General features: G+C 64.1%; 50 protein-coding genes and 1 pseudogene (2 of these 51 only partly in view). 25 read left to right on the top strand and 26 right to left on the bottom strand.

Features of this window, described 5'->3' with window-relative positions:
• Positions 1-140 carry the end of an addiction module antidote protein gene (locus ACIQUS_RS13660; RefSeq protein WP_403047739.1) on the top strand. The gene continues 148 nt to the left of window position 1, outside the view, so 140 of the gene's 288 nt are visible here — the last part of the coding sequence; its start codon lies off the left edge, out of view; it ends in the stop codon at positions 138-140.
• 21 nt (positions 141-161) lie between these two features.
• Here the strand turns inward: ACIQUS_RS13660 and ACIQUS_RS13655 are convergent, their stop codons facing one another.
• Complete coding sequence (locus tag ACIQUS_RS13655) at positions 162-803, bottom strand: LysE family translocator (protein ID WP_403047737.1); 642 nt, start codon at positions 801-803, stop codon at positions 162-164.
• Between the two features lie 69 nt (positions 804-872).
• Positions 873-1,946: a glycerophosphodiester phosphodiesterase gene (locus tag ACIQUS_RS13650; RefSeq protein ID WP_403047735.1), complete on the bottom strand. Its 1,074-nt coding sequence runs from the start codon at positions 1,944-1,946 to the stop codon at positions 873-875.
• Between the two features lie 108 nt (positions 1,947-2,054).
• On the opposite strand from ACIQUS_RS13650, the gene ACIQUS_RS13645 reads away from it, so the two are divergent.
• Together ACIQUS_RS13645 and ACIQUS_RS13640 are read left to right on the top strand one after the other, a co-directional pair.
• A complete protein-coding gene (locus ACIQUS_RS13645) occupies positions 2,055-3,077 on the top strand; it encodes a DUF4917 family protein (protein ID WP_403047733.1) in 1,023 nt (340 codons plus the stop codon).
• A 90-nt stretch (positions 3,078-3,167) separates the two neighbouring features.
• Positions 3,168-4,055 carry a DMT family transporter gene (locus tag ACIQUS_RS13640; protein WP_403047731.1) on the top strand — a complete coding sequence of 296 codons (888 nt, stop codon included), beginning with the start codon at positions 3,168-3,170 and terminating at the stop codon, positions 4,053-4,055.
• An 85-nt stretch (positions 4,056-4,140) separates the two neighbouring features.
• Here ACIQUS_RS13640 and ACIQUS_RS13635 read toward each other — a convergent pair whose 3' ends face one another.
• The 4 genes from ACIQUS_RS13635 to ACIQUS_RS13620 all read right to left on the bottom strand — a co-directional run bounded on the left by ACIQUS_RS13635 (position 4,141) and on the right by ACIQUS_RS13620 (position 7,460).
• On the bottom strand, positions 4,141-5,358 hold the full coding sequence (locus ACIQUS_RS13635) for a class I SAM-dependent methyltransferase (protein WP_403047729.1): 1,218 nt from the start codon (positions 5,356-5,358) through the stop codon (positions 4,141-4,143).
• A 105-nt stretch (positions 5,359-5,463) separates the two neighbouring features.
• Entirely contained in the window at positions 5,464-6,081 is a 618-nt protein-coding gene (locus tag ACIQUS_RS13630) for a TPM domain-containing protein (protein WP_403047728.1), read from the bottom strand.
• Positions 6,082-6,108: 27 nt separating this feature from the next.
• A complete protein-coding gene (locus ACIQUS_RS13625) occupies positions 6,109-6,858 on the bottom strand; it encodes a TPM domain-containing protein (protein WP_403047727.1) in 750 nt (249 codons plus the stop codon).
• Positions 6,858-7,460, bottom strand: a complete 603-nt coding sequence (locus tag ACIQUS_RS13620) for a LemA family protein (RefSeq protein WP_403047725.1) — start codon at positions 7,458-7,460, stop codon at positions 6,858-6,860. Before ACIQUS_RS13620 ends, ACIQUS_RS13625 begins: the two co-directional genes overlap by 1 nt.
• A 184-nt stretch (positions 7,461-7,644) precedes the next feature.
• On the opposite strand from ACIQUS_RS13620, the gene bglX reads away from it, so the two are divergent.
• From bglX to ACIQUS_RS13590, 6 genes are all read left to right on the top strand, one after another.
• Positions 7,645-9,936, top strand: a complete 2,292-nt coding sequence (bglX, locus tag ACIQUS_RS13615) for a beta-glucosidase BglX (protein ID WP_403047723.1) — start codon at positions 7,645-7,647, stop codon at positions 9,934-9,936.
• A 54-nt stretch (positions 9,937-9,990) separates the two neighbouring features.
• Positions 9,991-11,742 carry an ATP-binding protein gene (locus ACIQUS_RS13610; protein WP_403047721.1) on the top strand — a complete coding sequence of 584 codons (1,752 nt, stop codon included), beginning with the start codon at positions 9,991-9,993 and terminating at the stop codon, positions 11,740-11,742.
• On the top strand, positions 11,742-13,076 hold the full coding sequence (locus tag ACIQUS_RS13605) for a sigma-54-dependent transcriptional regulator (protein ID WP_403047719.1): 1,335 nt from the start codon (positions 11,742-11,744) through the stop codon (positions 13,074-13,076). The genes ACIQUS_RS13610 and ACIQUS_RS13605 overlap by 1 nt, the downstream gene beginning before the upstream one ends.
• Positions 13,077-13,248: 172 nt before the next feature.
• On the top strand, positions 13,249-14,568 hold the full coding sequence (locus ACIQUS_RS13600; RefSeq protein ID WP_403047717.1) for an MFS transporter: 1,320 nt from the start codon (positions 13,249-13,251) through the stop codon (positions 14,566-14,568).
• A 278-nt stretch (positions 14,569-14,846) separates the two neighbouring features.
• Positions 14,847-15,134, top strand: coding sequence for a hypothetical protein (locus ACIQUS_RS13595; RefSeq protein ID WP_403047715.1), 288 nt, complete (start codon positions 14,847-14,849; stop codon positions 15,132-15,134).
• A gap of 107 nt (positions 15,135-15,241) precedes the next feature.
• Positions 15,242-15,847 carry a flavin reductase family protein gene (locus ACIQUS_RS13590; protein WP_403047713.1) on the top strand — a complete coding sequence of 202 codons (606 nt, stop codon included), beginning with the start codon at positions 15,242-15,244 and terminating at the stop codon, positions 15,845-15,847.
• 1 nt (position 15,848) lies between these two features.
• On the opposite strand, the gene ACIQUS_RS13585 is transcribed toward ACIQUS_RS13590, so the two are convergent.
• Entirely contained in the window at positions 15,849-16,079 is a 231-nt protein-coding gene (locus ACIQUS_RS13585) for a hypothetical protein (RefSeq protein ID WP_403047711.1), read from the bottom strand.
• A gap of 38 nt (positions 16,080-16,117) precedes the next feature.
• The gene (locus tag ACIQUS_RS13580; protein ID WP_403047709.1) at positions 16,118-16,426 is read right to left on the bottom strand and encodes an antibiotic biosynthesis monooxygenase family protein; all 309 of its coding nucleotides are present in this window, start codon (positions 16,424-16,426) and stop codon (positions 16,118-16,120) included.
• Positions 16,427-16,629: 203 nt separating this feature from the next.
• Here ACIQUS_RS13580 and ACIQUS_RS13575 point away from each other — a divergent pair, with 203 nt between their 5' ends.
• Complete coding sequence (locus ACIQUS_RS13575; protein ID WP_403047707.1) at positions 16,630-17,559, top strand: AraC family transcriptional regulator N-terminal domain-containing protein; 930 nt, start codon at positions 16,630-16,632, stop codon at positions 17,557-17,559.
• Positions 17,560-17,722: 163 nt separating this feature from the next.
• Here ACIQUS_RS13575 and ACIQUS_RS13570 read toward each other — a convergent pair whose 3' ends face one another.
• Positions 17,723-19,162 (bottom strand): aldehyde dehydrogenase family protein, encoded by a 1,440-nt coding sequence (locus tag ACIQUS_RS13570; RefSeq protein WP_403047705.1) that lies wholly within the window; start codon positions 19,160-19,162, stop codon positions 17,723-17,725.
• Entirely contained in the window at positions 19,159-20,796 is a 1,638-nt protein-coding gene (locus ACIQUS_RS13565; protein WP_403047703.1) for a 5-guanidino-2-oxopentanoate decarboxylase, read from the bottom strand. Before ACIQUS_RS13565 ends, ACIQUS_RS13570 begins: the two co-directional genes overlap by 4 nt.
• Before the next feature lie 114 nt (positions 20,797-20,910).
• Between ACIQUS_RS13565 and ACIQUS_RS13560 the strand changes: the two genes are divergently transcribed.
• Complete coding sequence (locus ACIQUS_RS13560; protein ID WP_403047701.1) at positions 20,911-21,798, top strand: LysR substrate-binding domain-containing protein; 888 nt, start codon at positions 20,911-20,913, stop codon at positions 21,796-21,798.
• Here the strand turns inward: ACIQUS_RS13560 and ACIQUS_RS13555 are convergent.
• Positions 21,792-22,406 carry an NAD(P)-dependent oxidoreductase gene (locus tag ACIQUS_RS13555; protein WP_403047699.1) on the bottom strand — a complete coding sequence of 205 codons (615 nt, stop codon included), beginning with the start codon at positions 22,404-22,406 and terminating at the stop codon, positions 21,792-21,794. The genes ACIQUS_RS13560 and ACIQUS_RS13555 overlap by 7 nt on opposite strands.
• A 28-nt stretch (positions 22,407-22,434) precedes the next feature.
• Entirely contained in the window at positions 22,435-23,319 is an 885-nt protein-coding gene (locus tag ACIQUS_RS13550) for an MBL fold metallo-hydrolase (protein ID WP_403047697.1), read from the bottom strand.
• Between the two features lie 104 nt (positions 23,320-23,423).
• Between ACIQUS_RS13550 and ACIQUS_RS13545 the strand changes: the two genes are divergently transcribed.
• The 3 genes from ACIQUS_RS13545 to ACIQUS_RS13535 all read left to right on the top strand — a co-directional run bounded on the left by ACIQUS_RS13545 (position 23,424) and on the right by ACIQUS_RS13535 (position 26,165).
• A complete protein-coding gene (locus tag ACIQUS_RS13545) occupies positions 23,424-24,332 on the top strand; it encodes a LysR family transcriptional regulator (protein WP_403047695.1) in 909 nt (302 codons plus the stop codon).
• A 72-nt stretch (positions 24,333-24,404) separates the two neighbouring features.
• Positions 24,405-24,578, top strand: a complete 174-nt coding sequence (locus tag ACIQUS_RS13540; RefSeq protein WP_403047694.1) for a hypothetical protein — start codon at positions 24,405-24,407, stop codon at positions 24,576-24,578.
• A gap of 183 nt (positions 24,579-24,761) precedes the next feature.
• Positions 24,762-26,165, top strand: a complete 1,404-nt coding sequence (locus ACIQUS_RS13535; RefSeq protein WP_403047775.1) for an MDR family MFS transporter — start codon at positions 24,762-24,764, stop codon at positions 26,163-26,165.
• Positions 26,166-26,215: 50 nt separating this feature from the next.
• Here ACIQUS_RS13535 and ACIQUS_RS13530 read toward each other — a convergent pair.
• A pseudogene (locus ACIQUS_RS13530) lies at positions 26,216-26,855 on the bottom strand (TetR family transcriptional regulator).
• A 258-nt stretch (positions 26,856-27,113) separates the two neighbouring features.
• Here ACIQUS_RS13530 and ACIQUS_RS13525 point away from each other — a divergent pair.
• The 4 genes from ACIQUS_RS13525 to ACIQUS_RS13510 all read left to right on the top strand — a co-directional run bounded on the left by ACIQUS_RS13525 (position 27,114) and on the right by ACIQUS_RS13510 (position 34,471).
• Entirely contained in the window at positions 27,114-28,265 is a 1,152-nt protein-coding gene (locus ACIQUS_RS13525; RefSeq protein WP_403047692.1) for an efflux RND transporter periplasmic adaptor subunit, read from the top strand.
• 3 nt (positions 28,266-28,268) lie between these two features.
• Positions 28,269-31,421: an efflux RND transporter permease subunit gene (locus ACIQUS_RS13520; protein WP_403047690.1), complete on the top strand. Its 3,153-nt coding sequence runs from the start codon at positions 28,269-28,271 to the stop codon at positions 31,419-31,421.
• Entirely contained in the window at positions 31,418-32,872 is a 1,455-nt protein-coding gene (locus tag ACIQUS_RS13515) for an AdeC/AdeK/OprM family multidrug efflux complex outer membrane factor (protein ID WP_403047688.1), read from the top strand. The genes ACIQUS_RS13520 and ACIQUS_RS13515 overlap by 4 nt, the downstream gene beginning before the upstream one ends.
• A gap of 345 nt (positions 32,873-33,217) precedes the next feature.
• Complete coding sequence (locus tag ACIQUS_RS13510) at positions 33,218-34,471, top strand: OprD family porin (protein ID WP_403047686.1); 1,254 nt, start codon at positions 33,218-33,220, stop codon at positions 34,469-34,471.
• A 62-nt stretch (positions 34,472-34,533) separates the two neighbouring features.
• On the opposite strand, the gene ACIQUS_RS13505 is transcribed toward ACIQUS_RS13510, so the two are convergent.
• On the bottom strand, positions 34,534-35,439 hold the full coding sequence (locus ACIQUS_RS13505) for a TauD/TfdA dioxygenase family protein (RefSeq protein ID WP_403047684.1): 906 nt from the start codon (positions 35,437-35,439) through the stop codon (positions 34,534-34,536).
• Between the two features lie 182 nt (positions 35,440-35,621).
• Here ACIQUS_RS13505 and ACIQUS_RS13500 point away from each other — a divergent pair, with 182 nt between their 5' ends.
• Positions 35,622-36,548: a LysR family transcriptional regulator gene (locus ACIQUS_RS13500; RefSeq protein ID WP_403047682.1), complete on the top strand. Its 927-nt coding sequence runs from the start codon at positions 35,622-35,624 to the stop codon at positions 36,546-36,548.
• Here the strand turns inward: ACIQUS_RS13500 and ACIQUS_RS13495 are convergent.
• Positions 36,505-37,551: an ABC transporter substrate-binding protein gene (locus ACIQUS_RS13495; RefSeq protein WP_403047681.1), complete on the bottom strand. Its 1,047-nt coding sequence runs from the start codon at positions 37,549-37,551 to the stop codon at positions 36,505-36,507. The two genes, ACIQUS_RS13500 and ACIQUS_RS13495, sit on opposite strands and share 44 nt — an antisense overlap.
• Positions 37,552-37,829: 278 nt before the next feature.
• Between ACIQUS_RS13495 and ACIQUS_RS13490 the strand changes: the two genes are divergently transcribed.
• The 3 genes from ACIQUS_RS13490 to ACIQUS_RS13480 are packed head-to-tail and all read left to right on the top strand — an operon-like array spanning position 37,830 to position 41,848.
• Positions 37,830-39,416 carry an ABC transporter permease gene (locus tag ACIQUS_RS13490; RefSeq protein ID WP_403047679.1) on the top strand — a complete coding sequence of 529 codons (1,587 nt, stop codon included), beginning with the start codon at positions 37,830-37,832 and terminating at the stop codon, positions 39,414-39,416.
• Positions 39,413-40,237: an ABC transporter ATP-binding protein gene (locus tag ACIQUS_RS13485; protein WP_403047678.1), complete on the top strand. Its 825-nt coding sequence runs from the start codon at positions 39,413-39,415 to the stop codon at positions 40,235-40,237. The genes ACIQUS_RS13490 and ACIQUS_RS13485 overlap by 4 nt, the downstream gene beginning before the upstream one ends.
• Positions 40,238-40,246: 9 nt before the next feature.
• Positions 40,247-41,848: an arylsulfatase gene (locus tag ACIQUS_RS13480; RefSeq protein WP_403047677.1), complete on the top strand. Its 1,602-nt coding sequence runs from the start codon at positions 40,247-40,249 to the stop codon at positions 41,846-41,848.
• On the opposite strand, the gene ACIQUS_RS13475 is transcribed toward ACIQUS_RS13480, so the two are convergent.
• Positions 41,820-42,527, bottom strand: a complete 708-nt coding sequence (locus ACIQUS_RS13475) for a Crp/Fnr family transcriptional regulator (RefSeq protein WP_403047675.1) — start codon at positions 42,525-42,527, stop codon at positions 41,820-41,822. The two genes, ACIQUS_RS13480 and ACIQUS_RS13475, sit on opposite strands and share 29 nt — an antisense overlap.
• A gap of 90 nt (positions 42,528-42,617) precedes the next feature.
• Here ACIQUS_RS13475 and ACIQUS_RS13470 point away from each other — a divergent pair, with 90 nt between their 5' ends.
• The gene (locus ACIQUS_RS13470; protein WP_403047674.1) at positions 42,618-43,124 is read left to right on the top strand and encodes a DUF962 domain-containing protein; all 507 of its coding nucleotides are present in this window, start codon (positions 42,618-42,620) and stop codon (positions 43,122-43,124) included.
• A 105-nt stretch (positions 43,125-43,229) separates the two neighbouring features.
• On the opposite strand, the gene pcaC is transcribed toward ACIQUS_RS13470, so the two are convergent.
• The 9 genes from pcaC to pcaR form a co-directional block, all read right to left on the bottom strand.
• Positions 43,230-43,622 carry a 4-carboxymuconolactone decarboxylase gene (gene pcaC, locus ACIQUS_RS13465; RefSeq protein ID WP_403047672.1) on the bottom strand — a complete coding sequence of 131 codons (393 nt, stop codon included), beginning with the start codon at positions 43,620-43,622 and terminating at the stop codon, positions 43,230-43,232.
• Positions 43,623-43,634: 12 nt separating this feature from the next.
• Positions 43,635-44,426, bottom strand: a complete 792-nt coding sequence (gene pcaD / locus ACIQUS_RS13460) for a 3-oxoadipate enol-lactonase (RefSeq protein WP_403047670.1) — start codon at positions 44,424-44,426, stop codon at positions 43,635-43,637.
• Between the two features lie 10 nt (positions 44,427-44,436).
• A complete protein-coding gene (locus tag ACIQUS_RS13455; protein WP_403047668.1) occupies positions 44,437-45,801 on the bottom strand; it encodes a 3-carboxy-cis,cis-muconate cycloisomerase in 1,365 nt (454 codons plus the stop codon).
• A 19-nt stretch (positions 45,802-45,820) separates the two neighbouring features.
• The gene (locus ACIQUS_RS13450) at positions 45,821-47,110 is read right to left on the bottom strand and encodes an MFS family transporter (RefSeq protein ID WP_403047666.1); all 1,290 of its coding nucleotides are present in this window, start codon (positions 47,108-47,110) and stop codon (positions 45,821-45,823) included.
• A gap of 121 nt (positions 47,111-47,231) precedes the next feature.
• Complete coding sequence (pcaF, locus tag ACIQUS_RS13445) at positions 47,232-48,437, bottom strand: 3-oxoadipyl-CoA thiolase (RefSeq protein ID WP_403047773.1); 1,206 nt, start codon at positions 48,435-48,437, stop codon at positions 47,232-47,234.
• The gene (locus tag ACIQUS_RS13440) at positions 48,434-49,213 is read right to left on the bottom strand and encodes a CoA-transferase subunit beta (protein WP_403047665.1); all 780 of its coding nucleotides are present in this window, start codon (positions 49,211-49,213) and stop codon (positions 48,434-48,436) included. The genes pcaF and ACIQUS_RS13440 overlap by 4 nt, the downstream gene beginning before the upstream one ends.
• Positions 49,210-50,070, bottom strand: coding sequence for a CoA transferase subunit A (locus tag ACIQUS_RS13435; protein ID WP_403047664.1), 861 nt, complete (start codon positions 50,068-50,070; stop codon positions 49,210-49,212). The genes ACIQUS_RS13440 and ACIQUS_RS13435 overlap by 4 nt, the downstream gene beginning before the upstream one ends.
• Positions 50,071-50,374: 304 nt before the next feature.
• Positions 50,375-51,721, bottom strand: a complete 1,347-nt coding sequence (locus ACIQUS_RS13430; RefSeq protein ID WP_403047663.1) for an MFS transporter — start codon at positions 51,719-51,721, stop codon at positions 50,375-50,377.
• Positions 51,722-52,005: 284 nt separating this feature from the next.
• Positions 52,006-52,881, bottom strand: a complete 876-nt coding sequence (gene pcaR, locus ACIQUS_RS13425) for a pca regulon transcriptional regulator PcaR (protein ID WP_403047661.1) — start codon at positions 52,879-52,881, stop codon at positions 52,006-52,008.
• A gap of 451 nt (positions 52,882-53,332) precedes the next feature.
• Here pcaR and ACIQUS_RS13420 point away from each other — a divergent pair, with 451 nt between their 5' ends.
• Both ACIQUS_RS13420 and ACIQUS_RS13415 read left to right on the top strand, forming a co-directional pair.
• Positions 53,333-53,533: a hypothetical protein gene (locus ACIQUS_RS13420; RefSeq protein WP_285862704.1), complete on the top strand. Its 201-nt coding sequence runs from the start codon at positions 53,333-53,335 to the stop codon at positions 53,531-53,533.
• Positions 53,534-53,874: 341 nt separating this feature from the next.
• Complete coding sequence (locus tag ACIQUS_RS13415) at positions 53,875-55,347, top strand: inorganic phosphate transporter (RefSeq protein ID WP_403047659.1); 1,473 nt, start codon at positions 53,875-53,877, stop codon at positions 55,345-55,347.
• A 49-nt stretch (positions 55,348-55,396) separates the two neighbouring features.
• Here ACIQUS_RS13415 and ACIQUS_RS13410 read toward each other — a convergent pair whose 3' ends face one another.
• Positions 55,397-55,897, bottom strand: partial view of a helicase HerA-like domain-containing protein gene (locus tag ACIQUS_RS13410; RefSeq protein WP_403047657.1) — the end only. Its footprint extends 978 nt past the window's final position; the window shows 501 of its 1,479 coding nt (coding positions 979-1,479); its start codon lies off the right edge, out of view; the stop codon is at positions 55,397-55,399.

The following is a 55,897-nucleotide window of genomic DNA, read 5'->3' as shown; positions in this document are numbered from 1 at the left end:
GCATGACCCAGGTTGCCCGCGATACCGGCTTATCCCGGGAGAGCCTTTACCGGGCGCTGTCAGGTGAAGGCAACCCGGAGTTCGGAACCATACTCAAAGTCATCAGGGCGTTGGGCCTGAAGTTGCACGCCAGCGTTTGATGCGAAGACCTTCAGGCCGCATCAGCCCTCGGAACGCGGCATCAACCCCGGCAAGGCGTGCATCAGCGCGTTGATGGCAAAACCGATGAACATCACCCCGCAGGCCCGGGTGATCCACAGTTCATAGCGGGTGTACAGGGTACGCACCTGGCGGGCGCCGACCACGGCGACCAGGATCGCGTAGGCCAGCAGGCCACCGACGAAGCTCAGGGCGATCAGCATCGGCAGCATCGACCAGTCCAGCGACTCGGCGCGGCTGGAGAGCAAGGCGGTGAAGGTGGCCACGGCCACCGGGTAGGCCTTGGGGTTGGTCAGGCCGAAGACGATGCCGTGCCAGAACGGCTTGCGCACCGGTCCCTGCTCGCCATCACCGTTACCCGGCTTGCTGCGCAGGGCGCGCAGGCCCAGCCAGAACAGGTACAGGCCGCTGAGCAGGCCGAGGATGTCGAACACCGAGTTGCCGATCTGCCGTGCGCCGACAATCGCCACCAGCGCCGTACTGCACCAAATCACATCGCCCAGCAGATGGCCACAGAGGAACCCGGCACCGGCACGCCGTCCACGGGCCGCACCGATACCCAGCACCGCCAGTACGCCCGGTCCCGGGGTGATGCCATAGATAAAACCGGAAGCCATCACGGCCAGCAGCAGCGAAAAAGTCATGGAAAGCAGGTCCTGGGCGATTGCGCAAAGGCCGGAGTCTACGGCAGCCACCCGCTCCAGGCCAATGCCTCAATAGTCGTGCGCCTTGAGGATCTGCGCCTCGCCAAGCGCCGGGGGGCGAGCGAAATAGCGCAGCAACGGCCCGCTGCGATTGGTGAAGATGCCATCGACCCCGGCCGCCATGACCTTGTCGAAATCCACCTTTTCATCGACGGTGTACACGTGCACCAGCAAGCCCTTGTCATGGCTCATGCGGTTCATCCAGGGCTGCACCAGGTCGGCATAGCTCTGTGCCCCGCCCGCCGTCAGCGCCGCCGACGGCCCGGTGCCGATGGCGCCTGCGGCCCTGGCGTAGTCGAGCCAGCGTGCGAACTCGGCGCGGCTCTTCGGTTGCTGGCGGGCGTAGAACGCCGCCTTGTCACGCTCGCCCGACTCGGCGAAAGTCTGCGCCGAAGCGGGCTCGATGCTGCCCTTGCCCAGCCACAACAGCAGCACCTTGGGCACTTGCGGCATCTCTTTGTGCAGCAGTGCCAGGCTGTTGCGATCGAAGCTCTGCAGCACCACCCGCCCGGGTGTGTCGAGCCAGCCCCGGGCGTGCAGGCGGGCCTTGAGGTCCGCTTCGATACCGGGGAACAGGCTGGGCACCTTGGTTTCTATGTACAGCCCGGGACGTCGCTCTGGGTTGCCTTCGGCGATGTCCATGACCTCATCCAGGGTGAGGATCCCAAGGTTCGCGAAAGTCGCCCGTGCCCGTTCAGGGTAGGCCTGGTTGAACCAGCTACCGGCATCCAGCGACTTGAGTTCGGCCAGGGTGAAGGCACTGACCGGGCTGCTCTTGCGTTCGGGAAAGCGCCGGGCCACATCGCTGGTGCGTTGCAGGTTGTCGTCATGCACCGCCACCAGCACGCCATCGCGGGTGCGCTGCAGGTCGAGCTCAAGGTAGTCGGCACCCAGGTCGCGAGCCAACAGATAGGCCGGTGCGGTGGACTCCGGAGCATCATAGGAAGCGCCTCGGTGGGCAATCACTGCCGGGTACGCAATGCCTTGCTGCGCCGCCAGTTCACGCCCCTCCCCAGCCTCGACCAGCCCGGCCAGGGTCAGCAGCGCCAGGCCACATAGACGGTGAATTCCTTTCGCCAGCATCGGGCGTCCTCGTCATTGATCGCGAATCCAGCATAGTCGCCCACACTGATGACAACTCGGTTGCATGCTAAAGTCGCGCCGTTCGAAAGCCCCAGCCAAGAGACGCCCATGCCCCACGCCGACCTCGACACCAGCCTGCACCGCTGGCCGGACCTGAATGCCGCCCACCCCAGCAGTGGATTGTTCCTGGGCAATGGCGCCAGTCGCGCACTGTGGCGCCCCTTTGCCTACTTCTCGTTGTTCGAAGAAGCCCAGCGAGTGCGCCACAAGCCCCTGAGCCTGACCGACCAGGCCCTGTTCAAGTCCCTGGGCAGCGAACTGTTCGAACCGGTGCTCAGCGCCCTGAACACCACGGTGCGGATCAATGCCGCGCTGGCGATCAGCTCGTCGGCACCGCTCAATCGCTACTACGCGATCAAGGAAGCGCTGATCCATGCCGTGCGCAGCGTGCACATCCCCTGGCGCCTGGTGTCGAGCGACACCCTGCAGCGGATCAACAACGAACTGCGCACCTACCGCAGCGTGTATTCGAGCAACTACGACCTGCTCTGCCACTGGGCCGTCAGCCAGGCGCCGGATGGCTTTCAGGTATTGTTCGATGAAGAAGGCGACTTCGATATCCGCCACACGCGCAACCCCGGCACCCGCCTGCTCTACCTGCACGGTGGCCTGCACCTGCTCAAGCAGCAGGACGGCAGTACCCGTCAACGCAGCGCCCATGGCAGCCAGCTGCTCGATGGCTTTGCGGTCAACACCCCCGGCGATGTGCCGCTGTTCGTCAACGAAAGCAGCAGCGACGACAAACTCAAGGCCATCCGCAGCTCCGACTACCTGAGCTGGTGCCTGGGTGAACTGGCGGCGCACCAAGGCGGCCTGTGCCTGTTCGGCCAGCACCTGGACAGCAGCGACCGGCACCTGCTGCAGGCCATCAAGCAGGCTCGGCCGGCGCACCTGGCCATTGCCATCCGCCCCCTGGGTGATGCCTCGATCATCAGCCAGAAGCAGCACTACAGCCAGCGCTTTGCCGACCTGCCGGAACTGCCGTTGTACTTCTTCGACGCCAGCAGCCATCCACTGGGCGCCCCCGACCTGGAGGTCCCTGTACCGGTGCAGGTGCGCAAGCGGCGCTGAACTGTACGGCTGAACTTGTTAGCAACTGTTACAAGATCATCCCCAGCGGCTGTGGCTCAATGACAGGACCAGTCCCCTCAGGTTTTTGCCATGTCCAGCCGCGAAAACACCGGGATGGCCCTCGGCCTTCTCGGTGTCATCATTTTCAGCCTGACCCTGCCCATGACCCGGATCGTCGTGCAGGAATTGCATCCCTTGCTCAATGGCCTGGGCCGCGCCCTGCTGGCGGCAATCCCGGCAGCGGCCCTGTTGCTATGGCGCCGCGAGAAATGGCCGACCTGGCAACAAATCAAGGGCCTGAGCCTGGTGGCCTTGGGGGTGATCCTCGGTTTCCCGGTGTTCTCGGCCTGGGCCATGCAGACCGTGCCCGCCTCCCATGGAGCCCTGGTCAATGGCCTGCAACCTTTGTGCGTGGCCTTCTATGCCGCCTGGCTGTCCCATGAACGACCGTCCAGGGCCTTCTGGGCCTGCGCGGCCCTGGGCAGTGCGCTGGTGCTGGCGTACGCAATGATCATGGGGGCCGGGCAGATCCAGGCCGGCGATCTGTTGATGCTGGCGGCCATTGCCGTCGGCGGCCTGGGCTATGCCGAAGGCGGACGCCTGGCCCGGGAGATGGGGGGCTGGCAGGTGATCTGCTGGGCGCTGGTGCTGGCCAGCCCGTTGTTGATCGTGCCGGTCGCCTACCTGGCCCTGCAGCACCAGGGGCCGGTCAGCGCCAAAGCCTGGTGGGCCTTTGGCTATGTGTCGCTGTTCTCGCAGTTCATCGGTTTCTTTGCCTGGTACGCCGGCCTGGCCCTGGGTGGAATTGCCCGGGTCAGCCAGATTCAGTTGCTGCAGATTTTCTTCACCATCGCCTTTTCCGCGCTGTTCTTTGGCGAGCAGGTCGAGCCGATTACCTGGGTGTTTGCTGCAGGGGTGATCGGCACGGTGGTGCTGGGGCGCAAGACACGGGTGCATCCGGCGCCTGTGCGGGCCTGATCGCGGGCGCTGCCCGCTCCCACACGGCAGGTCACATCCTGTGGGAGCTGGCGCCAGCCTGCGATCGAGCGCGAAGCGCTCGCGTTCAGGCCGCGATCAAGCCGTCAGCGGTGAGCAAGGTCTCCAGGCAATGCTCCCTGACCCCGTAGAACTCTTTCAACTGCCGGATCTTCTCCAGCAGCGCCGCCGAATCTTGCGGCGCCTGGCGCTTGACCGCCAGGATCATCTTGTTCTTGTTGGTGTGTTCCAGCGAAATGAACTCGAACACCTTGGTCTCGTAGCCACAGGCCTCCAGGTACAGCGCGCGCAAGCTGTCAGTGAGCATCTCGGCCTGCTGGCCCAGGTGCAGCCCATACTGCAGCATCGGCTTGAGCAGGCCCGGGCTGTGCATCTGCGGGCGAATCTGCTTGTGGCAGCACGGTGAGCACATGATGATCGCCGCGCCGCAGCGAATGCCGGTATGAATCGCATAGTCGGTGGCGATATCGCACGCATGCAGGGCGATCATCACGTCGATGGCGCTGGGCACCACGCTGCGCACGTCGCCACATTCGAACACCAGCCCCGGATGCTCCAGGCGCCCGGCGGCGGCATTGCACAGCTCGACCATGTCCTTGCGCAGTTCGACGCCCGTCACCTGGGCCTCGCGCTGCAAGGTGTTGCGCAGGTAATCGTGGATGGCGAAGGTCAGGTAGCCCTTGCCCGAACCGAAGTCGGCCACCCGCACCGGCTGATCGGCCGCCAGCGGTGCCGTGCTGAGGGCGTGGGAGAACACCTCGATGAACTTGTTGATCTGCTTCCACTTGCGCGACATGGCAGGAATCAGTGCCTGCTGCTTGTCGGTCACGCCCAGGTCGTGAAGGAACGGCCGGCTCAGCTCCAGGTAGCGCTTTTTCTCCCGGTCATGCTCGCCCGCCGACGCTTCAAGCACCTGCTTCACGGCATTGCGATGCAACATCGGCTTGCCTTTCTTGGTGAACTCCAGCTGCGCTTCGTCACTCAGGCTCAGCAGGTGGGCATTGCGAAACGAGCCCGGCAGCAACTCGGCCACCAGGGTCAGGGCTTGGTCGTTGGGCAGGTTACGGGTGATATCGCGGGTCTGGTAGCGGTAGACCAGCGACAGGCTGGGTTGGCCCTTGACCGTCAGCGGCTTGGCGATAATCCGCTGCAAGGCCTCTTCGCTGCCGACATGGCGCGCCAGCACCAGCTTGATCAGGGCATTCTGTTGCAGGCTGGTGGCGAGCAGGCTCAAAAACTGCGCACGGGCATCCGGCGCGGCCTGGGCGGTAAGGGTATCGGACATCGGGAGTGGGTGCCTCGGGTTGCGAAGGGAGCGGCTGGGCGCAATGCCGGCATTTTACGTGGATGACTGCCCCGCGCCCAGCTTTTGTCGATCAGCGCTCCCCGCTCACGGCAGCACCACCAGGCGGTTGGGCAGTTCGTTGCGCTCATGGGTCGGGGGGACGTGCTGGCTGAGCAACCGGCCACAGGCCTCGATGCAACCGATGAAACCCTGCAGGGTCTGGCCCTGGCGCACCTGCTCGGTGAAGCGCTGGACGATGTCGTCCCACACGTGGTTATCCAGGTGCCGGGAAATGCCCTCATCGACGAGGATTTCCACATACCGTTCGGCCTCGCTGACAAAAATCAGCACGCCGGTAGCGCCGACCGTATGGTGCAGGTTCTGTTCGAGAAACTGCCGCCGGGCCAGGTTGGAGGCACGCCAGTGGCGCACCGCACGCGGGATCAGGCGCGTGGTCAGGCGCGGAATGCGAAACAGCAGGCTCAGGGCAATGAACGTCAGCCACTGTGCAATCAACAGGCTGTCGACGCTCAGCCAGCCGCCCAGGTAATGGACCATGCCGGGCACCAGCAGGGCCAGCAAGCTGGCCCAGAGCAAGGGGATATAAGCGTAATCGTCGGCGCGGCGGGCCAGTACCGTGACCAGTTCGGCATCGGTATGGCGCTCGACCGTGGCGATGGCCTCAGCCACCTGGCGTTGTTCGTATTCGCTGAGCAAAGTCATGCACTGTGCTTCTCTTTGATTGTCGTTCTACCAGCCACCCGATGCCCCACCACCACCGAAGCCGCCGCCACCGCCGCCAAATCCACCACCGCCACCGAATCCACCACCACCGCCACCGAAGCCGCCATAGCCACCGCCAAAGCCGCCCATCCCGCCCCTGCCACCTCGCCCACCACCCCCCAGGCCCATGGACTGCCCGGCGAACACCAGGATGATGAGCAGGACGAACAAGCCCACGGCCCAGACCGGCGCGCCTTCATCCGACTGACTACCCGCGGCCCGCGACGGCTCGGCCAGCGGATTGCCGCCCAGCACCTGGAGGATCGCCGCCGTGCCCTGGACGATGCCCAGGCTGAACTCGCCACGGCGAAAGGCCGGGGTGATGATGCCATTGATGATCACCGAAGCCTGGGCGTCGGTGAGGCGCTCTTCGAGCCCATAGCCCACCTCGATACGCAACTTGCGCTCACGCGGTGCGACGATCAGCAGTGCGCCGTTGTCCTTGCCCTTCTGGCCGATGCCCCAGTGGCGTCCGAGCTGGAAACCGAAGTCTTCGATGGGCAGCCCCTGCAGATCCGCCAGGGTCACCACCACGACCTGTTCGCCGGTCGCCTGCTCATGGGCGCCGAGCATGCGCTCGAGCTGGCTGCGGCTGCCGTCGTCGAGCAAGCCGGCGTTGTCCACCACCCGACCGGTCAGGGCCGGGAAGCTTGGCTCGGCCCGCAGCGGCGTGACGATCAGCAGCGCCAGTAACAGTGCCAGGTGGACCAGGCGCATCAGAACTTCACTTCAGGGGCTTTTTCAGCATCACCGGCCGTGGCCTCGAAGTTCTCCCGCAGCGGCAGGCTGCTGTACATCAGGCTGTGCCACAGACGCCCGGGGAAGGTACGGATCTCGGTGTTGTAGCGCTGCACGGCGGCAATGAAATCCTTGCGAGCCACGGCAATGCGGTTCTCGGTACCTTCGAGCTGCGACTGCAGGGCGAGGAAGTTCTGGTTCGATTTCAGGTCCGGGTAGCGCTCGGAGACCACCATCAACCGGCTCAGCGCCCCGGTCAGTTGCGACTGGGCCTGCTGGAACTGCTGCAGTTTCTGCGGATCGTCCAGGGTGCTGGCATCGACCTGGATCGAGGTGGCCTTGGCGCGCGCTTCGATGACCGCGGTCAGGGTTTCCTGTTCCTGTTTGGCATAGCCTTTGACGGTTTCCACCAGGTTGGGAATCAGGTCGGCGCGGCGCTGGTACTGGTTCTGCACCTGGGCCCAGGCGGCCTTGACCTGTTCGTCGTAGTTGGGAATGTTGTTGATGCCGCAGCCGGCCAGCAGGCTGCCCACCATCAGCAACAACCACAGCCGCACGCCCTTGAACTGGATTACCTGCATAGTTGCCGCGCTCCTTGGTCAGCGTAAATCACTGTAGATGAGGCATAATTCGCCACCGTCGCTGGATCGTGACAGCCCAATCGGCTAAAAGATGCCCCAGCAAACTACAACAATAGCCGCTTCCCCAATTTCGGCCGGGCAGTATCACCGTGAACACTGCCGAGCGCCCTGAGAACTGAACTTAATGAACAAGCTGTGTTTGCTGGGCCTTCTTGTCAGCCTGGCCAGTCAATCGGCGCTTGCCGACACCCCCGCCGCCCCGCTGAAGGACAAACAGGCGTTCATCGCCGACCTGCTGCAACAGATGACCCTGGACGAGAAGATCGGCCAGTTGCGCCTGATCAGCATCGGCCCGGAAATGCCCCGGGAAATGATCCGCAAGGAAATCGCCGCCGGCCGCATCGGCGGTACCTTCAACTCGATCACCCGCGCCGAAAACCGTCCGATGCAGGATGCGGCAGGCCAAAGCCGCCTGAAGATCCCGATGTTCTTCGCCTACGACGTGATCCACGGCCACCGCACCATTTTCCCGATCAGCCTGGGCCTGGCCGCCAGCTGGGACATGGACGCCATCGCCACCGTCGGCCGGATTTCCGCGCTGGAAGCGGCCGCCGACGGCATCGACATGACCTTCGCACCGATGGTCGATATCGCCCGCGACCCGCGCTGGGGTCGTACCAGTGAAGGCTTCGGCGAAGACACCTACCTGGTCTCGCGCATTTCCAGGGTCATGGTCGAGTCCTTCCAGGGCAAGAGCCCGGCCGAGGCCACCAGCCTGATGGCCAGCGTCAAGCACTTTGCCCTGTACGGCGCAGTGGAAGGCGGTCGCGACTACAACACCGTCGACATGAGCCCGAGCAAGATGTTCAACGACTACCTGCCGCCCTACCGCGCCGCCATCGATGCCGGCGCCGGTGGCGTGATGGTCGCCCTGAACTCGATCAACGGCGTACCGGCCACGTCCAACACCTGGCTGATGAACGACCTGCTGCGCAAGGAGTGGGGCTTCAAGGGTGTGACCGTGAGCGATCACGGAGCGATCGGCGAGTTGGTCCGTCATGGCGTGGCCCGCGATGGCCGCGAAGCGGCGCAGCTGGCGATCAAGGCCGGTATCGACCTGAGCATGAACGACTCGCTGTACGGTGAAGAACTGGCCAGCCTGCTCAAGGCCGGCAAGGTCGACCAGGCCGACATCGACAATGCCGTGCGCGAAGTGCTCGGCGCCAAGTACGACATGGGCCTGTTCGCCGACCCGTACCGCCGTATCGGCAAGGCCAGCGAAGATCCGGCCGACACCTATGCCGACAGCCGCCTGCACCGCGCCGAAGCCCGTGACGTGGCACGCCGCAGCCTGGTGCTGCTGGAGAACCGCGAGCAGACCCTGCCGCTGAAAAAAGCCGGCACCATCGCCCTGGTCGGCCCGCTGGCCGATGCACCGATCGACATGATGGGCAGCTGGGCCGCCGCGGGTCGTCCGCGCCAGTCGGTCACCGTGCGCGAAGGCATGCGCCAGGCCCTGGGCGACAAGGCCAAGGTGATCTACGCCAAGGGCTCCAACGTCACCCACGACAAGGCGATCCTCGATTACCTGAACTTCCTCAACTTCGATGCCCCGGAAATCGTCGATGACCCGCGCCCGGCCGCCGTGCTGATCGACGAAGCAGTCAAGGCCGCCCGCCAGTCCGATGTGGTGGTGGCCGTGGTCGGCGAGTCCCGTGGCATGTCCCACGAGTCTTCCAGCCGCACCACCCTGGAGATCCCGGCCGCCCAGCGCGAGCTGATCAAGGCCCTGAAAGCCACCGGCAAGCCGCTGGTGCTGGTGCTGATGAACGGCCGGCCGCTGTCGCTGACCTGGGAGCGCGAGCAGGCCGATGCCATCCTGGAAACCTGGTTCAGCGGTACCGAAGGCGGCAATGCCATTGCCGACGTGCTGTTCGGCGACTACAACCCGTCGGGCAAGCTGGCGATCACCTTCCCGCGTTCGGTCGGGCAGATCCCGATGTACTACAACCACCTGAGCATCGGTCGCCCCTTCACCCCGGGCAAGCCAGGCAACTACACCTCGCAGTACTTCGAGGAGCCCAACGGCCCGCTCTACCCCTTCGGTTACGGCCTGAGCTACAGCGACTTCAGCCTGTCGCCGCTGACCCTGTCGAGCAAGACCCTGAAAAAGGGCCAGACCCTCGAGGCCAGCGTGCGCGTGAAGAACACCGGCAAGCGTGACGGCGAGACCGTGGTGCAGCTGTACCTGCAGGACATCGCCGCGTCCATGAGCCGGCCGGTGAAGGAGTTGAAGAACTTCCAGAAGGTCATGCTCAAGGCCGGCGAAGAACGCACCGTGCGCTTCCAGATCAGCGAAGATGACCTGAAGTTCTACAATAACCAGCTGCAATGGGCAGCCCAGCCGGGCGAGTTCAATGTCCAGGTCGGGCTGGACTCCCAGGCGGTGCAGCAACAGCGTTTCGAACTGCTGTAAGCCATGCTTCAAGGGGAGGCCAGGAGGCCTCCCCCCTTTGCCGGGACCCGCACCATGCCTTTTTCCTTTCGCGCCCTGCGCCTGGGGCTGATCGTTTTCTTCATTCTTGCCGGCACGCTGTTCAGCGCCGGTTGGGCCATGCACCATGCCCAGCGCCAGGCGATGGTCGAAGACGCCGGTCGCGCCAGCCAGCAACTGGACCTGTACGCCAACTCGCTGCACACCCTGATCGAGCGCTACCGCGCCCTGCCCGCCGTACTGGCCCTGGACCCGGAACTGGTCAGCGCCCTGCGCGGCCCGGTCAACGGCCCGGTCCAGGATGCCCTGAACCGCAAGCTCGAACGCATCAACGGCGCGGCCAATTCCTCGACCCTGGAACTGCTCGACCGCACCGGCCTTGCCGTGGCCGCCAGCAACTGGCGCCTGCCCAGCACCTATGTCGGCTCCAACTACGGCTTTCGCCCCTACTTCAAGCAGACCCGCAGCCAGGGTAGCGGACGCTTCTATGCCGTGGGCGTGACCAGCGGCGTGCCAGGCTACTTTCTCTCCAGCGCGGTACTGGACGAACACGGCCGCTTCCTCGGCGCCATGGTGGTCAAGCTGGAGTTTCCGGAACTTGAGCGCGAATGGCGCCAGGGCAGCGATATCCTGCTGGTCAGCGACGCCCGCGGGATCATCTTCATCGCCAACCAGGAGGGCTGGCGCTACCGCGAACTCAAGCCGCTGAGCAGCGCCGACCGCGCCGAGCTGGCCGCCACCCGCCAGTACGACAAGCAACCGCTGGTACCGCTGCAACACCAGGTGCTCAACCGCTTCGATGACAACAGCCACCTGATGCGTGTGCAGGGGCCCGAGGGCAGCACCGACTACCTGTGGGAAAGCCTGCCGCTGGAAGCCGAAGGCTGGACCCTGCACCTGCTGCGCAAGCCGCAGGTCAGAGACGACGGCCGCAATGCCGCCCTGGCTGCGGCGGCGGTGTGGCTGAGCCTGGTGTTCGCCCTGCTGTTCATCAGCCAGCGCGTGCGCCTGGCCCGCCTGCGCCAGCGCAGCCGTCAGGAACTGGAGCGCCTGGTCGAGGCCCGCACCCGCGACCTGCGCACCGCCCAGGAAGGCCTGGTGCAATCGGCCAAGCTTGCCGCCCTGGGGCAGATGTCGGCGGCTCTGGCCCACGAGATCAACCAACCGTTGACCACCCAGCGCATGCAACTGGCGACCCTGCGCCTGCTGCTCGACAACCAGCGCTACGATGACGCGCGCAAGGCCCTGGAGCCGCTGGAGCAGATGCTGACCCGCATGGCGGCACTCACCGGCCACCTCAAGACTTTCGCCCGCAACAGCCCCAGCGGCCTGCGCGAACGCCTGGACCTGGCCACCGTGGTCGATCAGGCACTGCAACTGCTCGATGCGCGGATTCGCGCCGAGCAGGTGGACGTCGCCCTGTACCTGGCCCGTCCGGCCTGGGTGCGCGGCGATGCCATCCGCCTGGAACAGGTACTCATCAACCTGTTGCGCAACGCCCTGGATGCCATGGCCGGGAAAGTGTTCAAACGCCTGGAAATCCGCATCGAAATCGAAGCCGAACAGTGGCGCCTGAGCGTGCTCGACAGCGGCGGTGGTATTGCTGCCGAACACCTGGGTAGCGTCTTCGACCCGTTCTTCACCACCAAACCGGTCGGTGAAGGCCTGGGGCTGGGGCTGGCGATATCCTATGGCATCATTCACGAAGCCGGCGGACGCCTTGCGGTCGACAACCAGCCAGGCGGCGCCCGTTTCAGTCTTACCCTGCCCTGTGACCCGGAGCCCTGATGTTGAATTCGGTAATGGTCGTCGATGATGAAGCCAGCATCCGCACCGCGGTCGAGCAATGGCTGAGCCTGTCCGGCTTCGATGTGCAGCTGTTCAGCCGCGCCGAGGAATGTCTGGCGCAGTTGCCCGGCCATTTTCCCGGGGTGATCCTCAGCGATGTGCGCATGCCCGGCATGGACGGCCTGCAGTTGCTGTCGCACTTGCAGGCACGCGATGCCGACCTGCCGGTGATCCTGTTGACCGGCCACGGCGATGTGCCCATGGCGGTAGAGGCCATGCGCAACGGCGCCTACGACTTTCTCGAAAAACCGTTCAGCCCGCAAAGCCTGCTGGGCAGCCTGCGTCGTGCCCTGGAAAAGCGCCAGCTGGTCCTGGAGAACCGTCGCCTGCATGAGCAGGCCGACCTCAAGGCGCGCCTGGAACTGAACCTGCTGGGCATGTCCCAGGGCATGCAGCAGCTGCGCAGGCAAGTGCTGGACCTGGCCAGCCTGCCGGTCAACGTCCTGATTCGCGGCGAAACCGGCAGCGGCAAGGAACAGGTCGCGCGCTGCCTGCACGAATTCGGCCCGCGCGCAGGCAAGTCGTTCGTTGCCCTCAACTGCGCCGCGATTCCAGAGACGCTGTTTGAGGCCGAGTTGTTCGGCCACGAGAGCGGCGCCTTCACCGGGGCCCAGGGCAAGCGCATCGGCAAGCTGGAATACGCCAACGGCGGCACGGTGTTCCTCGATGAAATCGAGAGCATGCCCCTGGCCCAGCAGGCCAAGCTGCTGCGCGTGCTGCAGGAGCAGAAGCTGGAACGCCTGGGCGCCAACCAGAGCATCGCGGTGGACTTGCGCATCATCGCCGCGACCAAACCTGACTTGCTGGAAGAGGCCCGCGCCGGCCGCTTTCGCGAAGACCTGGCCTATCGCCTGAATGTCGCCGAACTGCGCCTGGCGCCCCTGCGCGATCGGCGCGAAGACATCCCCCTGCTGTTCGAACATTTCGCCCGCCAGGCCGCCGAGCGCGTCGGCCGCAGCGCCCCGCCGCTCAGCGGTGCGCAGCTGGGACGCCTGCTCAGCCACGACTGGCCCGGCAACGTCCGCGAACTGGCCAACGCCGCCGAGCGCCATGCCCTTGGCCTGGGCGAGCCTGCCACTGCCGAGGTCGAGCCCGGGCAGTCGCTCGCCGCCCAGCAGGAGGCCTTCGAGGCCCAATGCCTGCGCGCCGCCCTAGGCCGGCACAAGGGTGAGATCAAGGCCGTCATGGAAGAGCTGCAGATCCCCCGTCGCACCCTCAATGAAAAGATGCAGCGCCACGGCCTGCAGCGCGAAGACTTCCTCGGGGCGGACTGACCCCATAAGCAAGAATCCGCCTATCGACACCTGATCGATAGGCGGATTTCCGCTCATCCACTCAAGAAAACCCCTCTAGACCGGGCCCTCCGCTCCTGGCACGGCTCCTGCTATAGCCCTGGCAGGCTGCGTTTCGGCGCGCTCCACAAAAACAACTATGAAGGTCCCTTCGATGGATAACTCCACCACCCTGCCCGCCGGGGCGGCCATTGCGCCAGCCGCGGAAAAAACCACCCGAAGCCGGCTCAAGTCGATTTTCAGCGGTTCGATCGGCAACATGGTCGAATGGTACGACTGGTATGTTTACGCCGCGTTTTCCCTGTACTTCGCCAAGGCATTCTTCCCCGCTGGCGACACCACCGCACAACTGCTGAACACGGCTGCCATTTTCGCCGTGGGCTTCCTGATGCGTCCGATCGGTGGCTGGCTGATGGGCCTGTACGCAGACCGCAAGGGCCGCAAGGCCGCACTGATGGCCTCGGTTCTGCTGATGTGCGCAGGCTCGCTGGTCATCGCCCTGACCCCTGGCTATGAAACCATCGGCGTTGCCGCCCCGATCCTGCTGGTCATTGCCCGACTGATGCAGGGCCTGTCGGTGGGTGGCGAATATGGCACCTCGGCCACCTACCTCAGCGAGATGGCGACCAAGGACCGTCGCGGCTTCTTCTCCAGCTTCCAGTACGTGACCCTGATCTCCGGCCAGCTCATCGCCCTGGCGGTCCTGATCATCCTCCAGCAGACCCTGACCACCGAGCAGCTGTATGCCTGGGGCTGGCGCGTACCCTTCGTGATCGGCGCCCTGTGTGCGGTCGTGGCCCTGTACCTGCGTCGTGGCATGGAAGAAACCGCCTCCTTCACCAAGAAGGAAAAGTCCAAGGAAAGCCTGATGCGCACCCTGATGCGCCATCCCAAGGAACTGGCAACCGTGGTCGGCCTGACCATGGGCGGTACCCTGGCCTTCTACACCTACACCACCTACATGCAGAAGTACCTGGTGAACACCGTCGGCATGAGCATCAGCGACTCGACCACCATCTCGGCGGCGACCCTGTTCCTGTTCATGTGCCTGCAGCCGATCATCGGTAGCCTTTCCGATAAAATCGGCCGCCGTCCGATCCTGATCGCCTTCGGCGTCCTGGGCACCCTGTGCACCGTGCCGATCCTGACCACCCTGCACACCATCCAGACCTGGTGGGGCGCCTTCTTCCTGATCATGGCGGCGCTGATCATCGTCAGCGGCTACACCTCGATCAATGCCGTGGTCAAAGCCGAACTGTTCCCGACCGAAATCCGCGCCCTGGGCGTCGGCCTGCCCTACGCACTGACCGTGTCGATCTTCGGCGGCACCGCCGAGTACGTCGCGCTGTGGTTCAAGAGCAACGGCATGGAATCCGGTTTCTACTGGTACGTGACCGCTTGTATCGCCTGCTCGCTGCTGGTGTACGTGTTCATGAAGGACACCCGCACGCACTCGCGGATCACTACTGACTGAGGCAAGGCCTGGGTCAACAAAAAAGGGGCGTCCAGCAATGGACGCCCCTTTTTTTCTTGCTTAACGCGCGATTAATCGCCCGCCTGCATGCTGCTCCCATCGATAGATCGCAGGCTACGCCAGCTCCCACACGCCCCGTGATGAGGCCATGGCAGCTGCCTAAAGCATCGATTAATTCGATTTTTATACGCGAATTTTTGCGCTTTTTAATCAATTTAATCGGCGTAAGATCAAACCCATAGAAACAAACAACCCAACACCACCCCGGAGCAACGACCATGAAAAGCAAACTGATCCTGACCCTGGCCTTCTCGGTACTGGCTGCCAACGCTTTCGCCGAAGACGGCTTCGACCGCACCAACAGCCACAACTTCGGTGCCGTACAAACCCAGTCGGCTACTTACGCAGAAGATGGTTTCGACCGCACTGGCGGTGCCAACTTTGCTGAAGACGGTTTCGACCGCACTGGCGGCGCCCGCTTCGCTGAAGATGGCTTCGATCGCACTGGCGGTGCCCGCTTCGCCGAAGACGGTTTCGATCGCACCCAGGCCCACCGCATCAGCTGATAGCCGATGCAACGCAGTCAGCCCGGCTCCGGCCGGGCTTAATCGTTTTCAGGCGGGCAAAGCCTTGGCACACTAGGCGCTTTCACACAGGGAAGGCCTCAAGGCAGATGTACTACTACGAACCCGCAAAAGGCCACGGCCTGCCCCACGATCCGTTCAATGCCATCGTCGGTCCGCGCCCGATCGGCTGGATTTCCTCCCAGGATGCCGAAGGTCGCCTGAACCTCGCGCCCTACAGCTTCTTCAATGCCTTCAATTACATTCCACCGATCATCGGTTTCTGCAGCGTCGGGCGCAAAGACAGCCTGAACAACATCGAGCAGACCGGCGAGTTCGCCTGGAACCTGGCCACCCGGCCATTGGCCGAGGCCATGAACCAGAGCTGCGCGGCCGTCTCGCCCGAGGTCGACGAATTCTCCCTGAGTGAGCTGACCCCGGTGGCCTCGAAGGTCATCGCCGTACCCCGGGTGCAGGAAAGCCCGGTGTCTTTCGAGTGCAAGGTCACCCAGATCATTCAGCTGCAACGTGCCGACCAGGCCCTGGTGCCGAGCTGGTTGATCCTGGGTGAAGTGGTGGCGGTGCATATCGCCGAGCACCTGCTCAAGGACGGTATCTACGATACCGCGGCCGCACAGCCGATCCTGCGCGGCGGTGGTCCTGCGGACTACTTCGAACTGGGTAACCTGTTCAAGATGGCCCGTCCGCAGGTCTGAACTACCAGACCAGTTCGGCGTCGTCGCTGACGTCCTGCAGGCGTTCAAGCTCCGCGCAGGCGGCCTCGTCAGCGGCCAGGGCGGTCTTGAACACCTGCCCTTCGAGAACCTTGTGAAAACGCGGCGCGCCCGAGGCGCCCAGGCCTTTGACGGCGATTGCCGCGTTGTAACCTTCTTCGCCACGGACGGCTGCCGATACCGCTTCGAACTGCGAAAACTCTCTACGTGCCATGTGCTTCAAATCCACATCGATTGCCTGAAACCCGTATTCTAACCTGCAGACGGTTCACCGAAGGTATGCAGGTCGAGGCTGGCGACCACCCGGGCCTGTACCAGTTCACCGAACAGTTCCAGGCTCGGCGAGGCAAAGTAGCCACCCATCGCCTGCTGGTCGCGCCAGAAACCACTGAGCAGCCACAGGTCGGCATCGGCCTGGGACTGTTGCAGGTTGAAGTGCAGGCAGCCTGGTGCCTGGCGAGCGGGCTCGAGCAGTTGACGCAGGCGTTCGCCCAGCTCCTGCGAGCGACCGCTGCTGGCGCGGATGAAAGCCAGGTGAGTGACCGGATTGGGCGAGGTCATGTGCGATTCTCCTCAAGCTGCCAGATAAAAACCCCAGGCTGCGCAGGTTAGGCCACGCGCCTGCGCGGCCGTTAGGCGATTCCTGTCAGGCGCTTGCCTGATCCTGCGCAGTCGGCAGGATCAGGCAAGTGGGCGACAGCTTTCGACTAGCGCCATAACTTGCACAAACCTATCCTGCAGTCGTTCTCCGTGGAATTGCCTTTATGTCCTTGATCGACGCCGACCGCCTTGTCCTCGACCCCGCCCTGGAGCTGCAACGCCAGGAGCTGGCCGAGCTGATCCGTCGCCATGCACCCTGCGAGATGGGTGTGCAGACGAGCATCGAAGGTCTGTACCTGGCCCGCCACGAAAAAAGCGTGCGTTCGATGCCCGCGCTGGCACAACCGGCCTTGTGCATCCTTGCCCAGGGCAGCAAGGAGGTCTGCCTGGGGGACGAACGCTATGTCTATGACCCGCTGCACTACATGGTGGTGTCGGTGGCCTTGCCGATCAGCGGCGTACTCCTGGAAGCCAGCCCGGAAAACCCCAGCCTGGCCATGCGTCTGGACATCGACCCGGCACAACTCAATAACCTGATCGCCGATGCCGGCCCCATGGGCGTGCCCGCCCTGCCCTCGGGCCGAGGCCTCTATGTGGAGCGCACCGATCCATTGCTGCTCGATGCCTTGCTGCGCCTGACTCGCCTGCTCGATTCGCCAAAAGACATCGCCGTGCTGGCGCCGCTGGTTCGTCGTGAAATCCTTTATCGCCTGTTGCGTGGGCCACAAGGCTATCGACTGCATGAAATCGCCCTGTCCAACAGCCAGACCCATCGCGTGTGCAAGGCCGTCGAATGGCTGAACCAGCATTTTCATCGACCGCTGCGCATCGACGAGCTGGCCCGCGAAGTGAACCTGAGCAGCTCGACCTTGCACCATCGCTTCAAGGCGGTCACCTCCATGAGCCCGTTGCAGTACCAGAAGCAATTGCGCCTGCAGGAAGCACGGCGACTGATGCTCAATGACGGATTGGAGGCGGCGGTGGCCGGGTATCGGGTGGGGTATGAGAGCCCGTCGCAGTTCAGCCGTGAATACAGCCGCCTGTACGGGGCACCGCCGGTGCGGGATCTGGCACGATTGCGTAATGCACTGTAGATACCGTCTTGCCCGACACCGCGCGGTCGATCGCAGGCTTCGCCAGCTCCCACAGGGGGCGGTGCATACCGAACCCTTGTGGGAGCCGGCAACGCCGGCGATGGCCACTGAACGCCAATTCCCTGCCGCTGCCGCCAGGCTGCGGCTACAGAGAGAGGCGGTGTTACAGCGCTCTTAGCACATGCTTGATTTCCTGGAAGGCACTCAACCCCCAAGGCCCCAGCTCACGCCCGATGCTGCTCTGCTTGTAGCCGCCCCAGGCGGTCTGCGGGAAGATCACCTGCGGCGCATTGATCCACACCAGGCCGGCCTGCAAGGCATTGGCCACCCGCTCGGCCGCGACCAGGTCACGGCTGACCACACTGGCCACCAGGCCGAACTCGCTGTCGTTGGCCAGTGCCACCGCCTCGGCTTCACTGGCGACCGGGCGGACGCACAGCACCGGCCCGAAGATTTCCTCGCGCCACAGCGCACTGTCCAGCGGCACGTCGGTGAACACCGTGGGGCTGATGAAATACCCGCACGGCAACGCCACAGGCCGTGAGCCACCGCAGAGCAAGCGCGCACCGGCCTCCAGGCCCGCCGCGATATGCCCCTGGACACGCTGGTACTGCAGCTGGTTGACCAGCGCCCCCATCTCGCTGTCGCCGACAAAGGGGTCGCCAACCCGGATCGCTTCGGCACGTGCCTTCAAGCGCGCAATAAAGTCCGGATACAGGGCCTCGGCCACCAGCACCCGGCTGGTCGCCGAGCACATTTGCCCGGCGTTGAAGAACCCGCCCAGGCACGCCAGCTCGACCGCCAGCTCAAGGTCGGCATCCTCGAGCACCAGCAAGGCGGATTTACCCCCCAGTTCCAGGCTCACCCCCTTGATGGTTTCGGCGGCGCGCTGCATCACCTGCACGCCGACGCCGTTGCTGCCGGTGAAGGAGATCTTGGCAATCCGTGGATCGGCAGCCAGGGCCGCGCCCACCGAGATACCCGTGCCACACACCAGGTTGAACACGCCCGCCGGCAAGCCCGCCTCGGCAATGATCGCCGCCAGTTCCAGTTCCGCCAGCGGCGTCACCTCGGACGGCTTGAGCACCACGCAGCAGCCGGCAGCCAGGGCCGGTGCCAGTTTCCAGGCGGTGGTGACCATCGGGAAGTTCCACGGCACGATCAGCCCGACCACGCCGCACGGCTCACGGCGCAAGCGGGCGACGAAGTCCTCGCTGGGCAACTCCACCGCACTGTCCTGGGCGGCATCGAGGCCGTCGGCCAGTTCGGCGTAGTAGCGGAAGGTGGCGATCACATCATCGACATCCATCTGCGCTTCGCCCTGGGGCTTGCCATTGTTGCTGGCCTGCAGGAAGACCAGGCGCTCGCGGCGCGCCTCGACGCCATCGGCGATGGCGCGCAGTACCGTCGCCCGCTCGCCGCCGGTGCTGATCGACCAGCCACCGAAAGCCCGTCGGGCGGCCTGGGTGGCACGATCCACCGACGCGCCATCGCCGCCAGCCACTTCGGCCAGCAGTTGTTCGTTGCTCGGATTGATCACCATCAGCGGGTGCGGACCGTGCTGCCAGACACCCTCGATATACACACCAGGCAGTTTCATCATGCTGGCACCGCCTGCATCCAGCGGTTCTGGTCGATTTCGATCAGGCTCGGGCCCTTGCGATCGCAGGCCTGGCGCAGTGCCTCACGCAGTTGCTCGACGCTGCCCACCGCTTCGGCGGCGCACCCCAGCGCCTTGGCCACACCGATGAAGTCCGGGGTATGGATGTCCACACCCACCGGCTCGATGGCGCGGTTGACCATGTACTTCTTGATTTCCTCGTAGCCCTGGTTGTTCCACAGCACCACGATCAGCGGCACCTGCGCTTCGGTGGCACTGGCCAGTTCCGGCAAGGTGAATTGCAGGCCACCGTCGCCGATCAGGCAGACCACCGGGGCGCGGTCTGCGATCGCCTCGGCACTGCCCAGCCAGGCACCCATGGCCGCAGGCAAGGCGTAGCCCAGGGTGCCGTAACCGGTGGAGGCATTGAACCAGCGGCGCGGCTGATCCATGTCCAGGGTCAGGTTGCCGGTGTAGACGGGTTGGGTCGAGTCACCGACCAGGATCACGTTCGGCAGGGTGTCGACCAGGGTCTTGAGCATGCGGGTCTGGCTGTGCATCGGCAGGTCCCAGCCCGCCAACAGCACGTCACGCAGGCGAGCAGCACGGCTGGCACCCCAGTCGCTGCCACGCACCGGTGCCGGTTGCTCGGCCAGGGCCACCAGCAGGGCCTGGGTCGCGACCGTGGCGTCGGCCACCAGGGCGACCTCTGGCGGGTAGTTGCGTACAGTCTGGTCCGGGTCGATATCGATACGCAGCAGGCGGCCGGGAATCTCGAAGCCGCCCTTGAAGGTCACGTCGTAGTCGGTTTCGGCCAGTTCAGTGCCGATCGCCAGGACCACATCCGCCTCGGCGACCAGCGCGCGGGTCGCCACCAGCGACTGGGTCGAACCGATCTGCAGTGGATGGCTCGCCGGCAACACGCCCTTGGCGTTGATGGTCAGTGCCACCGGTGCCTGCAGGTATTCGGCCAGGCGCGTCAGTGCCGCGCTGGCGTCGATGGCGCCGCCACCGGCCAGGATCAACGGGCGACGGGCACTGGCCAGCAAGGCTGCCATCTGCGCCACCGGAGCCGGGGCCGCACCGGCGCGGGCGATGCGTACCGGCCTGCTGGCCAGCAGATGGTCGGCCTCTTCGACCAGTACATCCAGCGGGATCTCGATATGCACCGGACGCGGACGCGCACCGTCGAACACGGCGAAAGCCCGGGCCAGGACCATCGGCAGGTCATCCGCGCTCATCAGGGTATGGGAGAACGCCGCCACACCCGCGACCAGGCCGCCCTGGTTCGGCAGCTCGTGCAGCTTGCCGCGACCGCCGCCCAACTGGTTGCGCGACTGCACGCTGGAAATCACCAGCATCGGGATCGAGTCGGCGTAGGCCTGGCCCATGGCGGTGGTGATGTTGGTCATGCCGGGGCCGGTGATGATGAAGCAGACACCCGGCTTGCCACGGGTACGCGCATAGCCGTCAGCCATGAAACCTGCGCCTTGCTCATGGCGCGGGGTGATGTGGCGGATGGAGGAGCGCGCCAGTCCCCGATAGAGCTCGACGGTATGCACACCAGGGATACCGAAGACATGGTCAACGCCATAGCCTTCAAGGAGTTTGACCAGTACTTCGCCGCATGTCGCCATGATCGTGTGCCTGTTGTTGTGTTGAAAACAGGCTTTATTGGACCGCTGCACCGCTACCGGCACAATGCAAAAAAGCTCATACTAGCCATGTCTTGAGATCATGGCTCAACCCCGATGAAACGCCTGCCGCCACTACCCGCCCTGCACACCTTCCTGGTCACTGCCCAGTGCTGCAACTTCACCCGTGCGGCGCAGGTGCTGCACATCACCCAAGGCGCGGTGAGCCGGCAGATCGCAGGCCTGGAGGATCATCTGGGCTATGCCCTGTTCCTGCGCCAGGCCCGCGGCCTGAGCCTGACCCGCGAGGGCCAGGACTGGTTACCACGGGTGCAGCAGGTATTCGCGTTGATCGAGGAAGGGGTGCAGCAGGTCGGTGCGCGCAGTGCCACCTTGCAGCTCAAGGCGCCTACCTGTGTGATGCGCTGGCTGCTGCCGCGCCTGATGGAATGGCAGGCCTTGCGTCCGGATGTGCCGGTGGAGCTGACCACCACCGTGCAGCACGGCGTCGATTTTCGCCGCGAGGTGTTCGACGCCGCGGTGGTCTATGGCGCAGCGCCCAATCACGGCCTGCACAAACTCAAGCTGTTCGACGAGCAACTGACCCCGGTGTGCGCCCCGCAACTGCTCGACGGCGCCCTGCCCTTGCGGCAACTGCCGGACCTGGAGCAGCACATGCTGCTGCACCCGACCCGCGACCAGCATGACTGGAACACCTGGCTCAGCGTCGCCGGCGCCAACCTGTCGCGCCAGGGCAAGGGCCAGCATTTCGAAACACTGGACATGGCCATGTCCATGGCATCCCAGGGCACTGGCGTGGCCATCGGCGACTGGTCGCTGATCGGCGATGACCTCAACAGCGGCCGCCTGGTCACGCCCTTCCCCCTCAAGGTCAGTACCGGCCAGGCCTATTACCTGGTCAGGCCACAAGGCGCGGGACAGCCCGCCCTGCTGGAGCTGCTCGACTGGCTGTGCGAGCAGGCCCAGCGGCGCAGCACTCAGTAGCCGACGGTAAAACGCTGGCGCGAGTGAGCCGGCTTCTCCACTTCATCGAGCAGGGCGATGGCGTAGTCGGCAAAGCTGATCCAGCTTCTGCCATCGGCTGCGAACAGCAGGTGGTCCTGGCCCAGCTTGAAGCTGCCGGTGCGTGCGTCTTCGACGAACTCGGCCGACGGTGACAGGAAGGTCCAGTCCAGTTCGTCTTCCCGGCGCAGGGCATCGAGGAACTGGCAGCCGGCACTGGCTTCAGCCTTGTAGGCCTCGGGAAAGCCAGGACTGTCGATGACCCGCTGCCCCGACGGCAACAACAGGCTACCCGCGCCACCGACCACCAGCAGGCGCTTGACCCCGGCCTGCCTGGCCGGCTCGATGATCGCGGCGGCCGGAATCGTGGCGAAATGCGCAGCGCTCAGTACCACATCGCTTCCGCTCAGCGCCTGGTGCAGCGCGGCGCTGTCCAGCACATCCACCGCTTTTGCCGTGACGCCTGCGCGACCTTGCAGTTTCGCAGGATCCCGGGCGATGGCGGTGACGCTGTGACCGCGACGCAGGGCTTCTTCCAGCAACTGGCTACCGGCACGTCCGGTCGCCCCGATGATTGCAATCTTGCTCATATCAAACTCCCGTCAGGATTGAGGTCACTTACCACTTCATTTCGCCCTTGGCGACCTTGGCGCCGAGCTCCAGCGAGCTCTCCTCGCCCAGGCCCGGGTAGCGCGCCTTCATCGCCGCGGTCAGCTCGGCAGCGTTCGCTGCCTGGGCGGTCTGGGTATCGAATGCGCGGATGTAATCGGCAGTGAAACGTACGGCTTCCAGCCCTTCGCCAGGCTGGCCCAGGTAATGACCGGGCACCACGGTCTGCGGCTTGAGCTGCTCGATGCGCTGCAGGGTAGCCAGCCAGTCCTTGTGCGATTGCGCCGTCTGGGTGTCTGCCATCCAGACGTGAAGGTTTTGGGCGACCACTACGCCGCCGACCACGGCCTTGATCGACGGAATCCAGACGAAACTGCGGTCCGGCTGCGGACCGTCGAGCCCGAGCACTTCCAGGCGCTGGCCTTCCAGTGTCAGTTCATTACCCTGGAGCGCTTGCGGGACGACCAGCCGGGCGGGCTTGTCGCTGCCCATTTGCGGCCCCCAATAGGCCAGCTTGCCGTCCTTGGTCTGCTTGATATGCGCGACGGTGGCGGCCGAGGCCACTACCTTGGCCTCGGGGTAGGCGTCGGTCAGGGTCTGCAGACCGAAGTAGTAGTCCGGGTCGCCATGGCTGATATAGATGGTGGTCAGGTGCTTGCCGCTGGCGCGCAGCTTTGCCAGCACCTGCTCGGCCTGGCCCTTGCCGAACTGGGCATCGACCAGGATGGCATCGCGCTCGCCGCTGACGATCACCGAACTGACTGGAAACAACGCTGCAGTGCCCGGGTTATAGACATCCAGCTGCAACGGCTGCCCGGCAGCATTGGCCTGGGCCATGACGCCGAGGGTGGCGAAGGCCAGCAGCAGGCCTGGCAGGGAAAAAGAACGACGCATCAAGGCAATTCCTGTCTGGGGACGAATAGCCACAGCTTAGTTGCACGATCTGTCGCAAAAAATGCGATGCTTGGCATCAGTTTGTTTCTGAAACCGGGCAAATCATGGATCGTCTGACAGCAATGCGGGTCTTCGTCAGCGTGGTCGACCTGGGCAGCCAATCGGCCGCCGCCGACCACCTGGACCTGTCGCGCCCCGTGGTGTCGCGCTACCTGGCCGAACTGGAAGACTGGGTCGGCGCGCGCCTGATGCAGCGCACTACCCGGCGCCTGAGCCTGACCGCCGCCGGCCAGGAAACCCTGCCACGTTGCCGGCAGATGCTGGAGCTTGCCGGTGACCTGCAAGCGGCGGTGAGTGCACCCGAGGATGCGCCTCGGGGTGAATTGCGCATCAGCGTCAGCACCTCGTTCGGCCAGGCGCAATTGATGGATGCAGTCGCCGCCTACGTCAAACGCTACCCCGGGGTGAAGGTCGACCTGCAGATGCTCGATCGCACGGTGAACCTGGTGGACGAGCGCATCGACCTGGCGATCCGCACCAGCAACGACCTGGACCCCAACCTGATCGCCCGGCGTCTGACGGTGTGCCGCTCGGTGATCTGCGCATCACCGGCCTACCTGCGCGAGCACCCGGCGCCGCAGCAGGTCCAGGACCTGATGCAACACAACTGCCTGACCCACACCTACTTCGGCCGCAGCCTCTGGCACTTTCAGGTGGCGGGCGAGCAGGTCTCGGTGCCAGTACAGGGCAACATCAGCGCCAACGAAGCCATGACCCTGCAACGCGCCGCCCTGGCCGGTGCCGGGATCGCCATGCTGCCCACCTACCAGGCAGCGGCCACCCTGCGCAGCGGCGAGCTGGTGCGCCTGCTGCCCCAGGCGCAGCCACGGGAGCTGGACCTGAACGCCGTGTACACCTCGCGCAAGCACATGCCGGCCACCTTGCGCAGCATGCTCGACTTTCTCGCCGAGCGTTTTACCGCCGAACCCGAATGGGACCGCGGCCTGCTCTAGCCCGGGCAATCCAGCCAAAGCTGACCTATGCTTTCAATAGCACCTGAGTGCGGATTGAACGAGGTGAGCAGCATGACCCTCAAATCCAGACGATGCGCTGTCGTCTGTGCCATTGCCGCCGTTCTCGGGCTGTATGGCACAGCGGCCTACCGGGTCGAACAGATCCGCCACCAACCTAATTCGGCCGCCAGTTGCAGCCTGGCCCATTGCGTACCGCACACCGCGACCCTGAGCGGCGTGAAATAGGCGCCAGACAACGTCTGACCGGCACGGCGCAGTGATTGGAGCAGACGCTTAGCAAGCTATCTAGTACACTGACCAGCACCCGTTTCCGCAGCGACAGTCTGTGGGATAACCTGCCTTTCGAGCTGGCCCGTGACCCAACTGAACACTCCGCAACCGATCCTGCGCAGCGTGCTCGTCGCGTTGATGCTGGCGATTTTCCTCGGGGCCCTGGACCAGACCATCGTCGCCGTGTCGATGCCGGCGATCTCCGCCCAGTTCAATGATGTCAGCCTGCTGGCCTGGGTGATCTCCGGCTACATGGTCGCCATGACCGTGGCCGTGCCGATCTACGGCAAGCTGGGCGATCTGTACGGCAGGCGGCGGATGATCCTCACCGGCACCGCCGTGTTCACCCTCGCCTCGCTGTTCTGCGCCCTGGCCCAGAACATGGAACAACTGGTGCTGGCCCGTGTGCTGCAAGGGATCGGCGCCGGTGGCATGGTTTCGGTCAGCCAGGCGATCATCGGCGACTTCGTCCCCCCTCGCGAGCGCGGTCGTTATCAGGGCTATTTCAGCAGCATGTATGCCCTGGCCAGCGTGGTCGGGCCGGTGCTGGGCGGCTACCTCACCGAGTACCTGTCCTGGCGCTGGGTGTTCTGGCTGAACCTGCCGCTGGGCCTGACCGCCTGGTGGGTCACCCGGCGCGCACTGCGAACGCTGGCGGTGCCGCAGGGTCAGGCGCGGGTCGACTATGTCGGCGCCGCACTGCTGATTTTCGGTTTGAGCAATTTGTTGCTGGGCATCACCCTGATCGGCCAGGGCCATGCCTGGAATGGCTCGCAGGTCGGCAGCCTGCTGCTCTGTGCCCTGCTCGGCCTGTTCGTGTTCGTGCTGCATGAGCGCCGGGCACCGGAACCGTTGTTGCCGCTCAAGCTGTTCGGCAACCGGGTCGCCACCTTGTGCTGGTGCACCATCTTCTTCACCAGTTTCCAGGCCATTTCCCTGACCATGCTGATACCGCTGCGTTACCAGAGCATCACCGGCGCGGGCGCCGACAGCGCCGCCCTGCATCTGCTGCCGCTGGCCATTGGTCTGCCGATCGGTGCCTACTGCGGCGGCCGCCTGACCAGCTTTACCGGCCGCTACAAGCCGCAGATCCTCGGCGGAGCGCTGCTGATGCCGTTCGCCATTGTCGGCATGGCCCTGACGCCGCCGCAGGCAGCCTGGCTCAGCGGCTTGTTCATGGTTCTGACCGGCATCGCTTCGGGCCTGCAGTTCCCCACCTCGCTGGTGGCGACCCAGAGCGCTGTGCAGCCGCGCGATATCGGCGTGGCCACCAGCACCACCAACCTGTTCCGCACCCTGGGCGGGGCCATGGGTGTGGCCTGCATGTCGGCGCTGCTATTGGCGATGTTGCAGGATGGCGGCCTGAGCCTGGCCGGTGACACCCTGCTCGGCAGCCTCAAGGCGGGTGAACCTAGCCCGCAAATACAGGTCCAGTTACTGGAGACCTTCCGCAATTTGTTGCTGGGCAGTGCTTTGGTGTCGCTGTTCGGACTGACAGCCGCGCTGGCCCTGCCGGACCGGCAGTTGCGCGGCCATCAATAATCAGGGTGTGAAGGGTGCGGAAACAGTTCCTCACAAACCTTCACAAAGTGTCATTTGCGCAATGCAGGGCTCAAGCGCAGCATATCCAGCCCGGTATCGATCCACAGCTCGGCATCCCCCAGCAGGTCGAAGCTTTCCGGCAGGAGCAACCAGCGGCGGATCAGGCCATCGATGTAGGCATAGATCGCCAGCGCCGCACGCTCGGGATCTACATCGGCGGGCAGTTGCCCGCGCTTGACTGCATTGACCAGCGACAGCGCGATATGGGCATGGCAGTCGACAGTCGACAGTCGAATGCTGCCGTTGCTGGCGGATTTCGCACATATCATCGGTGAACTCGCACTTGTGATGCAGAATTTCATTGATTCGCCGGGTTTTCGGGTCAAGCACCATCTGGTGCATCAGTTGCACCAGCAGCTTGCGCATGCAACCCAGCGGATCGACTTCCTCTTCGCTCTCGCTGGCCCGGGCCAGCGCGTCCAGGGGCTCACGCAGGCTTTCGAGCATGGCCTCGACCAGCTCTGCCTTGTCATTGAAGTGCCAATAGATGGCGCCGCGGGTAACCCCCGCCAGCTTGGCGATATCGGCCAGTGTGGTTCGCGCTACCCCGCGCTTGTGGAACGCCTTTTCCGCCGCCTCGAGAATCTGGGCGCGGGTCTCCTGGGCTTCCTCTTTGGTTCGACGGACCATGGCAGTACAACCTCATCAGTGCCCAGGTAAGCACACAGGCTTCTGGGGCTAGGCCGGATCAACCTTCGGGGGGTTGTTACCGAATGTATAGGTTTCAAGGCTTGCGGCGGCCCGGGGCGATGCCGCATGGTATTTACAAACAACCATGAATGTAAGTATATTCCTTAGTAAGCTAAATATCTACTCGACAGCATTTTTTCTCTCGCACCCTTTCCATTATTCTTGAGCGTCTTGAGCTCTTGCGACCCGAGGATCTTCATGCAATTCAAGCCAGCTGTTACCGCTCTGGTATCCGCCGTCGCCCTGGCAACACTGCTCAGCGGCTGTAAAAAGGAAGAGGCAGCTCCCGCAGCGCAAGCGCCTCAGGTCGGCGTCGTCACCCTGCAAACCCAGGCCTATACCCTGACCTCCGATCTGCCGGGGCGTACCACTGCCTACCGCATCGCCGAGGTTCGCCCACAGGTCAACGGCATCATTCTCAAGCGCCTGTTCAAGGAAGGTACCGAGGTCAAGGAAGGCCAGCAGCTGTACCAGATCGACCCGTCGGTGTACGAGGCGACCTTGGCCAGCGCCCAGGCCAACCTGCAATCGAGCCGTTCGCTGTCCGATCGCTACAAGCAGCTGGTGGCCGAACAGGCGGTGAGCCGCCAGGAATACGACGATGCGCAAGCCAAACGTTTGCAGGCTGAAGCAGCACTGCGCAGCGCCCAGATCGACCTGCGCTACACCAAGGTCCTGGCACCGCTCAGCGGCCGTATCGGTCGTTCGGCCGTGACCGAAGGCGCCCTGGTCAACAATGGCCAGGCCGACGCCATGGCAGTGATCCAGCAGCTGGACCCGATCTACGTCGACGTCACCCAGTCCTCGGCCGAGCTGCTCAAGCTGCGCCGTGAGCTGGAAAGCGGTCAGCTGCAGAAAGTCGGCGACAACGCCGCCAAGGTCACCCTGACCCTGGAAGACGGCAGCACCTACCGCCAGGAAGGTCGCCTGGAATTCTCCGAAGTCTCGGTCGACCCGACCACCGGTTCCGTGACCCTGCGCGCCGTGTTCCCGAACCCCGAGCACAACCTGCTGCCGGGCATGTTCGTGCATGCGCGCCTGAAGGCCGGCGTCAATGCCCAGGCTATCCTGGCACCGCAACAGGGCGTGACCCGTGACCTCAAGGGCGAGCCAACCGCCCTGGTGGTCAACCAGGAGAACAAGGTCGAACTGCGCCAGCTCAAGGCCAGCCGCACCGTCGGTAACCAGTGGCTGATCCAGGAAGGCCTGAACGCCGGTGACCGGGTGATCACCGAAGGCCTGCAGTTCGTCAAGCCGGGCATCGAGGTCAAGGCCAGCGAAGCCACCAACGTCAAGCCGGCCCAGCCAGCCCAGGCCAATGCATCGACTGCAGGGGCCAAAGGGGAGTAAACCATGTCGAGATTCTTTATCGATCGCCCGATCTTCGCCTGGGTGATCGCCTTGGTGATCATGCTGGTCGGCGCCTTGTCGATCCTCAAATTGCCAATCAACCAGTACCCGAGCATTGCACCACCGGCCATCGCCATCTCCGTGACCTACCCGGGCGCTTCGGCGCAGACCGTGCAGGACACCGTGGTCCAGGTCATCGAACAACAGCTCAACGGTATCGACAACCTGCGTTATGTCTCCTCGGAAAGTAACTCCGACGGCAGCATGACCATTACCGCGACCTTCGAGCAGGGTACCAACTCCGATACCGCCCAGGTCCAGGTGCAGAACAAGCTGAACCTGGCCACCCCACTGCTGCCGCAAGAAGTACAGCAACAGGGTATCCGGGTGACCAAGGCGGTGAAGAACTTCCTGCTGGTCATCGGCCTGGTGTCCGAAGACGGCAGCATGACCAAGGACGACCTGGCCAACTACATCGTCTCCAACATGCAGGACCCGATCTCGCGGACTGCCGGTGTCGGTGACTTCCAGGTATTCGGTGCCCAGTACGCGATGCGCATCTGGCTCGATCCGGCCAAGCTGAACAAGTTCCAGCTGACCCCGGTCGACGTGCGCACCGCCGTGGCGGCGCAGAACGTGCAGATCTCTTCCGGACAGCTGGGCGGCCTGCCCTCGCTGCCAGAACAGCAACTGAACGCCACCATCATCGGCAAGACCCGTCTGCAGACCGCCGAGCAGTTCGAGAAGATCCTGCTCAAGGTCAACCGCGACGGCTCCCAGGTACGCCTGAAGGACGTTGCCAAGGTCGGCCTGGGCGGCGAGAACTACGCCGTCAGCGCCCAGTTCAACGGCAAGCCGGCGTCCGGCCTGGCCGTCAAGCTGGCGACCGGTGCCAACGCCCTGGACACCGCCAAGGCCCTGCGCAAGACCATCAGCGACCTGGAACCCTTCTTCCCGCCGGGCATGAAGGCCGTGTTCCCGTATGACACCACGCCGGTGGTGACCGAATCGATCAGCGGGGTAATCCACACCCTGATCGAAGCGATCGTGCTGGTGTTCCTGGTGATGTACCTGTTCCTGCAGAACTTCCGCGCCACCATCATCACCACCATGACGGTACCGGTGGTACTGCTGGGTACCTTCGGGATCCTGGCCGCAGCGGGCTTCAGCATCAACACCCTGACCATGTTCGGCATGGTACTGGCCATCGGTTTGCTGGTGGACGACGCCATCGTCGTGGTGGAGAACGTCGAGCGGGTGATGTCCGAAGAGGGCCTCTCGCCCAAGGAAGCGACCAAGAAGTCCATGGGCCAGATCCAGGGCGCCCTGGTCGGTATCGCCATGGTACTGTCGGCAGTACTGCTGCCAATGGCCTTCTTCGGCGGCTCCACCGGGGTGATCTACAAGCAGTTCTCGATCACCATCGTGTCGGCCATGGCCCTGTCGGTGGTGGTTGCGCTGATCTTCACCCCGGCCCTGTGCGCCACCATGCTCAAGCCGATCACCAAGGGTGAGCATCACGTTGCCAAGCGCGGCTTCTTCGGCTGGTTCAACCGCAACTTCGACCGCAGCGTGCAGAGCTACGAACGTGGCGTCGGCAACATCCTGCGACACAAGGCCCCGTACCTGCTGGCCTACCTGCTGATCATGGTCGGCATGATCTGGCTGTTCACCCGTATCCCGACCGCCTTCCTGCCCGAAGAAGACCAGGGCGTACTCTTCGCCCAGGTCCAGACCCCGGCCGGCTCCACTGCCGAACGGACCCAGGTGGTGATCGACGAGATGCGCGAATACCTGCTGGACAAGGAAGGCGATACCGTTGCCTCGGTGTTCACCGTGAACGGCTTCAACTTCGCCGGTCGCGGCCAGAGCTCGGGCATGGCCTTCATCATGCTCAAGCCGTGGGATGAACGCTCTGCCGAAAACAACGTGTTCAACCTGGCGGCCCGCGCCCAGCAGCACTTCTTCACCTTCCGCGACGCGATGGTGTTTGCCTTCGCACCACCCGCCGTACTGGAACTGGGTAACGCCACCGGTTTCGACGTCTTCCTCCAGGACCGTGCCGGTGTCGGCCACGACAAGCTGATGGAAGCGCGTAACCAGTTCCTCGGCATGGCCGCGCAGAGCAAGATCCTGTCGGCAGTGCGTCCGAACGGCCTGAACGATGAACCGCAGTACCAGTTGACCGTCGACGACGAGCGTGCCAGTGCTCTGGGCGTCACCATCGCCGACATCAACAACACCCTGTCGATTGCCCTGGGTGCCAGCTACGTCAACGACTTCATCGACCGCGGCCGAGTGAAAAAGGTCTACATCCAGGGCGAAGCCTCTTCGCGCATGAACCCTGAAGACCTGCAGAAGTGGTACGTGCGCAACGCCGCCGGCGAAATGGTGCCGTTCTCTTCCTTCGCCAAGGGCGAGTGGATCTACGGTGCACCGAAGCTGTCGCGTTACAACGGTGTAGAAGCCATGGAAATCCTCGGTGCACCAGCCCCTGGCTACAGTACCGGTGAAGCCATGCTCGAAGTCGAGCGTATCGCTGCACAATTGCCGGCGGGTATCGGCTACTCCTGGACCGGCCTGTCGTACGAGGAACGCCTGTCCGGTTCCCAGGCGCCGGCGCTGTACGCCCTGTCGCTGTTGATGGTGTTCCTGTGCCTGGCAGCCCTGTATGAAAGCTGGTCGATCCCGATCGCGGTCATGCTGGTGGTACCGCTGGGGATCATCGGTGCGCTGATGGCGACCAGCCTGCGTGGCCTGTCCAACGACGTGTACTTCCAGGTCGGCCTGTTGACCACGATCGGCCTGGCGGCGAAGAACGCGATCCTGATCGTCGAGTTCGCCAAGGAACTGCACGAGCAGGGCCGTAGCCTGGTCGATGCCGCCATCGAAGCCTGCCGGATGCGTCTGCGCCCAATCATCATGACGTCCCTGGCGTTCATTCTCGGCGTGGTACCGTTGGCTATCTCCACCGGCGCAGGCTCGGGTAGCCAGCACGCCATCGGTACCGGGGTAATCGGCGGGATGCTGACCGCAACCGTACTGGCCATCTTCTGGGTACCACTGTTCTTTGTTAGCGTGTCGTCGCTGTTCGGTAGCAAGAAGCCCGAAGAAGACGCCACCCCTGAAACTCCACGCTATGAGGCCGGGCAATGAGTAAGTCCCTGTTGTCCCTGGCGGTCACCGCTTTCATTCTTGGCGGTTGCTCGCTGATCCCTGACTACCAGACCCCGGAATCGCCGGTGGCCGCGCAGTGGCCGCAAGGCCCTGCCTATTCGCCGACCGAGTCGGCGGATGTGGCCGCCGCCGAGCAGGGCTGGCGTCAGTTCTTCCATGACCCGGCGCTGCAGCAGCTGATCCAGACTGCCTTGGTCAACAACCGCGACCTGAAGGTCGCGGCATTGAACGTCGATGCCTACCGTGCGCAGTACCGCATCCAGCGGGCCGACCTGTTCCCGGCGGTCAGCGCCAATGGCAGCGGCAATCGCCAACGCCTGCCTGCCGACATGTCGCAGACCGGTGAAGCCGGCATCTCCAGCACCTACTCGGCCACCCTGGGGGTAAGCGCCTATGAACTCGACCTGTTCGGTCGCGTGCGCAGCCTCACCGAGCAGCAACTGGAAATCTACCTGTCCAGCGAAGAGGCCCGGCGCTCGACCCAGATCGCCCTGGTGGCCAGCGTCGCCAACGCCTACTTCACCTGGCAGGCCGACCAGGACCTGCTCAAGCTGACCGAAGACACCCTCAAGACCTACGAGGAAAGCTACGCGCTGACCTTGCGCAGTAACGAAGTGGGTGTCGCCTCGGCCCTGGACCTGAGCCAGGCACGCACCTCGGTCGAGGGTGCGCGTGTGCGGCTGGCCCAGTACCAGCGCCTGGTTGCCCAGGACCAGAACAGCCTGGCGGTGTTGCTCGGTACCGGCATTCCGGCCGACCTGCCGAACGCCAAGGACCTCGACAGCGACCTGCTGGCCGAAGTCCCGGCGGGCCTGCCGTCGGACGTGCTGCATCGCCGTCCGGACATCCAGGAAGCCGAGCACCTGCTCAAGGCCGCCAATGCCAACATCGGCGCCGCCCGGGCAGCGTTCTTCCCGAGCATCAGCCTGACCGCCAACGCCGGCACCATCAGCCCGGACATGAGCGGGTTGTTCAATGGCGGTTCCGGCACCTGGTTGTTCCAGCCGCAGATCAACCTGCCGATCTTCAATGCCGGTGCCCTGCGTGCCAGCCTCGACTACTCGAAGATCCAGAAGGACATCAACGTCGCCAAGTACGAGAAAACCATCCAGACCGCCTTCCAGGAAGTCTCCGATGGCCTCGCCGCGCGCAAGACCTTCAACGAGCAGCTCAAAGCCCAGCGTGACCTGGTGTCTGCCAACCAGGACTACTACCGTCTGGCCGAGCGTCGCTACCGCATCGGTGTCGACAGCAACCTGACCTTCCTCGACGCCCAGCGTCAACTGTTCAACAGCCAGCAGTCGTTGATCACCGACCGCCTGTCGCAGCTGGTCAGTGAGGTCAACCTGTACAAGGCCCTCGGTGGCGGCTGGTACGAGCAGACCGGCCAGGCGCAGCAGCAAGCGCAAGCCGACGCGTCGAAAAGCTGATTGACCGTAGGATGAAAGAGCCCACCTTGCAGGTGGGCTTTTTTTTGTGCCGGATTCAAGCCCATCGTGCGCCCCTATCGCCGGCTCACACAGTGTGGACCTGCTTCACCTTGTGGGAGCCGGCAGAGCCGGCGATAGGCTCACCACGACCTAAAACTAACCAAACAGTTACCGTTCGATTATCGCCCAGTTCCGCCTGCAGCGAATTGATTCCCCCCCGCCCGCCGCCGCACCATCCCTACGCAGCTGTTCCCAGCTTGTAACCCCAAGATCGATGCCCGGCCTGCGACCTTCAACCGTCGCAGCGGATGGTTTCGGCTTACATAAAAACAAGAGACACACAAGATGACCGCACTCCCACCCGCACGACACCTGCTCCCAGGCCTGCTGGCCATGACCTGCACCCTGCCCGCTTTTGCGGCCGAAGGGGGCTTTGTCGAAGATGCCAAGGCCAATCTCAACCTGCGCAATTTCTACATCAACCGCAATTTCGTCGATCCGGCCAATCCCCAGGGCAAGGCCGAGGAATGGACCCAGAGTTTCATCCTCGATGCCCGCTCCGGGTTTACCCAAGGTCCGGTCGGTTTCGGTGTCGATGTGCTGGGCCTGTACTCGGTCAAGCTCGATGGCGGACGCGGCACGGCGAACACCCAGCTGTTGCCGGTGCACGACGATGGTCGCCCGGCCGATGATTTCGGTCGCCTGGGCGTGGCGCTCAAGGCCAAGGTTTCCAACACCGAGCTGAAGGTCGGCGAATGGATGCCGGTGCTGCCGATCCTGCGTTCGGATGACGGCCGCTCGCTGCCGCAGACCTTCCGTGGCGGGCAGCTCACCTCCCAGGAAATCGCCGGCCTGACCCTGTACGCCGGCCAGTTCCGTGCCAACAGCCCGCGCAACGACGCGAGCATGGAAGACATGTCGATGAATGGCCGGGCGGCCTTCACCTCCGACCGTTTCAATTTTGCCGGTGGCGAATACAGCTTCAACGACAAACGCACCCTGATCGGCCTGTGGAACGCCGAACTCAAGGACATCTACAACCAGCAATTCATCAACCTGGTGCACAGCCAGCCCGTGGGTGACTGGACCCTGGGCGCCAACCTCGGCTACTTCATCGGCAAGGAAGACGGCGCCGAACGCGCCGGCAAGCTGGACAACCGCACCGCCTCGGCCCTGCTTTCGGCGAGGTATGGCAGCAACACCTTCTATGTCGGCCTGCAGCGTGTCAGCGGCGACGATCCCTGGATGCGGGTCAATGGCACCAGCGGCGGCACCCTGGCCAACGACAGCTACAACTCCAGCTTCGACAACGCCCGGGAGCGCTCCTGGCAGGTGCGTCACGACTTCAACTTCGCCGGCGTCGGCGTACCGGGCCTGACGCTGATGAACCGCTACATCAGCGGTGACAACGTGCACACCGGGGCAATCACCGATGGCGAGGAATGGGCGCGGGAATCGGAACTGGCCTATGTGGTCCAGTCCGGGAGCCTGAAAAACCTGTCGGTCAAATGGCGTAACTCGACCATGCGCCGCGACTACAGCACCAACACCTTCGACGAGAACCGCCTGATCATCAGCTACCCGATCAGCATCCTCTAAAGCATCGCGGGGCAAGCAAGCTCCCACAGCCTTGTGGGCGCTTGCTTGCCCCGCGATTGGCCTCACGCCCCCCGCGTGGTCCGGCTACGCTGCCCGTCGACGCCGACCGGCACGTCACCCTGCAAGGTCACCCGACGCACCACCCGTCCCTGGGTGCCATAGTCGTCGACGGCGTAATGCTGGGTGGCGCGGTTGTCCCAGATCGCCACGTCGCCCGCCTGCCAGCGCCAGCGCACGGTGTTTTCCAGGCGGGTGACATGACTCTGCAGCAGGTTGAACAGGTGCGTGGAGTCGAATTGCGAATAGCCCTTCAGGCGTTTGACGAAGTGACCGAGCAGCAGGGTTTTCTCACCGCTGACCGGGTGCACCCGCACGACCGGATGCTCGGTTTCGTACACCGTCGAGGTGAAGATCCGGCGATAACTTTCCTGCTGTTCCAGGGTGACATTCGGCTTGGCCCCTGCGTAGTCGTATTCGTTGCTGTGCACGGCCCAGAGCTGGTCGGCCAGGGCCTGCAACTCCGCCGGCAGGTCCTGGTAGGCCGATGCGGTGTTGGCCCAGACCGTATCGCCACCCGATTGCGGCGCCACGACCGAGCGCAGGATCGATGCCTTGGGGTAGGCATCGACGAAGGTCACGTCGGTGTGCCAGGAGTTGGCCCGGCGCCCTTCACCGCCGTCCAGTTCCAGCAAAAAGCGCGTGCCGTCGCGCACTGGCACGGTGGGGTGGGCGATCGGTTCGCCGAGCAGGTGGGCGAAGGCTTCCTGGCCCTGGTCATCGAGGTGGTGCTGGGCGCGGAAGAACACCACCTTGTGCTCCACCAGCGCGGCCTGGATGGCCTCGATCACGGCGGGCTCAAGGTCGGCGCTCAATTGCACCCCACGGATCTCGGCACCGATGCGTCCAGCCACCGGGTGGATGTCCAGCACATGGCTGACGGGTGCTACGGCGTGTGCGGCATTGCTCATGGTACGACCCTCATCTGGCTGCTCTGGGAAATGTGTCGATGAAGCACTTGCACTATCCATATGCAAATACGCTCTAATAAACAAACAACAGCTTCATTGACGGAATAAGAGCTTGCATTTAAAACCTGAGCCTTCGTGGCGGCAAATACCTTCGCCGTATTTTTGGAATGCCGGGAAAGCATATGGATCTTCGCCAACTGCGTTACTTCATCGCCCTCAACGAACACCGCAGCTTTGTTCGCGCCGCCGACGCCATGGGCATCACCCAGCCGGCCTTTAGCCGCAGTATCCAGGGCCTGGAACAGGAGTTCGGTTGCGTGCTGGTGGACCGCGGCAACAAGGACCTGCGCCCGACGCCGGAAGGCCAGGTTGTGCTGCAGCACGCCTTGCGCCTGGTCCAGGGCGCGGCGCTGTTGAGCAGTGAAGTACTGGAGATGACCAAGCTCGATGCCGGTGAACTGCATTTCGGTTGCGGACCGGCGCCAGCGGTGCAACTGGTGCCCCAGGCGCTGGCGCAGTTTCTCGATGCGCATCCGAAAGTGCGCACCCGCCTGGAAGTGGATAACTGGGAAAAACTCGGCCGCGCCTTAAACCGCGAGGAGATCGAGTTTTTCGTCGCCGATATCCGTCAGTTCGAAGCCGATCCCAACTTCCAGACCTTGCCCCTGAGCCCGCGCCGCGGCCTGTTCTTCTGCCGTCCCGGGCATCCCTTGCTGGCCAAGGACAGCCTGTCGACCAACGACATGTTCGACTACCCGCTGGCCACCACCTTGATCCCGCCCGGGGTGCGCAAGCTGCTGGCCAACCTGAGCGGCAAGACCGATTTCGTTCCCCAGGTTCAGAGCGAACACCTGCCGACCCTGGTACGCCGGGTGCTGAGCAGCGACGCCATCGGCATCGGTACCGAGGAGGCCTTTGCCGAAGACATCCAGCAGGGTCGCCTGGTACGTCTGCACTGGCGCAACCTGCCGGCCAACCTGGACAGCCTCAATGCCCGCTGCGGCATCGTCAGCCGCAGCGGTTATCGCCTGTCGCCAGCGGCGCGGGCCATGATCGATACCCTGGTCAGCCTCGATCGGCAGCCAGTGGCGCAGGTGCTGGCCGGATAGCCTGGGGCGCCAGCCACTGGGCGACCTTGAACGGCTTGCGGATCAGGCGCTGCTCGGCGGCCAGGTCGACCGAGGCCTGGAGCTGGTCGAGGAAGGGCTGGTCGAGGCTGGAGCGGAAGGTCTGCTGCAGCGGTTCGTCCTGCAGGTCACGCTGCAGGATCACCGGCGGGTAACTGGCCAGCTCTGATACCAGCTGGATGTAAGCCTCCTTGTTGCCCTCCTCGCTCAGCCACTGCACCGCCTGCTGCTGGGCATCGAGCAGGCGCTCGACCAGCTCGGGGTGAGCATCGACGAAGGCACCGGCCCCCACCAGCACCGCCTGGATGCTGCCGGCGCCACCCAGGTCACGGGTATTCAAAGGCAGGTCCGCCAGGCCCCGCGCCTGCAGGGCATTCAATCCCGACAGCCCCCAGGTGGCATCGATCTGCCCGGCCGCCAGGGCGGCGATCGAAGCGTTGAAATCAAGGTTGATCACCTTGAAGTCTTTCTCGCTCAGGCCCTGGCTGGCCAGGGCGGCATCGAAGGACAGTTGGCTGGCGGTGCCACGGAAGATCGCCACGCGTTTGCCCTTGAGGTCCTGCAGGGTCTTGATGCCGCTGCCGGGGACCACGCCCAGGTAGTGCTTGATGCCGCGGCCGGTGGCGGCCAGCAGACGGGTGTCGACGCCGTTGGCCTTGCCGATGATCGCTGCCAGGTCACCCAGATAGGCGAAGTCGACCTGGCCGTTGGCAAAGGCTTCGTTGATCACAGGTCCCGCGCCCTTGAAGTAGTTCCACTGGATCTTGATGCCATCGGCGGCAAAGGCCTTTTCCAGCAGTTGCTGGTTGCGCAGCACATCGCTGACCCCGCCCCCGGAGTTCTTCGCGCCGGCACTCAAGTCCGGTACGGCAATGCGGATTTCCTTGACCGCGGCGGCCTGGGCCAGCGGCGGCAGCCAACCGATCACGGCAGCCAGGGCGGGAGCGGCGAACAGACTGAAAACACGGTTGATCGACAGGTTCATGGCAGGCGACTCCTTGTAGTGGTGCGGCCACGCTAACCACATCTCCTGAAATCAAATAAATACTAATAAATTACATTTTAATAATAAAAATACATAAGCAAGCCAGTCCGCGACGTTGCGCCGGGGATGCATTCCACACAGGAAAAATATGCCTCGAATGCATTGGATACCGACCTGGCGCGATGCTTTAAATGCAGGCTCTTATCACCTATTCGAATTTATTTTTAAGAAAATATATCCGAAAGGAATATACACATAGCCAATCCACGGAGGTCCGCATGGCCCAAGTTTCCGCCCCCAGCCTGCCTCAGGCCCCCGCCACGCGGCACCTGCGCGCATTGCCGTGGGAGCCTCTGCAGGCCTGGTTCGTACCGCTGGGCCTGGCCCTGCTGTGGTGGCTGGCCAGTCGCAACCAGTGGATGAGCGAGCAAATCCTGCCGGCCCCGAGCCTGGTCTGGCAGAGCGCCCTTGAACTGAACCACGGCGAACTGTGGTCGCACCTGGCAATCAGCCTGCACCGCTTGCTGGTCGGGTTGCTGGCTGGCGTTGCCAGCGGTGCCGTACTCGGCGCCTGGCTGGGCTTCAGTCGCCGCGCCGAACGCCTGGTGCTGCCGACCTTCAACGCCCTGGCACAGATTCCGACCCTGGCCTGGGTGCCGCTGTTCATGGTGCTGTTCGGCATTGGCGAACTGCTCAAGCTGGTGGTGCTGGTCAAGGCGATCATCGTGCCGGTCACCCTGCATACCCTGGTCGGCGTGCGCGATGCCCAGCCGCGTCTGCGCGAAGCGGCCGCCGTGCTCCAGCTTCCCGGGCACCTGCTGATCAGCAAGCTGGTCTTGCCCGCCGCCCTGCCCGCCTTTCTCGCCGGTGTGCGCCTGGCCCTGGCCACCGGCTGGTCGTCGCTACTGGCGGTGGAGCTGCTGGCCTCCAGTGAAGGCATCGGCTACCTGATGGTCTGGGCCCGGCAGTTGTTCATGCTCGATATCGTCTTCGTCTGCATCGGCGTCATCGGCGTGCTCGGATTTGCCATGGACCGTGGCCTGGGCTGGCTGGACCGGCGCCTGGTGCACTGGCCGCATCCGCCCGGCGCCCAGCTGCGGGTGCAGCGCCTGCAAGGCAGCGAACATCTGCAGGCCCTGGCGCTGCCGCTGGCATTGCTGCTGGCCTGGCAACTGGCGAGCCAGTTGCACTGGGTCGATGCCAACATCCTCGTGGCGCCCTGGCAGGTGCTGCTCACCACCTGGCAAGGCGTGCTCGACGGTTCGTTGATTACCGCCCTGGCGGTGAGTGTCGGCCGGGCCCTGGGGGGATTGCTGCTCGGTGGCGGGCTGGGGTTTGGCCTGGGGCTGTGGCTGGGGCTTTCAGCTCCGGCCGAGCGCCTGCTGGCGCCGACCCTGGCCGCGCTGAGGCAGATCGCGATCTTCGCCTGGGTGCCCCTGCTCACCGCCTGGTTCGGCCTGGGCGAACTGGCCAAATGGGTGTTCGTCGGCCTGGCGGCGTTCTTCCCGCTGTTCATCGCCACCCAGCGCAGCGTCGCCCACCGCTCGCCGCAACTGGACGAAGCCGCCCGGGTGCTGCACCTGAACCTGCGCCAGCGCCTGTTGCGCCTGGTACTGCCCGGTGCGGCACCGGGCATTTTCGCCGGCCTGCGCGTCGGCCTGATCTATGCCTGGCTCGGCACCATCGGCGCCGAGTACTTCATGCCCTCGGGCGGCGGTATCGGCAGCCTGATGATCGGCGCCCAGCAACTGCTGCGCATGGACCTGATCATGGCCGGGATGCTCCTGGTCGGCCTCACCGGCGCGCTGTTGGGCGCCCTCGGACAACACATCGAATCGCGTGCCACGCGCTGGAGACGAGCATGAATGCCCTTGCCCATCCCTTGGTCAGTTTCAATCAGGTCGGCAAACACTTTGCGGTGGCCGGCGGCGAGCTGGAAGCCATCCGCGACTTCAACCTGCAGATCGCCGACGGCGAATTCGTCGCCATCGTCGGTGCCAGCGGTTGCGGCAAATCCACCCTGTTGCGCTTGCTGATCGGCCTGGACAACGACTACCAGGGGCAGATCCTGATCGACGGCCAGCCACTGGCCGGCATCGGCCGCGAGCGTGGCATCGTGTTCCAGGAACACCGCCTGTTCCCCTGGCTTACCGTGCGCGAAAACATCGCCCTGGGCCTGGTCAACGAAGCCTTGCCACCCCGCGAACGCGAGCAGCGCATCGCCGATTACATCGCCCTGGTGGGCCTTGAAGACTTCACCCGGGCCTACCCCCACCAGCTCTCCGGCGGCATGGCCCAGCGCGTGGCGATTGCCCGTGGCCTGGTGGCCAGCCCGCGGATCCTGTTGCTCGACGAACCCTTCGGCGCACTCGATGCCCTGACCCGCCAGCAGATGCAGGACGAGTTGCTGGCGATCCGCGAACGGGCGCGTATCACCACCTTGCTGGTGACCCACGATGTCGAGGAAGCGCTGTTCCTGGCCGACCGGGTCGTGGTGCTCGAACCACGACCGGGGCGGATCAAAGAGATCAAGCACATCGATCTGCCGCACCCGCGCCAGCGCGCCAGCCTGGACTTCCATCGCCTGCGCGAGGCGCTGCTGCACGAGCTGACCGCCGATGCCCGCTACCTGCCGGCCGCACCGGTACAGATCAATAACCTGCCCCTGTCCTACCTAGCCTATTGAGAATCGACCATGAGCCAACGCCCCAACTTTCTGGTCATCGTTGCCGATGACCTGGGATTTTCCGACCTCGGCGCCTTCGGCGGTGAAATCGCTACCCCGAACCTCGACGCCCTGGCCACTGCCGGCCTGCGCCTGACCGACTTCCACACCGCGCCCACCTGCTCGCCGACCCGCTCGATGCTGCTCACCGGCACCGATCACCACATCGCCGGCATCGGCACCATGGCCGAGGCACTGACCCCGGAGCTGATCGGCAAACCCGGCTACGAAGGCTACCTGAACGATCGCGTGGTGGCCCTGCCGGAGCTACTGCGCGAGGCCGGCTACCAGACCCTGATGAGTGGCAAGTGGCACCTGGGCCTGAAAGCCGAGCTTGCGCCCCACGCCCGCGGCTTCGAGCGCTCCTTCGCCCTGCTGCCCGGGGCGGCCAACCACTACGGATTCGAGCCGACCTATGACGAGCAGACCCCGCGCCTGCTCAAGTCCACCCCGGCGCTGTACATCGAGGACCAGACCTTCGTCGAGCAACTGCCCGAGGGGTTCTATTCATCCGATGCCTTCGGCGACAAGCTGCTCGACTACCTCAAGGCCCGCGACCAGAGCCGACCGTTCTTCGCCTACCTGCCCTTCTCGGCGCCACACTGGCCGTTGCAGGCGCCGGCCGAGGTGGTCGCCCGCTACAAGGGCCGCTACGACGCCGGCCCCGAAGTGCTGCGCCAGGAGCGCCTGGCAAAACTGCGCGAGCAGGGCCTGATCAAGGCCGACACCCGCGCCCACCCGGTCGACAACCACTGGGCCAGCCTCAGTGATGAGCAGCGCCAGCGCTCGGCGCGCACCATGGAGGTCTACGCGGCGATGGTCGAGCGCATGGACTGGAACATCGGTCGGGTCCTGGACTACCTGCGCAACCAGGGTCAGCTGGACAACACCCTGGTGCTGTTCATGTCCGACAACGGCGCCGAAGGCGCGCTGCTCGAAGCCTTCCCCAAATTTGGCCCGCACCTGGCCAGCTACCTGGACCAGCACTACGACAACAGCCTGGAGAACATCGGCCGGGCCAACTCCTACGTCTGGTATGGCCCGCAGTGGGCCCAGGCGGCCACGGCACCCTCGCGGTTGTTCAAGGCCTTTACCAGCGAAGGCGGCATCCGTGTGCCGGCCTTTGTGCACTACCCGGCCCTGGCCCGGCAGGGGCAGATCAGCCATCAGTTCAGCACGGTGATGGACATCACCCCGACCCTGCTGGACCTTGCCGGCGTGCGTCACCCCGGCAAGCGTTGGCGCGGTCGTGATGTTGCTCCGCTGCGCGGCAAGTCGTGGCTGGGCTACCTGTCGGGGGAAACCGAGCAGGTGCATGACGAACACACCGTCACCGGCTGGGAACTGTTCGGCCGCCGGGCTATTCGCCAGGGCCAGTGGAAGGCCGTCTACATCCCGGGCCCGGTAGGCCCGGCCACCTGGCAGCTGTACGACCTGGCCAGCGACCCGGGTGAAATCGACGACCTGGCAGCCAGCCAGCCCGAGAAGCTGCAGGCGCTGCTGGGCGAATGGCAGAAATACGTCGAGGAAACCGGCGTGATTCTCAGCGAATCGCCGTTCCAGCCGGACTAGCCAAGGCTTGCAGGCGGGCGAGGTCGAGAATCTCGATCTCGCCGTAGCCCAGGCGCAGCGCCCCTTCCTGTTGCAGCGACTTGAGGATCTGGTTGGTGGTCTGGCGTGACAGCGACAGCATCAGCGCCAGTTGCTCCTGGGACAGTTGCAGCAGGCGCCGGCTAGCGTCCACCTCACCGTAGCCGGCGGCCATCTGCAACAGCCGATGGGCGACCCGCGGGGCCGCCGCCAGCAAGCTCTGCTGCTCCAGCGTGACAAACAACTGGCGTAGTTTCTGGCTCATCAGCAAGGCAAAGTCGCGCCAATGGCCGGGGTGCTGCGCCAGCAAGGCCAGCAAGTGCGCCTGAGGTATCCACAACAGGCGCGTTGCACCTTCGGCCTGGGCGTCATGGGTGCGCGGCTGGCCGTCGAACAGGCTGATCTCGCCGAACCACTGGGGGGCCTGCACCAGGGTCAGCAAGGCCTCCTTGCCCTCGAGACTGACCGCTCCCACCCGCATCGCCCCGTCGAGCACCGCGTACAGGCCGCAGGGCGCGTCGCCTCGCTGGAACAGCAATTGCCCGGGCGCCAGCTCGCGCAGCCGGGCAAGATCCAGCAGGCTATCCTGAAGGAAAGGTGGCAGGTGCTTGAACCAGTGGCCCTGGAGCAGGGTGTCGCGCCAGGCGGAATCGGTGTTCATAACGCCTCGAAGGTCAACTCTGTCGGCTAGCCGACAGACAGCCGGAATGCCTGCAGGGCATGCTCAGGCCACCCTACAGGAGGAACAACAATGAAAAACCTGGTCGAACACCTCAGTCAATACGCCGCCTACCACCGCGACCCGCGCAACATTGCCACCCACTTCGTCGGCATCCCGATGATCGTGGTGGCGGTGACGGTGCTGCTGTCCCGCCCGGGGCTGGACCTGGCCGGGATGTGGCTGTCGCCGGCGTTGCTGGTGGCGATGCTGTCGGCCTGGTTCTACCTGCGCCTGGATCAGCGTTTCGGCCTGGTCATGGGCTTGTTGTTGGGCCTGTGCCTGTGGCTTGGCCAGGTGCTGGCACTGCAAAGCACGATGGTCTGGTTGAGTGCGGGGCTGGGGCTGTTCGTGGCGGGCTGGGTGATCCAGTTCGTCGGCCACCACTATGAAGGGCGCAAGCCAGCCTTTGTCGATGACATCAGCGGCTTGATCATCGGGCCGTTGTTCGTGGTGGCGGAGTTGGCGTTCCTGCTGGGGATGTGCCCGGAATTGAAGCGGGCCATCGAACGCAACGTCGGGCCGGTGGCAATTCGCTGATTGGGGCTGCCATGCAGCCCATCGCCGGCGATGCCGGCTCCCACAAGAGCTCAGTAGCAGCCAATTTTTGTGGGAGCTGGCATCGCCAGCGATGGGGCCTCGAATTCAGTCCCTGGACTCGACACCCAGCTCATCCCACACCGACTCGGCCAGGTGGAAGGTCGCATTGGCCGCCGGAATGCCGCAGTAGATCGCACTCTGCATCAGCACTTCCTTGATCTCGTCACGGGTCACGCCATTGTTGGCGGCGGCCCGCAAGTGCAGCTTGAGCTCTTCGTTGCGGTTCATGCCGATCAGCATGGCGATGGTGATCAGGCTGCGGGTATGCCGTGGCAGGCCCGGGCGGGTCCAGATGTCGCCCCAGGCATGACGGGTGATCATTTCCTGGAATTCGCCGTTGAAGGCGTTGAGGTTGGTCAGGCTGCGCTCGACATGGGCGTCGCCCAATACCGCGCGACGTACCTTCATGCCCTCTTCATAGCGTTGTTTTTCGTCCACGAGTCGCGCTCCTCAGCGGGCCAGCAGAAAGTCGATGACACGGCGGCTGAACGGCTCGCCGACTTCGACGTTGGACAGGTGCGCGGCATGGAACTCGGCGAACTCGGCGCCCGCCACGTGCTCCTGGATGAACAGGCTGCCCGACGGCGGGGTCACCGCATCTTCGGTGCCGGCAATGGCCAGCAGCGGTACGCGGATTTCACCCAGCTGGTCGCGGAAATCGGCATCGCGCACGGCGCCGCAGTTGGCGGCATAGCCCTGGGGCGAGGTGGCCGCCAGCATGTCGGTGATGCGCTTGGCCTGGTCCGGATGGGCCGCAGCGAAAGCTGGCGTGAACCAACGCTGGATCGAGGCGTCGCGCAGGTCGACCATGGCCTTCTGGCCATCGCGCAGCACCGTCTCGATGCGCGGGTTCCAGGTTTCCGGGCTACCGATCTTCGCCGCGGTGTTGCAGACGATCAGCCGGTTCAGACGCTCACCGGCATTGATGCCCAGCCACTGGCCGATCAGGCCGCCCATGGACAAGCCACAGAAATGTGCGCGTTCGATCTTCAGGGCATCGAGCAGCGCCAGCACATCCCGGCCCAGCTGTTCGATGCTGTAGGGGCCTTCGGTTACCAACGAGCCGCCATGACCACGGGTGTCGTAACGCAGCACGCGAAAGTGCGCGGCGAAGGCCGGCACCTGGGTGTCCCACATGTGCAGATTGGTGCCCAGGGAGTTGGACAGCACCAGCACCGGAGCGCCTTCAGGACCGTCGATTTGATAGTTGAGTACGCCATCGGCGAGTTGTACCTGTGCCACTGCAGCCTCCTCAGGCATTGAATAGGTGATGTTCCGCCAGCGCCCGCTCGACCCAGGCACGTGCCTGGCCGAGGTAGTGGGCGGGATCGAGCAGACGATCGAGTTCGTCCGCCGAGAGTTCGGCGCTCACCTGCGGATCGTCGCCAAGCACGGCGCGCAGGTGACGCTGTTCGGCCACTGCACGTTTGCAGCAGGTTTCCAGCAAGTGATGAGCGTGGTCGCGCCCCAGGCGCTGGGCCAGGACGATGCTGACCGCTTCGGCCAGCACCAGCCCCTGGGTCAGGTCGAGGTTGTGGCGCATGCGTGCGGCATCCACCTGCAGGCCATCGGCGATGACCTGGGCCTGGCGCAAGGCGCCGGATACCAGGCAGCAGATCTGCGGCAGGGTTTCCCATTCGGCATGCCACAGGCCCAGGCTGCGTTCGTGCTCCTGGGGCATGGCCGCGAGCATCGTCGAGACCAGCCCTGGCACCCGCGTCGCAGCACCGATCAACACCGCAGCACCGACCGGGTTGCGCTTGTGCGGCATGGTCGAAGAGCCGCCCTTGCCCGGCGCCGAGGGTTCGAACACTTCGGCCGCCTCGGTCTGCATCAGCAGGCTGACATCGCGGCCCAGCTTGCCCAGGCTACCGGCGATCAGGCCCAGCACCGAAGCGAACTCCACCAGTCGATCACGCTGGGTGTGCCAGGGTTGCTCCGGCAACTGCAGGTCCAGTTCCCGTGCCAGTGCTTCGGCCACCGGCAGCGCCTTGTCGCCCAGGGCTGCCAGGGTGCCGGAGGCGCCACCGAACTGCAGGGTCAGCAGGCGCGGCTTGAGTTCCCGCAGGCGCTGGCGATGACGGGTCAAGGCACCCAGCCAGCCGGCGATCTTCATCCCCAGGGTCACGGGCGTTGCGTGCTGCAGCCAGGTACGTCCGGCCAGCGGTGTATCGATATGGGCCTTGGCCTGACGAGCCAGCGAATCGGCCAGGCGCTGCACATCGGCCTCGATCAGATTCAGTGCCACCCGCAACTGCAGGACCAGGCCGGTATCCATCGCGTCCTGGCTGGTCGCGCCCAGGTGCACATGACGCTCGGCCTCGGGCATGTCGCTGGCGATCACCTTGCCCAATGCCTTGACCAGCGGAATCGCCGAGTTGCCAGCAATGCCGATGGCCTCGGCCAGGGCGGCGAAATCGTAGTGCTCGGCCCGGCAGCCCGCCTCGATCGGCGCCACTGCCACCAGGGGAATGACCCCGACGGATGCTTCGGCACGGGCCAGGGCGGCCTCGAAATCGAGCATGCCCTGCACCCGGCCGCGGTCGGAAAACACCTCGCGCATGGCGGGCGCGGTGAAGTAGGCATCGAACAGTTGATTGCCCGGTTGCGGGTTCATCTACAAGTCCTTCAACAGGTCAATGATCGTTGTACAGATAGGCCGCCTGCTTCGGCAGACGCAGGCTGAACAGGAAAGCAATGGCCATCATGGCGGTAACGTACCAGTAAAAGGTGTTTTCCATACCCAGCGATTTCAGCCCCAGCGCCACGTACTCGGCCGAGCCGCCGAACATCGCGTTGGCCACCGCGTAGGCCAGGCCCACACCCAGGGCACGGACCTGTGGCGGGAACATCTCGGCTTTCACCAGGCCGCTGATCGAGGTATAGAAACTGACGATGCACAGCGCCAGGGTAATCAGCACGAACGCCAGGAACGGGCTGGTGACCGTCTTCAGCGCCATCAGGAACGGCACGGTGAACACGGTACCCAGGGCGCCGAACAGCAGCATCGAGTTACGCCGGCCGATACGGTCGGAGAGCATGCCGAAGAACGGCTGCATGCACATGTACAGGAACAAGGCGCCGGTCATGATGAAACTGGCGGTCTTGGCGTTCATGCCGGCAGTGTTCACCAGGTATTTCTGCATGTAGGTGGTGAATGTGTAGAAAATCAGCGAGCCGCCGGCGGTATAGCCGAGCACGGTAATGAACGCCGCAGAGTGATGACGGAACAGTCCGGACACGCTGCCGGCCTCCTTGTCGTTGCGGGTTTCGGCGCTGCTGGTTTCCTCCAGCGAACGGCGCAGGTACAGCGAGATCACCGCCGCGACCGCCCCCACCACGAATGGAATCCGCCAGCCCCAGGCGCGCAGTTCATCCTCACTGAGCAGTTGCTGGAGGATGACCACCACCAGCACCGCCAGCAACTGGCCGCCGATCAGGGTCACGTACTGGAACGAGGCAAAGAAGCCGCGTTGGCCACGCAGGGCCACTTCGCTCATGTAGGTGGCCGTGGTGCCGTACTCACCGCCCACCGACAGGCCCTGGAACAACCGCGCCAGCAACAGCAGCGCCGGTGCCCAGGCGCCGATCGAGGCATAGGTCGGCAGGCAGGCGATGACCAGGGAGCCTGCGCACATCATCAGGATCGAGATCACCATCGAATTCTTGCGGCCATGACGGTCGGCCACCCGGCCGAACAGCCAGCCACCGATGGGTCGCATCAGGAACCCGGCGGCGAATACCCCGGCGGTGTTGAGCAACTGCACCGTCGGATCGTCGGACGGGAAGAACGCCGGGGCGAAATAAATGGCGCAGAAGGCATAGACATAGAAGTCGAACCACTCCACCAGGTTGCCCGAAGAGGCACCGACGATGGCGAAGATACGCTTACTGCGCTCCTCACCGGTGTAATAGGCTGTTGTCATGGCATTTCACTCCTGGAGAGGGTTACTGGAGTCTAGACACAATTAGTAACACTCTCGTTCCACAGACAATCACCCCAGACGAGCGACCCTGCGTGGGGGCCGCCCGACCGGGGTCATTGGTTCACACTCGCTCGATGGCCAGGGCCAGGCCCTGCCCTACGCCGACGCACATGGTCGCCAGGCCCTTGCGCCCGCCGGATTTCTCCAGTTGGTGCAAGGCGGTGAGGATCAACCGCGCGCCACTCATACCCAGGGGATGGCCCAGGGCGATGGCGCCGCCATTGGGGTTGACCTGCGGTGCATCGTCGGCCAGGCCCAGTTCGCGCAGCACGGCCAGGCCCTGGCTTGCGAAGGCTTCGTTGAGCTCGATGACATCGAAGTCACTGACCGCCACGCCCAGGCGCTCGGTCAGCTTGCGCACCGCCGGCACCGGGCCGATGCCCATGACCCGTGGCGCGACACCGGCGCTGGCCATGCCCAGGACCCGCGCACGCGGGGTCAGGCCGTGCTTTTTCACCGCCTGCGCCGAGGCCAGGATCAGCGCTGCGGCACCGTCGTTGACGCCCGAGGCGTTGCCGGCGGTGACGGTCTTGTCCGGGCCGTTGACCGGCTTGAGCCGGGCCAGGGCTTCGAGGGTGGTGTCAGCCCGTGGATGTTCGTCGTGTTCGACCAGGGTCTCGCCTTTCTTATGGGCGATACGCACCGGCACGATCTCTTCGGCGAAGAAACCGGCAGCCTGGGCGGCTGCCGTGCGCTGCTGGCTACGCAAGGCGAAGGCATCCTGGTCGGCGCGCGAAACCTGGTAGTCGTCGGCCACGTTATCGGCGGTCTGCGGCATGGCATCGACGCCATACTGGGCCTTCATCAACGGGTTGATGAAGCGCCAGCCGATGGTGGTGTCTTCCAGCTTCATGTTGCGCGAGTAGGCGCTGTCGGCCTTGCCCATGACAAATGGCGCACGGGACATCGACTCGACGCCGCCGGCAATCGCCAGCTCCATCTCGCCGCTGGCGATGGCGCGGAACGCCGTGCCGACCGCATCCATGCCCGAGGCGCAGAGGCGGTTGAGGGTCACGCCCGGCACGCTGTCCGGCAGGCCTGCCAACAGCAGCGCCATACGCGCGACGTTGCGGTTGTCTTCACCGGCCTGGTTGGCGCAGCCGAGGAACACTTCGTCCAGCAGGTCCCACTGCACCTGCGGGTTGCGCTCGATCAGCGCCTTGATCGGCACGGCCGCCAGGTCGTCGGCGCGCACGCCGGCCAGGGCACCGCCGAAGCGGCCGATCGGGGTGCGAATGGCGTCGCAGATAAATACGTCACGCATCAGGCTTCTCCTGGCGCTTGGCCGTGGGCGGCGGCGGTGCGTGCTTCCAGGTCACGCAAGGCGTTGAGCTCGACCTCGGTCGGTTCGGCGGTGGTCTGGACGTTGTCAGCAAAGCGGATGGCCCAGCCGGTGGCAGCGATGATCTGCTCGCGGGTCACGCCCGGATGGATCGCGGTGACGATGAACTCGTTGGTGCCGGCTTCCGGTTCCATGATGCACAGGTCGGTGATGATACCCACCGGCCCCTGGCCTGGCAGGCCCAGGCGCTGACGCGAATCGCCACCCTCGCCATGACCGACCGAGGTGATGAAGTCGAGCTTGTCGACGAAGGCGCGGTTGGACTGCTTGAGGATGATCAGCACCTGCTTGGCGGAACCGGCGATCTCCGGCGCGCCGCCGGCGCCTGGCAAGCGTACCTTCGGTTGATGGTAGTCGCCGACCACGGTGGTGTTGATGTTGCCGAAGCGGTCGACCTGGGCAGCGCCGAGGAAGCCCACGTCGATACGCCCGCCCTGCAGCCAGTAACGGAAGATCTCGCCGGTCGGCACCACGGTGTCGGCGGTTTCGGCCAGCTCGCCGTCACCGATGGACAGCGGCAGCACGCTCGGCTTGGCACCGATCGGACCGGATTCGTAGATCAGCACCACATCCGGCGAGGAAGTCAGGCGGGCCAGGTTGGCGGCCTTGGACGGCAGGCCGATGCCCACGAAGCACACGGCACCATTGCGCAGACGACGGGCTGCGGCGACGGTCATCATTTCATTGGTGGAGTAGCTCATTGTGCAGCCTCCGAAGCGCTGGCCAGTTTTGCCTTGAATTCGTTGAAGTCGGCGGTGCCGCGAATGTATTCGTCGATCCAGGCGCTGAAGGTTTCGCGACTGCGGGCAATCGGGTCCCAGGCCTGGTAGAAACGGTTGTCACGCTCGTAGTAACCGTGGGCGTAGGACGGGTGGGCGCCGCCCGGCACCAGGCAGACTGCCGACAGTGCCCAGGTGGGCAGTACGCAGGCGTTCATCGGTGCATTGAGGTCGTCGACGATTTCTTCGACGGTGACGATGCAGCGCTTGGCTGCCAGGGCAGCTTCCTTCTGCACCCCGAGAATGCCCCAGAGCAGTACGTTGCCCTTGCGGTCGGCTTTCTGCGCGTGGATCACGGTGACGTCCGGGCGTACCGAAGGCACGGCGGCGAGGACTTCACCGGTGAATGGGCAGGTGACGCTCTTGATCAACGGGTTGACCTTGGGCAGGTCGGAGCCGGCGTAGGCACGCAGCACAGCGAATGGCAGGCCCGAGGCACCGGCGACGTAGGCGTTGGCGAGGTCCGCGTGGCTGTGCTCTTCGATTTCCATCGCGTGAGGCCACTGCTTTTCCACGGCGTCGCGCAGGCGGTGCAACGAGCCCACGCCAGGGTTGCCACCCCAGGAGAAAATCAGTTTGCGGGCACAGCCGGCACCGATCAGCTGGTCGTAGATCAGGTCGGGGGTCATGCGCACCAGGGTCAGCTCTTTCTTGCCCTGACGGATGATTTCATGCCCGGCGGCAGTGGGAATCAAGTGGGTGAAGCCTTCGAGGGCGACGCTGTCACCATCGTGGACGAACTGCTTCACGGCGTCGTGGAGCGAGAGGATTTCAGCCATTGCAGACTCCTGGATATGCTGAGTCGAGGTCGGTGTGCAAGGCGCCTTGGGCGGCGCCGGTATGGGTTCCAGATTAAGACGGGGTGGGTGGCGCTACAATCCGATAATCGACTAACCGTGCGATTATCGAACCAAAACTAATCACGTAGAACTGTAGCCGCTGCCGAGGAACGAGGCTGCGATCGACCGCAAAGCGGTCGCAACCCTGGGCCACCGAGGCGTCTGGGTTGCGACTGCTGCGCAGTCGATCGCAGCCTGGCGGCAGCGGCTACAGCAGCCACAAAACCAGCGCAGGCTTTGACGATCAGGTCGCGTCAGCGTGGCTGACGAGGCCTTTGACGATCACCGCCACCGTGGCAAGCCCGGCCGGGATCACCAGCGCGGTCAGCACCTGCTCGAAGTTCCAGCCCAGACCCAGCAGGGTCGCCCCCATCCAGGCGCCCAGGATGGCGCCGAAACGACCGATACCGAGCATCCAGGAAACGCCCGTGGCGCGGCCCTGGGTCGGATAAAAGCGCGCGGCCAGCGAGGGCATGGCCGATTGCGCGCCGTTCACGCACATGCCGGCGATCAGCACCAGGGTCGCCAGCAGGGTGATGTTGCCCAGGCTCTGCCCGACCGCGTAGGCGAACACCCCGGCCAGCAGGTAGAAGGTGCCGATGACCTTGTGCGGGTTGTAGCGATCCATGGCCCAACCCACCGCGACCGCACTGAGCACGCCGCCGAACTGGAACAACGCACCGATGAAAGCCGCCTGCTCCATGCTCGCGCCACTGTCACGCATCAGCGTCGGCAGCCAGCTGGTCAGCAGGTAGACGATCACCAGGCCCATGAAATAGGTCAGCCACAGCAGCAGCGTGCCGACGCTGTAGGTGCCGGAGAAGATGACCGCAAAGACATTGCGCGCCTTGACCGTTTTCTGTTCCGGCACGCTGAAGCTCGATGCCTGGCCGACAATGGCCGGCTCGATAGGCGCGAGGGTCTTGCGCACTTTGTCGGTGCCGCGATTGCGCACCACCAGATAACGCGCCGACTCCGGCAACCAGACCATCAGCACCAAGGCCAGCAGCAGCGGCAGCACGCCACCGATCAACAGCAGGCTGTGCCAGCCGAAGGCCGGGATCAGCTTGGCGGAGATGAAGCCGCCACCGGCCATGCCCAGGTTGAAGCCGCAGAACATGCTGGTGACCAGCAACGACTTGAGCCGTTCAGGGGTGTATTCGGAAAGCAGCGTGGTGGCGTTGGGCATGCCGGCGCCCAGGCCCAGGCCGGTCAGAAAGCGCAGCACCAGCAACTGGTCGACGTTGGTGCTGTAGGCCGAGGCCAGGCTGAAGGCGCCGAACAACACCACGGCTCCCACCAGGACGATCTTGCGCCCGAAGCGGTCAGCCAACGGCCCGGAACCCAATGCACCGAACACCATGCCGATCAGCGCAGCACTCATGACCGGGCCGAGGCTTGCACGGTCGATACCCCAGTCCTGGGACAGCGCCGGGGCAATGAAGCCCATGGCCGCGGTATCCAGGCCGTCGAGGAAAACGATCAGGAAACAGAGGATCACCACCCGCCACTGATAGCGCGACAGGGGTTGGTTATTGATGAAGGACTGCACATCAAGGCAGTTTCCGACAGCAGCTTGCGGACTGTTCATTATTTTTATCCAGTGGGAGCGCGCGAGTGTGCGGGTGCGCGGTTGAACGGCACGGACGACGGAGGTGCGGGTGTCGACGCGGCAGTCAGCCGCTGTACAGCCCGTGCTCGGACAAGTGCGGGCGGTGCATCGAAGGGGAGTGGGTCATGGGGCGTACGCCTCTCGCTCATTATTATTAGCGGTCAGTGCGGGCTGACCGGTGCGAGGGACATTAATAAGGCGCCAGAAACGGCGCAATTCGATAAACGCAACTGTGTGCGTTTATCGAACAGGAAAGTGCAACATCAGGCGAACAACTGGGCACTCAGGTCACGACTGGCCGCCAGCATGATCGGCAGGAAGCGCTGTTCAAGCTCGGTACGGCTGACGCGTCCGGCGTGGGTGCTGACATTGAGCGCAGCCAGTACCTGGCCGGACGCGTCGTACACCGGCACGGCAATCGAGCGCAGGCCCTGCTCCAGCTCCTGGTCAACCACGCACCAGCCCTGCTGGCGAACCTGCTGCAGGCATTCGAGCAAGGCCACCGGGTCGTGGATGGTGCGGCTGGTCTTGGCCTGCAGGTCGGCATGCTCCAGGTATTCGTGCAGCGTCGCATCGTCCAGGGCCGCCAGCAGGATCCGGCCCATGGAGGTGCAATAGGCCGGCAACCGGCCACCCACCGAAAGGTCGACCGAAATCAGGCGCTGCACCGTGGCGGAGCGCGCAATATAAAGAATGTCGTCGCCCTCCAGGGTCGCCATGTTGCAGGCCTCATGGAGCTGGTCGCTCATACGGTCCAGGTACGGCTGGGCCGACACTGCCAAGGGTGTCGACGACAAATAGGCATGCCCCAGGGTCAGAACCTTGGGCAACAGCGAGTAAGTCCGCCCGTCGGTCGTGGCGTAACCCAGCTTGATCAGTGTGTGAAGGCAGCGGCGTACGGCAGCGCGGGGAATTTCCGTGCGGTGGCTGATCTGCGCAATGGTCAGATGCCGCTTGCGCTCCTGGAAGGCCTGCACCACTGCCAGGCCACGGGCCAGCGAGGTCATGAAATCAGGATCACCGGTGAACGCCTGAATACGCCTGGCCGGTGACGCAACGATAGGCGGCGCCAAAGATGCAAACGAGCTGCGCACCTGATCGTTCAATCCGGCCCCTTTGGGCTGTGTTTCTTCTGTCATGGTTCACCTCGGCAACACGGTCACTGGTGCGATTATCGAACCAACGACCGATAATCGCAATTGACCGATACCCTCAATTGCTTATACCTTTCCACCGCCACCACGTGGCTTCTTGGAGAGACTGGTCAGGTACCCACCGTAGAAGTCCCAGGCACGGCCTTGCCCACGAAGCGAGGCCGTTTTTATCTCCCCCTTCGTTTCATACCTTGCCAACCGTGTGGGAAAGCATGCATCCAGCAATAATGGCTGGTGAATGGCGCTTTAACCCGGGCCGTAACAAACCTCGGTTTCTGTTGTCATTGATCGAACAATAGCGGTTGATACGCTGATACAACTTGCTTGCTATAATGAACATTCAAATCCACTGCCCGGCAGACCGTGTGCAAGTTGCGCATCACGCGCGCCTGCACGCATTAATGCCCGGGTCCATTTATTAAAAACAGGTAGCACTGTGACGAAAGATGAACTGCGCGCGGAACTTGAGCGCCAGGAACAACGCTACAAGGAAGTTTACGGCGGGGAAGTCACCACCTACGCCGCTCAACCCGACCCTGAACGCAAGCCGTGGCGCAAACGCGCAAGCATTCGCGACCAGGCCTTCGCCCAGGAGCTGCAAAAAATAGAGAAAGAACTGAAGGGCGACGAGGCTTAACCTGCCCTCGCCCCGCTCCCGCCGCTTGCCTGTGGCAGGTGGAAGGTGTTTTTTTGCGCGGAAAACCGCAAGCCGATCATTACTCTGTTGGCAGCAGGTCGAAACGGAATCTCACAAATTTCATACAACCGTTTGAATCTTTTCCCGCAAGCTAAAAATGACCTAAACCTCTAAATTTTCTCGATTTTTTCCGATTTTAGCCGACATTTCCCTTATCCTTCCCGGCACATCCCCCTCGCGCAAAGCGCTCGAACGCGCAGCACCGGTCAGCAGCAAGTGCATCGATTAGCAGGGATTTCTGGCATAATCGCGCCCCCTTATGACCGGGTCAGAAAACCTTCATGATCGATTTATTCAGCGGACTTGATGCCTGGGTACTGGTGAGCCTGCTGCTCGCTTTGACCTTCGTACTCGCCTTCGAGTTCATCAATGGCTTTCATGACACCGCAAACGCGGTAGCGACAGTCATCTATACCAAAGCCATGCCCCCGCACCTGGCGGTGTTCTTCTCCGGGGTGTTCAACTTCCTTGGCGTGCTGCTCGGCGGTGTCGGGGTGGCCTATGCCATCGTTCACCTGCTTCCGGTGGAGTTGCTGATCAATGTGAATACCGGTCATGGACTGGCCATGGTCTTCTCCTTGCTGGCCGCCGCCATCGCCTGGAACCTGGGCACCTGGTACTTCGGTATTCCGGCCTCCAGCTCCCACACCCTGATCGGCTCGATCCTCGGGGTTGGCCTGGCCAATGCCCTGATCAGCGACATTCCACTGGGTGAAGGGGTCAACTGGCAGAAAGCGATCGACATCGGCATGTCCCTGGTGCTGTCGCCCATGGCCGGCTTTGCCGTGGCTGCGCTGGTGCTGATTGCCCTTAAATGGTGGCGACCGCTGTCGAAGATGCACAAGACGCCGGAGCAGCGTCGCAAGCTCGACGACAAGAAGCACCCGCCGTTCTGGAACCGCCTGGTACTGGTGATTTCGGCCATGGGCGTGAGCTTCGTGCACGGCTCCAACGACGGCCAGAAAGGTATCGGCCTGATCATGCTGGTACTGATCGGTATCGTACCGGCCCAGTTCGTCCTCGACCTGAACAGCACCACTTACCAGATCGAGCGGACCCGCGACGCTACCCTGCACCTGAGCCAGTTCTACCAGCGCAACGAGGCGACCCTGGGCGAGTTCCTGGCCCTGGGTAAAGCCCAGGACACCGACCTGCCCGAGCAGTTCAGCTGCAACCCGCAGCAGACCGAGCCGACCATCAACGCCTTGCTCGACTCGCTCAAAGGTGTAACCGAGTACCGCTCGCTGACCCCGGAAAAACGCGTTGAAGTACGTCGTTACCTGCTCTGCCTGGACGATACCGCGAAGAAGGTCGGCAAACTCCCGGGCCTGGAGAAACGCGAGAAGGCTGACCTGGAGAAACTGCGCAAGGACCTGACCGCCACCACCGAATACGCGCCGTTCTGGGTGATTCTGGCCGTCGCCCTGGCCCTGGGCCTGGGTACCATGGTTGGCTGGAAGCGTGTGGTACTGACCATCGGCGAGAAGATCGGCAAACAGGGCATGACCTACGCCCAGGGTATGTCGGCACAGATCACCGCAGCCTGCGCCATCGGCATGGCCAACATCTTCAGCCTGCCGGTATCGACCACCCACGTACTGTCCTCGGGTGTGGCCGGTACCATGGTGGCGAACAAGAGCGGCCTGCAAGGCGGCACGGTGCGCACCATCCTGCTGGCCTGGGTCCTGACCCTGCCAGCCACCGTGGCCCTGTCGGCAACCTTGTTCTGGCTGGCGACCAAGTTCATCGGCTGAACCCTGTAACGCATGAAAAAGGCGCCTTTGGGCGCCTTTTTTGTTGGCGCTACCTGCGCTTGCTGCCACCGAGCAGCGACCCCATCAAGCCACGCACCAACTGGCGGCCGAACTGGTTGGCCGCCTGGCGCACCGCCGACTTGATCGCTTGCCCGGCGGCACTCTGGAGGAATTCACCGGCCTTGTCGGCCAGGCTTTCCTCGGCGGCTGCAGGTGCCTGGTCAGGTGCCACTGCCCCACCCTTGCGCGCGTTGAGCATTTCATAGGCCGACTCGCGATCCACCGCCTTGTCATAACGTCCGGCCAGTGGCGAAGCAGCAATCAGGGCAGCACGCTCGGCCTCGCTCAGCGGCCCGATTCGCGACTGGGGCGGTGCAATCAACACGCGCTGGACCATACCGGGCGTTCCCTTTTCCTGCAGGATCCCCACCAGCGCCTCACCGATTCCGAGCTCGGTCAACACACTCAAGGTGTCGAAATCCGGGTTCGGGCGGAAGCCGTCGGCCACGGCTTTCAACGACTTCTGTTCCTTGGCGGTGAAGGCGCGCAA

Source organism: Pseudomonas sp. NPDC090755 (genome assembly GCF_044769005.1).
Classification (GTDB): Bacteria; Pseudomonadota; Gammaproteobacteria; order Pseudomonadales; family Pseudomonadaceae; genus Aquipseudomonas.
Note: the sequence above shows the minus strand (reverse complement) of the source record. Positions and strands in the feature narration are given on the sequence as shown.

What these genes read in the sequence shown, in the direction of transcription:
- bglX (WP_403047723.1), top strand. Translation starts at nt 7,645, where the DNA reads ATGAACAAGCTGTGTTTGCTGGGCCTTCTTGTCAGCCTGGCCAGTCAA.
- ACIQUS_RS13580 (WP_403047709.1), bottom strand. Translation starts at nt 16,426, where the DNA reads ATGACCTCGCCCAATCCGGTCACTCACCTGGCTTTCATCCGCGCCAGC.
- ACIQUS_RS13560 (WP_403047701.1), top strand. Translation starts at nt 20,911, where the DNA reads ATGAAACGCCTGCCGCCACTACCCGCCCTGCACACCTTCCTGGTCACT.
- ACIQUS_RS13555 (WP_403047699.1), bottom strand. Translation starts at nt 22,406, where the DNA reads ATGAGCAAGATTGCAATCATCGGGGCGACCGGACGTGCCGGTAGCCAG.
- ACIQUS_RS13485 (WP_403047678.1), top strand. Translation starts at nt 39,413, where the DNA reads ATGAATGCCCTTGCCCATCCCTTGGTCAGTTTCAATCAGGTCGGCAAA.
- ACIQUS_RS13545 (WP_403047695.1), top strand. Translation starts at nt 23,424, where the DNA reads ATGGATCGTCTGACAGCAATGCGGGTCTTCGTCAGCGTGGTCGACCTG.
- ACIQUS_RS13450 (WP_403047666.1), bottom strand. Translation starts at nt 47,110, where the DNA reads ATGACAACAGCCTATTACACCGGTGAGGAGCGCAGTAAGCGTATCTTC.
- ACIQUS_RS13550 (WP_403047697.1), bottom strand. Translation starts at nt 23,319, where the DNA reads ATGCGTCGTTCTTTTTCCCTGCCAGGCCTGCTGCTGGCCTTCGCCACC.
- ACIQUS_RS13630 (WP_403047728.1), bottom strand. Translation starts at nt 6,081, where the DNA reads ATGACTTTGCTCAGCGAATACGAACAACGCCAGGTGGCTGAGGCCATC.
- ACIQUS_RS13505 (WP_403047684.1), bottom strand. Translation starts at nt 35,439, where the DNA reads ATGAGCAATGCCGCACACGCCGTAGCACCCGTCAGCCATGTGCTGGAC.
- ACIQUS_RS13430 (WP_403047663.1), bottom strand. Translation starts at nt 51,721, where the DNA reads ATGAACAGTCCGCAAGCTGCTGTCGGAAACTGCCTTGATGTGCAGTCC.
- ACIQUS_RS13515 (WP_403047688.1), top strand. Translation starts at nt 31,418, where the DNA reads ATGAGTAAGTCCCTGTTGTCCCTGGCGGTCACCGCTTTCATTCTTGGC.
- ACIQUS_RS13600 (WP_403047717.1), top strand. Translation starts at nt 13,249, where the DNA reads ATGGATAACTCCACCACCCTGCCCGCCGGGGCGGCCATTGCGCCAGCC.
- ACIQUS_RS13575 (WP_403047707.1), top strand. Translation starts at nt 16,630, where the DNA reads ATGTCCTTGATCGACGCCGACCGCCTTGTCCTCGACCCCGCCCTGGAG.
- ACIQUS_RS13605 (WP_403047719.1), top strand. Translation starts at nt 11,742, where the DNA reads ATGTTGAATTCGGTAATGGTCGTCGATGATGAAGCCAGCATCCGCACC.
- ACIQUS_RS13595 (WP_403047715.1), top strand. Translation starts at nt 14,847, where the DNA reads ATGAAAAGCAAACTGATCCTGACCCTGGCCTTCTCGGTACTGGCTGCC.
- ACIQUS_RS13435 (WP_403047664.1), bottom strand. Translation starts at nt 50,070, where the DNA reads ATGGCTGAAATCCTCTCGCTCCACGACGCCGTGAAGCAGTTCGTCCAC.
- ACIQUS_RS13520 (WP_403047690.1), top strand. Translation starts at nt 28,269, where the DNA reads ATGTCGAGATTCTTTATCGATCGCCCGATCTTCGCCTGGGTGATCGCC.
- pcaR (WP_403047661.1), bottom strand. Translation starts at nt 52,881, where the DNA reads ATGACAGAAGAAACACAGCCCAAAGGGGCCGGATTGAACGATCAGGTG.
- ACIQUS_RS13620 (WP_403047725.1), bottom strand. Translation starts at nt 7,460, where the DNA reads ATGCAGGTAATCCAGTTCAAGGGCGTGCGGCTGTGGTTGTTGCTGATG.
- ACIQUS_RS13470 (WP_403047674.1), top strand. Translation starts at nt 42,618, where the DNA reads ATGAAAAACCTGGTCGAACACCTCAGTCAATACGCCGCCTACCACCGC.
- ACIQUS_RS13440 (WP_403047665.1), bottom strand. Translation starts at nt 49,213, where the DNA reads ATGAGCTACTCCACCAATGAAATGATGACCGTCGCCGCAGCCCGTCGT.
- ACIQUS_RS13490 (WP_403047679.1), top strand. Translation starts at nt 37,830, where the DNA reads ATGGCCCAAGTTTCCGCCCCCAGCCTGCCTCAGGCCCCCGCCACGCGG.
- ACIQUS_RS13590 (WP_403047713.1), top strand. Translation starts at nt 15,242, where the DNA reads ATGTACTACTACGAACCCGCAAAAGGCCACGGCCTGCCCCACGATCCG.
- ACIQUS_RS13640 (WP_403047731.1), top strand. Translation starts at nt 3,168, where the DNA reads ATGTCCAGCCGCGAAAACACCGGGATGGCCCTCGGCCTTCTCGGTGTC.
- ACIQUS_RS13525 (WP_403047692.1), top strand. Translation starts at nt 27,114, where the DNA reads ATGCAATTCAAGCCAGCTGTTACCGCTCTGGTATCCGCCGTCGCCCTG.
- ACIQUS_RS13480 (WP_403047677.1), top strand. Translation starts at nt 40,247, where the DNA reads ATGAGCCAACGCCCCAACTTTCTGGTCATCGTTGCCGATGACCTGGGA.
- ACIQUS_RS13645 (WP_403047733.1), top strand. Translation starts at nt 2,055, where the DNA reads ATGCCCCACGCCGACCTCGACACCAGCCTGCACCGCTGGCCGGACCTG.
- ACIQUS_RS13570 (WP_403047705.1), bottom strand. Translation starts at nt 19,162, where the DNA reads ATGATGAAACTGCCTGGTGTGTATATCGAGGGTGTCTGGCAGCACGGT.
- ACIQUS_RS13500 (WP_403047682.1), top strand. Translation starts at nt 35,622, where the DNA reads ATGGATCTTCGCCAACTGCGTTACTTCATCGCCCTCAACGAACACCGC.
- ACIQUS_RS13625 (WP_403047727.1), bottom strand. Translation starts at nt 6,858, where the DNA reads ATGCGCCTGGTCCACCTGGCACTGTTACTGGCGCTGCTGATCGTCACG.
- ACIQUS_RS13565 (WP_403047703.1), bottom strand. Translation starts at nt 20,796, where the DNA reads ATGGCGACATGCGGCGAAGTACTGGTCAAACTCCTTGAAGGCTATGGC.
- ACIQUS_RS13475 (WP_403047675.1), bottom strand. Translation starts at nt 42,527, where the DNA reads ATGAACACCGATTCCGCCTGGCGCGACACCCTGCTCCAGGGCCACTGG.
- ACIQUS_RS13510 (WP_403047686.1), top strand. Translation starts at nt 33,218, where the DNA reads ATGACCGCACTCCCACCCGCACGACACCTGCTCCCAGGCCTGCTGGCC.
- ACIQUS_RS13650 (WP_403047735.1), bottom strand. Translation starts at nt 1,946, where the DNA reads ATGCTGGCGAAAGGAATTCACCGTCTATGTGGCCTGGCGCTGCTGACC.
- ACIQUS_RS13455 (WP_403047668.1), bottom strand. Translation starts at nt 45,801, where the DNA reads ATGAACCCGCAACCGGGCAATCAACTGTTCGATGCCTACTTCACCGCG.
- ACIQUS_RS13610 (WP_403047721.1), top strand. Translation starts at nt 9,991, where the DNA reads ATGCCTTTTTCCTTTCGCGCCCTGCGCCTGGGGCTGATCGTTTTCTTC.
- ACIQUS_RS13535 (WP_403047775.1), top strand. Translation starts at nt 24,762, where the DNA reads ATGCTGGCGATTTTCCTCGGGGCCCTGGACCAGACCATCGTCGCCGTG.
- ACIQUS_RS13495 (WP_403047681.1), bottom strand. Translation starts at nt 37,551, where the DNA reads ATGAACCTGTCGATCAACCGTGTTTTCAGTCTGTTCGCCGCTCCCGCC.
- ACIQUS_RS13585 (WP_403047711.1), bottom strand. Translation starts at nt 16,079, where the DNA reads ATGGCACGTAGAGAGTTTTCGCAGTTCGAAGCGGTATCGGCAGCCGTC.
- ACIQUS_RS13635 (WP_403047729.1), bottom strand. Translation starts at nt 5,358, where the DNA reads ATGTCCGATACCCTTACCGCCCAGGCCGCGCCGGATGCCCGTGCGCAG.
- ACIQUS_RS13655 (WP_403047737.1), bottom strand. Translation starts at nt 803, where the DNA reads ATGACTTTTTCGCTGCTGCTGGCCGTGATGGCTTCCGGTTTTATCTAT.
- ACIQUS_RS13415 (WP_403047659.1), top strand. Translation starts at nt 53,875, where the DNA reads ATGATCGATTTATTCAGCGGACTTGATGCCTGGGTACTGGTGAGCCTG.
- ACIQUS_RS13540 (WP_403047694.1), top strand. Translation starts at nt 24,405, where the DNA reads ATGACCCTCAAATCCAGACGATGCGCTGTCGTCTGTGCCATTGCCGCC.